The 57,671-nt window shown below is 60.6% G+C and carries 43 protein-coding genes and 1 pseudogene (1 of these 44 running past the window's edge); 11 read left to right on the plus strand and 33 right to left on the minus strand.

Features of this window, described 5'->3' with window-relative positions; genetic code table 11:
• Positions 1 to 271: 271 nt before the first annotated feature.
• The 9 genes from IRZ31_RS01030 to IRZ31_RS01070 form a co-directional block, all read right to left on the minus strand.
• Positions 272 to 1,912 carry an APC family permease gene (locus IRZ31_RS01030; protein ID WP_297148590.1) on the minus strand — a complete coding sequence of 547 codons (1,641 nt, stop codon included), beginning with the start codon at positions 1,910 to 1,912 and terminating at the stop codon, positions 272 to 274.
• A 348-nt stretch (positions 1,913 to 2,260) separates the two neighbouring features.
• Complete coding sequence (locus IRZ31_RS01035; RefSeq protein ID WP_297148592.1) at positions 2,261 to 3,769, minus strand: amino acid permease; 1,509 nt, start codon at positions 3,767 to 3,769, stop codon at positions 2,261 to 2,263.
• Positions 3,770 to 3,931: 162 nt separating this feature from the next.
• Entirely contained in the window at positions 3,932 to 4,909 is a 978-nt protein-coding gene (locus IRZ31_RS01040) for a TIGR03621 family F420-dependent LLM class oxidoreductase (protein ID WP_297148593.1), read from the minus strand.
• 234 nt (positions 4,910 to 5,143) lie between these two features.
• The gene (locus IRZ31_RS01045; RefSeq protein ID WP_297148595.1) at positions 5,144 to 5,659 is read right to left on the minus strand and encodes a biotin/lipoyl-containing protein; all 516 of its coding nucleotides are present in this window, start codon (positions 5,657 to 5,659) and stop codon (positions 5,144 to 5,146) included.
• Positions 5,660 to 5,806: 147 nt separating this feature from the next.
• Positions 5,807 to 7,051 carry a beta-ketoacyl-ACP synthase II gene (fabF, locus tag IRZ31_RS01050; RefSeq protein WP_297148597.1) on the minus strand — a complete coding sequence of 415 codons (1,245 nt, stop codon included), beginning with the start codon at positions 7,049 to 7,051 and terminating at the stop codon, positions 5,807 to 5,809.
• Between the two features lie 264 nt (positions 7,052 to 7,315).
• Positions 7,316 to 8,665, minus strand: coding sequence for an acetyl-CoA carboxylase biotin carboxylase subunit (gene accC, locus IRZ31_RS01055; protein ID WP_297148598.1), 1,350 nt, complete (start codon positions 8,663 to 8,665; stop codon positions 7,316 to 7,318).
• A 359-nt stretch (positions 8,666 to 9,024) separates the two neighbouring features.
• Complete coding sequence (locus IRZ31_RS01060; protein ID WP_297148600.1) at positions 9,025 to 11,337, minus strand: serine/threonine-protein kinase; 2,313 nt, start codon at positions 11,335 to 11,337, stop codon at positions 9,025 to 9,027.
• Positions 11,338 to 11,586: 249 nt separating this feature from the next.
• Positions 11,587 to 12,507, minus strand: coding sequence for a 16S rRNA (adenine(1518)-N(6)/adenine(1519)-N(6))-dimethyltransferase RsmA (gene rsmA, locus IRZ31_RS01065; protein WP_297148602.1), 921 nt, complete (start codon positions 12,505 to 12,507; stop codon positions 11,587 to 11,589).
• Between the two features lie 38 nt (positions 12,508 to 12,545).
• Positions 12,546 to 13,331, minus strand: coding sequence for a hypothetical protein (locus tag IRZ31_RS01070; protein ID WP_297148604.1), 786 nt, complete (start codon positions 13,329 to 13,331; stop codon positions 12,546 to 12,548).
• A gap of 258 nt (positions 13,332 to 13,589) precedes the next feature.
• Here IRZ31_RS01070 and IRZ31_RS01075 point away from each other — a divergent pair, with 258 nt between their 5' ends.
• Together IRZ31_RS01075 and IRZ31_RS01080 are read left to right on the plus strand one after the other, a co-directional pair.
• Positions 13,590 to 15,971, plus strand: a complete 2,382-nt coding sequence (locus IRZ31_RS01075; RefSeq protein WP_297148606.1) for a transglycosylase domain-containing protein — start codon at positions 13,590 to 13,592, stop codon at positions 15,969 to 15,971.
• A gap of 210 nt (positions 15,972 to 16,181) precedes the next feature.
• Complete coding sequence (locus IRZ31_RS01080; RefSeq protein WP_297148608.1) at positions 16,182 to 16,781, plus strand: hypothetical protein; 600 nt, start codon at positions 16,182 to 16,184, stop codon at positions 16,779 to 16,781.
• 127 nt (positions 16,782 to 16,908) lie between these two features.
• Here the strand turns inward: IRZ31_RS01080 and IRZ31_RS01085 are convergent, their stop codons facing one another.
• Positions 16,909 to 18,951, minus strand: coding sequence for a serine/threonine-protein kinase (locus IRZ31_RS01085; protein ID WP_297148610.1), 2,043 nt, complete (start codon positions 18,949 to 18,951; stop codon positions 16,909 to 16,911).
• A 68-nt stretch (positions 18,952 to 19,019) separates the two neighbouring features.
• On the opposite strand from IRZ31_RS01085, the gene IRZ31_RS01090 reads away from it, so the two are divergent.
• A complete protein-coding gene (locus IRZ31_RS01090) occupies positions 19,020 to 19,760 on the plus strand; it encodes a ribonuclease Z (protein ID WP_297148612.1) in 741 nt (246 codons plus the stop codon).
• 30 nt (positions 19,761 to 19,790) lie between these two features.
• Here the strand turns inward: IRZ31_RS01090 and IRZ31_RS01095 are convergent, their stop codons facing one another.
• A complete protein-coding gene (locus IRZ31_RS01095) occupies positions 19,791 to 23,183 on the minus strand; it encodes a glycosyltransferase (protein ID WP_297148615.1) in 3,393 nt (1,130 codons plus the stop codon).
• A 36-nt stretch (positions 23,184 to 23,219) separates the two neighbouring features.
• Positions 23,220 to 24,017 (minus strand): glycosyltransferase family 2 protein, encoded by a 798-nt coding sequence (locus IRZ31_RS01100; protein WP_297148617.1) that lies wholly within the window; start codon positions 24,015 to 24,017, stop codon positions 23,220 to 23,222.
• A 359-nt stretch (positions 24,018 to 24,376) separates the two neighbouring features.
• On the opposite strand from IRZ31_RS01100, the gene IRZ31_RS01105 reads away from it, so the two are divergent.
• Complete coding sequence (locus IRZ31_RS01105; RefSeq protein ID WP_297148686.1) at positions 24,377 to 25,285, plus strand: DUF488 domain-containing protein; 909 nt, start codon at positions 24,377 to 24,379, stop codon at positions 25,283 to 25,285.
• Between the two features lie 103 nt (positions 25,286 to 25,388).
• Positions 25,389 to 26,258: a hypothetical protein gene (locus IRZ31_RS01110; protein WP_297148619.1), complete on the plus strand. Its 870-nt coding sequence runs from the start codon at positions 25,389 to 25,391 to the stop codon at positions 26,256 to 26,258.
• Between the two features lie 23 nt (positions 26,259 to 26,281).
• Here the strand turns inward: IRZ31_RS01110 and IRZ31_RS01115 are convergent, their stop codons facing one another.
• Both IRZ31_RS01115 and tgt read right to left on the minus strand, forming a co-directional pair.
• On the minus strand, positions 26,282 to 27,100 hold the full coding sequence (locus tag IRZ31_RS01115; protein ID WP_297148622.1) for a biotin/lipoate A/B protein ligase family protein: 819 nt from the start codon (positions 27,098 to 27,100) through the stop codon (positions 26,282 to 26,284).
• Positions 27,101 to 27,132: 32 nt separating this feature from the next.
• Positions 27,133 to 28,371: a tRNA guanosine(34) transglycosylase Tgt gene (gene tgt / locus IRZ31_RS01120; RefSeq protein WP_297148624.1), complete on the minus strand. Its 1,239-nt coding sequence runs from the start codon at positions 28,369 to 28,371 to the stop codon at positions 27,133 to 27,135.
• A 559-nt stretch (positions 28,372 to 28,930) separates the two neighbouring features.
• Here tgt and IRZ31_RS21310 point away from each other — a divergent pair.
• The 5 genes and pseudogenes from IRZ31_RS21310 to IRZ31_RS01135 all read left to right on the plus strand — a co-directional run.
• Positions 28,931 to 29,065 (plus strand): annotated as a pseudogene (locus IRZ31_RS21310) (zinc-ribbon domain-containing protein); the annotation flags it as partial.
• Entirely contained in the window at positions 29,044 to 29,103 is a 60-nt protein-coding gene (locus tag IRZ31_RS21315) for a PTPA-CTERM sorting domain-containing protein (protein WP_363325620.1), read from the plus strand. The pseudogene IRZ31_RS21310 and the gene IRZ31_RS21315, both read left to right, overlap by 22 nt.
• 16 nt (positions 29,104 to 29,119) lie before the next feature.
• Positions 29,120 to 29,239 carry a CxxC-x17-CxxC domain-containing protein gene (locus tag IRZ31_RS21320; protein ID WP_363325621.1) on the plus strand — a complete coding sequence of 40 codons (120 nt, stop codon included), beginning with the start codon at positions 29,120 to 29,122 and terminating at the stop codon, positions 29,237 to 29,239.
• A gap of 442 nt (positions 29,240 to 29,681) precedes the next feature.
• Positions 29,682 to 32,312 (plus strand): bifunctional (p)ppGpp synthetase/guanosine-3',5'-bis(diphosphate) 3'-pyrophosphohydrolase, encoded by a 2,631-nt coding sequence (locus IRZ31_RS01130; RefSeq protein WP_297148629.1) that lies wholly within the window; start codon positions 29,682 to 29,684, stop codon positions 32,310 to 32,312.
• Between the two features lie 521 nt (positions 32,313 to 32,833).
• Positions 32,834 to 35,425, plus strand: a complete 2,592-nt coding sequence (locus IRZ31_RS01135; RefSeq protein ID WP_297148632.1) for a bifunctional (p)ppGpp synthetase/guanosine-3',5'-bis(diphosphate) 3'-pyrophosphohydrolase — start codon at positions 32,834 to 32,836, stop codon at positions 35,423 to 35,425.
• Positions 35,426 to 35,578: 153 nt separating this feature from the next.
• Here IRZ31_RS01135 and IRZ31_RS01140 read toward each other — a convergent pair whose 3' ends face one another.
• The 18 genes from IRZ31_RS01140 to der form a co-directional block, all read right to left on the minus strand.
• Positions 35,579 to 37,048 carry an ATP-binding protein gene (locus tag IRZ31_RS01140; RefSeq protein WP_297148635.1) on the minus strand — a complete coding sequence of 490 codons (1,470 nt, stop codon included), beginning with the start codon at positions 37,046 to 37,048 and terminating at the stop codon, positions 35,579 to 35,581.
• 243 nt (positions 37,049 to 37,291) lie between these two features.
• Entirely contained in the window at positions 37,292 to 38,104 is an 813-nt protein-coding gene (locus tag IRZ31_RS01145) for a pseudouridine synthase (RefSeq protein ID WP_297148638.1), read from the minus strand.
• Complete coding sequence (locus tag IRZ31_RS01150; protein ID WP_297148641.1) at positions 38,101 to 39,288, minus strand: DUF2851 family protein; 1,188 nt, start codon at positions 39,286 to 39,288, stop codon at positions 38,101 to 38,103. Before IRZ31_RS01150 ends, IRZ31_RS01145 begins: the two co-directional genes overlap by 4 nt.
• A 118-nt stretch (positions 39,289 to 39,406) precedes the next feature.
• Positions 39,407 to 41,410, minus strand: coding sequence for a hypothetical protein (locus IRZ31_RS01155; RefSeq protein WP_297148644.1), 2,004 nt, complete (start codon positions 41,408 to 41,410; stop codon positions 39,407 to 39,409).
• A gap of 595 nt (positions 41,411 to 42,005) precedes the next feature.
• Positions 42,006 to 42,500, minus strand: a complete 495-nt coding sequence (locus tag IRZ31_RS01160; protein WP_297148647.1) for a DUF3054 domain-containing protein — start codon at positions 42,498 to 42,500, stop codon at positions 42,006 to 42,008.
• Between the two features lie 117 nt (positions 42,501 to 42,617).
• Entirely contained in the window at positions 42,618 to 42,764 is a 147-nt protein-coding gene (locus IRZ31_RS01165; RefSeq protein ID WP_297148649.1) for a hypothetical protein, read from the minus strand.
• A gap of 96 nt (positions 42,765 to 42,860) precedes the next feature.
• Entirely contained in the window at positions 42,861 to 43,604 is a 744-nt protein-coding gene (gene ccsA / locus IRZ31_RS01170; protein WP_297148652.1) for a cytochrome c biogenesis protein CcsA, read from the minus strand.
• A gap of 77 nt (positions 43,605 to 43,681) precedes the next feature.
• Positions 43,682 to 44,368 (minus strand): heme exporter protein CcmB, encoded by a 687-nt coding sequence (locus IRZ31_RS01175; RefSeq protein ID WP_297148654.1) that lies wholly within the window; start codon positions 44,366 to 44,368, stop codon positions 43,682 to 43,684.
• Positions 44,368 to 45,192 carry a heme ABC exporter ATP-binding protein CcmA gene (gene ccmA / locus IRZ31_RS01180; RefSeq protein ID WP_297148656.1) on the minus strand — a complete coding sequence of 275 codons (825 nt, stop codon included), beginning with the start codon at positions 45,190 to 45,192 and terminating at the stop codon, positions 44,368 to 44,370. The genes IRZ31_RS01175 and ccmA overlap by 1 nt, the downstream gene beginning before the upstream one ends.
• Positions 45,193 to 45,300: 108 nt before the next feature.
• The gene (locus tag IRZ31_RS01185; protein ID WP_297148660.1) at positions 45,301 to 46,722 is read right to left on the minus strand and encodes a carboxypeptidase-like regulatory domain-containing protein; all 1,422 of its coding nucleotides are present in this window, start codon (positions 46,720 to 46,722) and stop codon (positions 45,301 to 45,303) included.
• On the minus strand, positions 46,697 to 47,092 hold the full coding sequence (locus IRZ31_RS01190) for a hypothetical protein (RefSeq protein WP_297148662.1): 396 nt from the start codon (positions 47,090 to 47,092) through the stop codon (positions 46,697 to 46,699). Before IRZ31_RS01190 ends, IRZ31_RS01185 begins: the two co-directional genes overlap by 26 nt.
• Complete coding sequence (locus IRZ31_RS01195) at positions 47,092 to 47,661, minus strand: cytochrome c-type biogenesis protein (RefSeq protein ID WP_297148664.1); 570 nt, start codon at positions 47,659 to 47,661, stop codon at positions 47,092 to 47,094. The genes IRZ31_RS01190 and IRZ31_RS01195 overlap by 1 nt, the downstream gene beginning before the upstream one ends.
• The gene (locus tag IRZ31_RS01200; protein WP_297148666.1) at positions 47,658 to 49,835 is read right to left on the minus strand and encodes a heme lyase CcmF/NrfE family subunit; all 2,178 of its coding nucleotides are present in this window, start codon (positions 49,833 to 49,835) and stop codon (positions 47,658 to 47,660) included. Before IRZ31_RS01200 ends, IRZ31_RS01195 begins: the two co-directional genes overlap by 4 nt.
• Before the next feature lie 129 nt (positions 49,836 to 49,964).
• On the minus strand, positions 49,965 to 50,429 hold the full coding sequence (locus IRZ31_RS01205; RefSeq protein WP_297148668.1) for a cytochrome c maturation protein CcmE: 465 nt from the start codon (positions 50,427 to 50,429) through the stop codon (positions 49,965 to 49,967).
• Positions 50,430 to 50,623: 194 nt separating this feature from the next.
• Complete coding sequence (locus IRZ31_RS01210) at positions 50,624 to 51,103, minus strand: CopD family protein (RefSeq protein WP_297148670.1); 480 nt, start codon at positions 51,101 to 51,103, stop codon at positions 50,624 to 50,626.
• 121 nt (positions 51,104 to 51,224) lie between these two features.
• The gene (locus tag IRZ31_RS01215) at positions 51,225 to 51,869 is read right to left on the minus strand and encodes a TlpA disulfide reductase family protein (RefSeq protein WP_297148672.1); all 645 of its coding nucleotides are present in this window, start codon (positions 51,867 to 51,869) and stop codon (positions 51,225 to 51,227) included.
• 301 nt (positions 51,870 to 52,170) lie between these two features.
• Complete coding sequence (locus IRZ31_RS01220; protein ID WP_297148674.1) at positions 52,171 to 52,734, minus strand: type 1 glutamine amidotransferase domain-containing protein; 564 nt, start codon at positions 52,732 to 52,734, stop codon at positions 52,171 to 52,173.
• Between the two features lie 268 nt (positions 52,735 to 53,002).
• The gene (der, locus tag IRZ31_RS01225) at positions 53,003 to 54,430 is read right to left on the minus strand and encodes a ribosome biogenesis GTPase Der (protein WP_297148676.1); all 1,428 of its coding nucleotides are present in this window, start codon (positions 54,428 to 54,430) and stop codon (positions 53,003 to 53,005) included.
• A gap of 347 nt (positions 54,431 to 54,777) precedes the next feature.
• Here der and IRZ31_RS01230 point away from each other — a divergent pair, with 347 nt between their 5' ends.
• Entirely contained in the window at positions 54,778 to 55,254 is a 477-nt protein-coding gene (locus IRZ31_RS01230) for a Clp protease N-terminal domain-containing protein (RefSeq protein ID WP_297148678.1), read from the plus strand.
• 86 nt (positions 55,255 to 55,340) lie between these two features.
• On the opposite strand, the gene IRZ31_RS01235 is transcribed toward IRZ31_RS01230, so the two are convergent.
• On the minus strand, positions 55,341 to 57,671 hold the 3' portion of the coding sequence (locus tag IRZ31_RS01235; RefSeq protein ID WP_297148680.1) for a hypothetical protein. The gene runs 1,116 nt beyond the window's last position; the window shows 2,331 of its 3,447 coding nt (coding positions 1,117–3,447); the start codon falls outside the window, past its right edge; it ends in the stop codon at positions 55,341 to 55,343.

Raw genomic sequence — 57,671 nt, forward strand, 5'->3', positions numbered from 1 at the left:
CTACGCTGGCCGCAAGCGCAACAATAAGAGAGGGATCGAGGTCGGCGCTTCAGCCTGGTCTACTTGATCAGCGGATACCGACTTCGATCCCTCTTCCTGTTTGCGGTACGGTCTACGCTGGCCGCAAGCGCAACAATAAGAGAGGGATCGAGGTCGGCGCTTCAGCCTGGTCTACTTGATCAGCGGATACCGACTTCGATCCCTCTTCCTGCTTACCGGCAGAGGTGACGCGCTTTGAGCGCCACCCGTGAGAGGAAGGCCACTCTCTGGGCTATGACTCAGCGCGCAGAATGCGGCCCAGGAATTCGTAGCGCTCGGGATGGCGCCGTGCCAGATAGAAGGAATAGAGCAGCCCGATGATCACCCAGCCGATGACGAAGAGCGGCAAGATGTTCAAGGGGAAGGGCGTTGGGAAGAAGCCCAGGCCGGTGAAGAAGTCGCCGATCACCGGCAGCGGTGGCATGATGAACGAAATCAGAGGAATCAGCAAGAAGAGGCAGCTAACGATCGGCGCGATCAGATGGAGCAGTGGGTTAAAGTTCTGGCGATCGAAGCGCAGCGCGAAAGCCGGTGTCGAGAGGTTCACCAGGATATAGACCACCAGGAAGCTGATTGTGCCGATCGTCGCCAGCCAGGCGTAGCTGGTGATGCCGCTGGTCTGCGTGTAAACTTTGCCATCGGCGATGCCCAGGGCGTAGCTCACGCTGCCATCGGGATTGTTCTTCTGGATGATGAAAGCCAGGAAGATGATGACCAGGATCGTGAACAGGCTCTGGGCCATGATAGCGTAGTGGGGACTCTTCCAGCGCGGGTGCGTGCGCCCGAAGACGCGCGGCAGGATGCCCTCACGACCCATCGCGTAGAAGTAGCGCACCATCCCGTTATGGAAGGCCAGACAGGCTGCGAAGCTGCTGGTGGTCACGGCGATGATCATCAGGACTTTCAGCCACCCACCAACGAAGTGGTCGGCCAGGTTATAGTAGGGGGTTGGGGCGATGGCAATATTGCCCAGGGTATCGCCGGCGTGCTGCCAGCCGAGGCCGATGACAGCGCTATAGGTGGTCCAGATGTAGAGCACAGCCATGATCAGGATCACCGAGAAGATGGCCGTAGGCACAGCCCAGCGCGGGTTACGCGACTCCTCGCCGTAGACGGCGCCGGCCTCGAAGCCGATCCAGGACCAGATGCCGAGCGCCATAGCCACACCGATGCCCAGCACTCCACCCGGGGCAACCCCTTTGAGATCGGAGCCTGCGGGCGTAAAGGTATGGAGCAGGTCATGGCCGGCGGCTCCTCCATGAATGGTGATCATCAGGTCGAGCAGCACCAGACTCCCGATCTCTAGTACAAGAAAAGGAGCGAGCCACCAGGTAGACCACTTGATGTCGAAGAAGGAGAGCAAAAAGACGAGGACGCAGCCGATGAGGGCGTAGGTAACCCAGCCCAGTGGCATCTGGAAGCCAAGATAGGTGGAAATATTAATGTCGGCCAGGCCGCCGAAGGCCGCTTGAGAGGAGGCTTCGAAAATAGCGTAGCCGAAGAGCATCAGCCAGCCCGCCTGGAAGGCCGTGCCCGCTCCCAGGCCATGCCGTACCCAGGTATAGAAGCCGCCCGCCGAAGTCAGGCGGCGCGAGAAATAGACGATCGAGATGCCGAAGAGCAGCAGCCCGATCGCCGAGAGCAGGAAGACCAGCGGCACGCTGGCGCCAGCCTGCGCTGCCATGTTGGGCACGTTAAAAAACATGGCCGCAATCGGCGCCGCCCCAGCGAAGCAGTAGTACATGACGCTGGGCATGCCGATGGCATTGATGTGCAGCTTGTCGAGGTCCTGGCGCTCTTCCAGGGCGATGTCGCCCTCGGGAAGGGCTGCGCCGGGCGTCGTCTGCCCCACCAATTCTTCCTGAGATGCCATAAATCACCTCCAGTTCAGGTCTTGCTATGAAGACCAGATCATCTGCAGAGCGCTTGCTTGATGAATAGCGGTAAGTCTGGTGCTATCCTGGGTTAAGGCAACGCTGCTGGTGTGGCGCACGGCTCCTTTGCTCACCCGCTCACTCACTTGCTACCCCCTCGCTGCTGGCCAGCAAGCCCGGTCACTGTCCCTCAACTGGCGAGGGTAGCGTGCCTGCCTGCCGGCTCGCTGACGGACTGACCGCCAGCCAGCAGCCAGACGGCCAGCAGCGCTGACAGAATATACTGGCTGGCTGGCTCTGCTACCAACAATAACAGCAGAGCCAGACCCTGTCAACGCGCTTGCCGGCTAAGCTCCACGCTCGATCTCTTGCCAGGCCGCCTCACCGGTTGCGAACATACTGATGATGGCACCTATCATCAGCGTCGCCGCCGTCAGACCTGCGACAATCAGGCTCCACTGCTGGTTGGTCAGCAGGGGTACCCACGAGTTGAGGGCTGTATCAACGATGGCGATGATGCCGGTGATCAGACCGACAACCGAGCTTAGCAGTAGCACGGGCATCGGCACGAGGCGGTTCAACAGCAGCGCCCGGCGATCGCGTATATACAGCCCCAAGATCAGAATAAACAGGAAAATGGTTGAGAAGGCCCATAGGATCGTTCCGGCTCCAATACCGACGAAATAGACTTCGAGGGAGAGGTCTGCCGGATTACTGCCGAACAAGTAAGGAATAACCATAAAGAAGAGGATCGTGATAAAGATGGCCGCGGCAGTCTGGATGGCGATGGCGCGGGCTGGTTGGCGATTGCTGTTGAGCAGACCGAGGCCCACCGGAATGCGGCGGTCGAAGCCAGCCACCATCAGGAAGCGGGCATAGATGTGGTTATAGACCATCGTCACCAGACAGAAGACGCCCAGCATGCAGACGGCAACTACGTTGCCGGCTAGCTTCCCCAGAGCTGTGTCGACAGTGGTCACGAGGGCAAAGAGCACGTAGGCAGACTTTGGCCCTTCGACGACCAGGACGGCGAAGGTCACGAGGACATAGCCAACCACCACAATAAGCGTCCCCCACAACAGATGACGCAGGATCAGCTGGCGGCGTGCCCCTGCGCTGGGAGCAATCGTCTCCGCCTGCATTGTGATCGGCAAATAGACCCCCAGATAGCCCAGGGTGATCACCCCAAAGAGGCCGAAGTTACCTCCGGTCTTTGGGTCCCAGCTGATCAGCCAGTCTGAGAGCCGCGAGAAGCTCGTCGCCGGCGCATGTCCAGTCGCAAGCCAGACGATGCCCGCTAAAATGACGAGACCACTGGCAATCAGTAAGAGGACGAAAGCGGCGTTGGTAATGTTCTGTACCGTGCGGTGCGGCTGCACAGCCATGAAGCCTGAGATCAGGATGACCACGCTCAGGGCCAGACCTTGCTGCCAGGGAGCGGTCAACCAGCCACTGTTGAGACCCGGGATATAGCTGATCGCCAGGTCGCTGGTGGCCATCAAGAGCAGTGGAGCAGGCAGCCAAACACAGAAGCCCACAAAGAAGCTCATGTAGCTGCCAAAGATGCGATAGGCCCAGTTGTACAGAGAGCCTTCGTGTGGAAAGATGACACTTAGTTGGGCAGTGGCAATGGCGCAGGGCACAAAGAAAAGAATCGCTCCTGCTAGCCAGAAGGTAATGCCCGCCGCGCCACCCGCAATGGCATTAGAGACGTTGGTCGGAAAGAAGATTAGCAAGACATAGAGAGTCATCAGGTCCCAGCTGGTCAATATCGCTGGCATGACCTTGCCTGGATACTCTTCGGAGGTCAGTACATGCGGCGGTCTATCCCCCTGTGACCGGCTACTGGTAATCATGGAACCTCCTTCGATGATTGCAGTTCCCACATGCCCTCACCATAGCAGATACTTTCATACATGTCAATGCATTTGTCTCACAAATGTAATAAATGTAAGTTATTATAACGTCTAACTGAAGGGACTAGAAGGAAAGCAGGCGGTCTGTCATGAGAGGAATGGCTATGAAGGGGATGAACTGTTCAGTAGGGCGATCGCTGGAGCGAGGGCCTCCATATATTCCTCCCAGACTACCCAATAGGAGATGTGATACTGTTGACGATAGCGTAGCAATTGAGAATAAATCTCCTCTGAGCTGCCAATGAGGAAGTAAGGTGTTGTAGCAATCTCTTGCTCACTGAGACCGTAGCGGGCGGCGACCTCGGCCAGGGCCTGCTGGCGCTTGTCGGTCAAGATGACTTCGAGAACGATCAGGTTCAATTCGAGCGAGGCGAAGCGCGGGCCGGCAGCCTGACGTACCCAGGTTAGCTTCTCGGCCAGAGCGGGGGCCAGGGCGTCCTGTATATCCAGACTCTGATTCATATGGCCGGCCACGCTGATGGTCTGTGTCCGGGGGGAGAAGCCGACAATAGTCGCCTCGCGTGCCGCCAGCGAGAGCAAGCGTTTGCCGCTACCGCCCACCAGAATTGGCGGATAGGGACGCTGTTGCGGCTGCAGTGCAAGGGTCAGCCCCTCGATCGTGTAGTGCCGGCCACTGAAGCTGAGTCGCTCACCGGCCAGCAGGGCCTTGATGATCTGCAAGGATTCGGCGAGTCGCTCTATGCGCACACCGGGCGACGCAAAGGGAATACCGCATTGCTGGTACTCACTCGCCATCCAACCGGCTCCCAGGCCCAGCTCGAAGCGTCCGCCGCTGAAAACATCGAGGGTGGCCACCTCGCGCGCCAACATGACGGGGTGGCGGAAATCGTTGGCGAAGACGTAGCTTCCCACGCGCAAGTGCGCGGTGGCCGTGGCAATACGTGCCAGAGCCAGCGTTGTGGCAAACTGATCGCCGATGTGGTCGGGCAGCAGAAAAGTCGAGTAGCCCAGCTGCTCGGCGCGTTGAGCCTGTGCTAGCAGGGTTGCAAAATCAGGTGTGGTGTTATGCGACAGGACACCAAAGCGCAGAGGACGACGATTGTCTGCTATCTCGCTCATATGGTACGACGCTCCTTGTTTCGGGCTGCCTGCCTCCAGGCAACAGAGCACTCGTGGCAGGGAAGGATGAAAAGAGGGACCCGGTGGTCTGCTTACCATGCTGCGAGCCTCTGCGCCCGACCAGGTCCCTGGAAAAGCAAAGATGCATTCTCAACTGCGCTCTGCGCGATTGTCTACCCGTGGAGAGTAGGAGGAGGGTTGACAGCCTTCCACGGACTGGTCAAGCGATTCTGGCTAGACCGGCTCAACGCGCAGAAGCACCTCGTCCTTCTGAACGACTGCCCCATTCTCCACCAGGATCTTAGTCACGCGCCCGGCGACCGGGGAAGGTACCTCGTTAAAGGATTTCATGGCCTCGATCAGGGCCACTGTTTGGCCGACCTGGATGACATCGCCGATCGAGACGAAAGGTGGCTCATCCGGCGAAGGGGCTGCGTAGTAGACTCCGGAGAGCGGTGCTACGACCGGAATCGTGCGCTCCTCCTCGCGGCTCTTAGCCGAGGCGGCTTTGCTGGCTCCTGTAGGCCGTTTCGCCGCGCCCCGGCTGCGCACCATTGTCACAGGATTTGTCACCACCTCGCTAACGGTTGGTGCAGTCACCAGCACCATCCCTGGCTGGCGGCGAATGATAATCTCCAGATCGTGCTCATTTAGCTCCAACTCGGCCACTGAGCTGCCTTCGAGCACGTGCACCAATTCCTCCAGGCGCTCGATCCAGGCCGTCTTTCGATCTTCTTCCTTATTGCTCATCATCACACTCGCTCGCAGATTAGAGGCATACAGCAAACCGGAGCAGGCCGTACCTGGGCACCCTACCAGTGCGCCGGCTAGGCTTGTCCACCCCGGTTCACTCAGATCCAGAGAGGCGAGCAGGCAACAGCGTAGTACAGCTATTGACTACTCGCTCTCCTCGTAGCGCTTGAAGATCAGGCAGGCGTTATGTCCGCCGAAGCCCATTGAATTGGACATGGCCACCCGGACCTGGGCCTGGCGTGCCTGGTTGGGCACGTAATCCAGATCGCAGTCGGGGTCGGGATGGTGCAGGTTGATGGTCGGTGGAATGATCCCGGTGAGCAGCGTCATGATGCTGATGGCAGCCTCGACAGCTCCCGCGGCCCCGAGGGTGTGGCCGGTCATCGACTTCGTGGAGCTGATCGCCAGGCGATAGGCGTGCTCGCCGAAGCAGGTCTTGATGGCCTGGGTTTCGGTGCGGTCATTGTAGGGCGTCGAGGTGCCGTGCGCATTGATATAATCAACATCTTCAGGACGCAGGCCAGACTTGCGCAGAGCCATCTGCATCGCACGCACCAAACCAGCGCCGCCGGGAGCCGGCTCAGTCACGTGGTAGGCATCGCCCGTTGCGCCATAGCCGACCATCTCGGCCAGGATCGTCGCCCCGCGCGCCTTCGCAAACTCCAGCTCCTCCAGAATAAGGACCGCGGCCCCTTCGCCCATCACAAAACCGTCGCGGGTGGCGTCGAAAGGACGACTGGCCCCCTGTGGATCATCGTTGCGCCGCGAGAGGGCATGCATATTATCGAAAGCGGCAATGGCGATCGGCGTAATGCCGCGCTCGGAGCCGCCGGCGATCATCGCCTTCGCGTCGCCGCGCCGAATGGTTTCCCAGGCCTCGCCGATCGTATGGGCGCTGGTCGCGCAGGCCGAAACAGCGGCCCAGTTGGGTCCGCGCGCACCCGTCATGATCGAGACAATGCCCGGGGCGCCATCAACAATCATCATATTGATAAAGAAGGGACTGATGCGGTCTGGACCCCGCTCGAAGAGGATGCGAAATTGCTCGTGGAGCGTCATCAGACCGCCGATACCGCTGCCGATATAGACCCCCACATCGTCAGCAATTTCCTCGCTGATCTCCAGGCGAGACTGGGCCAGCGCTTGCTTGGTGGCAGCAATAGCGATATGTTGGTAGGGGTCAGTGCGGCGAATCTCCTTGCGGTCCATATAGGCCGAAGGATCGAAGTCTTTGATCTGGCCCCCGAATTTCACGCGGAAGGGGCTGGTATCGAAGCCGACGATTTCGGCGATGCCGGATTTCCCTTGGCAGAGGGCTTCCCAGGAAGACGCCACATCGTTCCCCAGGGGAGTAATCAGCCCTAAACCGGTTACAACGACACGTCTCATTACGTCACCTCCTCTATAGTCGGGTTCCCTCAACCGCTCTCGGGCCAGCAGGCAAGGCGCTGTGATAGCGTGTGATCCACTGTCAAGCCCTGGCTCTGATTGAGCACTGACCTGCTAACCGGGCCAGCCTCCGCGGCTCACATGGCTGGCCGACCGGCCAGACCGACCAGCCCAGACCGGCTGGCCAGAGAACGAGAACAGAGCGGCAAGGAGAGGCCCGCTGAGAACCCAGCGAGACCCGGCACGAACCCAGTGCAAACCCGGTCAGATGCCAAGTGAGGCAGCCTCCTCCTGGAGGAACCGGGTATAGGCTTCTCCACGGATAAAGACCTGGTGTCTGAGCAGACGCTGGTGGAAAGGAATCGTCGTGGGCAGGCCCTCGATAACGAACTCATCGAGCGCGCGCTGCATACGCGCAATGGCGGCCTCGCGATCCTCGGCCCACACGATCAGCTTGGCCAGCAGCGAGTCGTAGTGTGGAGGAACCGAATAGCCGGCATAGAGATGGCTATCGACGCGCACACCAGGGCCGCCGGGCGGCAGATATTTCTCCACCACACCGGTCTGTGGACGGAAATCGGCCTCGGCATCCTCTGCCGTGATCCGGCACTCGATGGCGTGACCGCGGAACTGAATGTCCTCCTGCTTCAGGTGTAGCGGCTCGCCGGCGGCAATGCGGATCTGCTCCTTGACGAGGTCGACGCTGGTCACCATTTCTGTGACCGGGTGCTCCACCTGTAGGCGCGTGTTCATCTCCATGAAATAGTAGCGGTTCTCATCGTCGAGAAGAAACTCCAGCGTCCCGGCGTTGGTATAGCCGATCTGCTGCACGGCGCGGATGGCCTTCATGCCGATCTCTTGTCGTAGCTCGGGAGGCAGCAGCGGGCTGGGCGACTCCTCAAGAACTTTCTGATTGCGGCGCTGGCAGGAGCAATTACGCTCGCCCAGGTGAACGCCGTTGCCGTGGTGATCGACAAGAACCTGGATCTCGATATGGCGCGCGCGCGGCAGGTAGCGCTCCAGATAGAGGCCATCATCGCGGAAGGCTTCGCGAACCTCGTTCTGGGCCAGGGTGAAGACGCGTTCAAACTCGTCAGGGCTGTTGACCAGGCGGATGCCGCGCCCTCCTCCGCCGGCAGCAGCCTTCAACATCAAGGGAAAGCCGATCTCGCGCGCGGCCTCTCGCGCCTCCGCCAGCGTGCGTAACACGCGTGTACCCGGTAGCATCGGCAGCCCGGCGGCGGCCATCGCCTCGCGGGCCGAGACCTTATCGCCCATGATCGCCATCGCCGTGGCGGAAGGGCCAATAAAGGTCAGGTTCACATCTGCACAGATCTGGGCAAAGCTGGGATTCTCTGAGAGGAAACCATAGCCGGGATGAATAGCTTCGGCCCCGGAGATAAGAGCGGCGCTGATAATATTAGGAATATTAAGATAACTTTTGCCGCTTGGCCCAGGTCCTATACAGATGTGCTCGTCCGCCATGCGTACCGGCAGAGAATCGCGATCAGCCTCGGAATGCGCGATGATCGTACGGATACCCATCTCGCGACAGGCGCGGATGACCCGTACAGCGATTTCGCCACGGTTAGCAATGAGGATCTTTCGAAACATGACTTTTGGATCGGACAGGACGGACGCAGGAGATCTGCGCAGTCCATGCTTGCTCTCATCGTGATTTTCCCCGGCCTGATATGGCAGGGGCAATTTACGGGTTATTATACCATGCCCGCTCGAAAGCGACCAGTGGGGCAATGGCGTGTTTCCTGCTGGTCAAGCTGGCTTGCTCTCTCGGCTGGTTAGAAGTGAGGATGATGGAGAATGTCCTGTCTCGGGTGCGACCTGGGCCACGGGTTAAGATGGGAGTAAAGCAAAGCAGAAAGAGGGGAGAAGAGGCAAGCTGACCGGGAAAATGAGGCCCGCGGTCCGGTGGCATTGCAGCTGCAGCGCGCCAGGGGCGCCAGCACTCTGACTTAGAAGTGCCAGGAGGACGTTCGCGGGCCTGGGGCGGCCTGGTCACGCAAGCGCGCGGCTTCGGCCTCGGCCTGGCGTGCCTCGCGCTTCCGTCGCAGTTTTTTGAGGACCTCGGCTTTCCGTTCCCAGTGATCAGGATCATGGGGGGCGATTTGGATGGCGCGCTCGGCGGCTTCCAGTGCCTCATCATAGCGTCCCAGCTCCTGGCAGAGGAGCGCTTTATTATGCCAGGCTGAGGCAAGCTGAGGATCACGTCGCAGGGCCTCATCATAGGCTTCGAGCGCCTGGCGATAGTATCCCAAACGATAGAGCGTATTCCCTTTCCCGTTCCAGCAGAGGGTCAGGTCCCGGTTCAGCATCAGAGCCTGATCATAGGCGCGCAGCGCTTCGGGAAAACGTTCCAGCGCATATAAGGCGGCGGCTTTGCCTTGCCAGGCCAGAGCATGATTCGGATCGAGAGCCAGCGCGCGGTTATAGCTTTCCAGGGCAGCGGCATGGCGGCCTTGCTCGCTCAGAATCGCGCCACGTCGAACCCAGGCTTTGACATAGCCTGGATCGTACTTGAGGGCCTCGTCCAGCATATCCAGCGCCTGGCGCAGACGATGCTGACTGTAGTAGATCTGAGCGATGCCATACCAGGCAGGGGCATAGTGAGGATCGAGGGTGCGCGCTCGCTCAAAGGCGCTCAGAGCCTCTGGCCAGCGCTGGAGGTCATAGAGGACTGCCCCCTTACCGGCCCAGGCGGGAACAAGGTCGGTCTGCAGTCGGGTGGCCTCCTCAAAGGAGTCGAGCGCCTGGCGCACCTGACCCAGCTCGTGGAGCACCTGCCCCCTGCCGCACCAGGCCAGAGCCTGCTGATTATCGTAGCGCAAAGCCCGCTCGAAGGCGTCGAGAGCCTCGCGCTGGCGCCCCCGGCGGCTGAGCAGTAGTCCCTTGTTGTACCAGGCGCGAGCCATGCCGGGGTCGTAGCGCAGGGCGGTCTCAAAGGCGGCCAGAGCCTCTGTCTCGCGATGCAGACCGGAGAGCGCCGCCCCTTTCCCATTCCAGGCGGTGGCGTTACGTGCCTCAAGCTGGAGTGCTCGCTCAAACGCCTGAAGCGCTTCCTGATAGCGATGGAGGGCGTTGAGTGCCGTGCCTTTGCCAATCCAGGAAGTGACCAGCGTGGGGTCCAGATTGAGTGCCTTGTTAAAGGATTCCAGGGCCTCGCGGTGCTGGGAGCGTGCGCCGTGGGTGAGACCGCGCCCCTGCCAGGCCAGGGCCTGCGAGGGGTCGCGAGCAAGGACGCGCTCATAGAGTTCGAGCGCCTCTGTCAGGCGGCCCTGCGATCGTAGCTGGCGAGCCTGTTCGATCAGGCGACTCGTGTCGCTATGCGTCTGTGGAGAGCTGCCTGGCTCACGACACTCGCGCAGAACCTCCAGCACCTCCTGAGCACTGGCCGGGCGCTTCTCCGGGTCCATTTCCAGCATGCGCTGAAGAAGGGCTTCCAGAGCAGGGGGAACAGCCGGATTCAGCTCGGAAGCGGGCCGGAAAAAGAAAGGCTGGTCTGAGGGATCAACGCCGGTGAGCAGATGGTGCAACAGGGCTCCCAGGCTGTAGATATCGGAGCGGGGGGTCGATTGGGCCTTGCCGTACTGCTCTGGGGCCGCATAGCCTGGGGAGCCGAGAGCCGTGGTGTCGCGCGATTGGCCCGGCTTGAAGAGGCGCGCGATGCCGAAATCGATCAGATAGAGGCGCCCGCTGTTATCGATCATCACGTTAGAAGGCTTCAGATCGCGGAAGACAATCGGCGGCTGATGGCTATGCAGGTAGCCGAGCACATCGCAGAGCTGCTCGGCCCAGGTCAGCACCTGGTCAACTGGCAAAGGACCACCACCCTGGCGCGCCAGATATTCCTCCAACGACTCGCCCTCGATGAAATCCATGACCAGATATGAGCGATCGTTTTCGGTAAAGTGATCGTAGATGCGCGGCAGATTGGGGTGGCGCAGCTCGGCCAGCAAGTTGGCCTCACGCTCAAAAGCCTGTTCGGCCTCCTGGACGCGCGCCGGGGTCAGGCCGACCTTGCTCATCTCTTTCACTGCCACCGGACGATTATTCAAGCGCGTATCAGCGGCTTTGTAGACGGCTCCCATTCCTCCCTGACCGATCAGGCTCAGCAGCTGATAGCGTCCGGCTAGCAGCATCTCCTCTGTCAGGGGTCCTGTCGTATGCTGGAACGGCAGGGCGGCGGCGCAGTGCTGACAGAAACGCGCCGTTGGTGGATTGGCCATGCCGCAGCGATCACAAAAGACTTCCTGCTCCTGCGTTGTCATAAAAAAACCCGTCACTCAGGCTCGAACTGCAGCGGTTCCCACTGGCGGGCAGGGGCGTCGCATCGCACTCTTCACCCATCCTATATCATAGCACAGCCAGCCAGGTCGCGGTCGGCCTGCGTGCGCCCGCTCCGCTCCGCCGTTCCCCACGATCGCCGCTGATCTCTCTGCCTCTCGGCGCTGCTCCCGTAGCAGAGAGCTAATCTATGCGCATGCATCGCTATAAGCGGTGCCATCCATAGCTACTCTTTAGGTCTCATCCGGCCCCCTCTGCCCGCGACCTGGAAGCGCGGGGGCCGACCTCTCCTCCTGGCTGCCAAGCACGGTGGGGGGCCGGGTACGCCATAGCTGCAGCCATTCATCGAGGCTCAAAGTTTCGGCGCGGCGCTCCGGCGCGATCCCGGCCTGACGTAGCCAGCTCTGCACTGTCTCGGCTGGCAAGTCCAGTCCACGCGCGAGGGCATTGTGCAGCTGCTTGCGTCGCTCCCCAAAGCCAGCCTGAACCAGGCGGAAGAAGAGGGTGCGCTCCGTGGGGGTCAGCGCTGCCCGCGGCTGAACCTCGACACGCACAATGGCGGAGTCGACGCGCGGCGGTGGATAGAAAGCCCGCGCCGGTACACGGGCGATGAGCTGCGGTCGTCCGAAGAACTGGACGCTCACGCCCAGCAGACTCAGGTCGCCGGGCGCGGCCACGATGCGTTGCGCAACCTCGTACTGAATCATTACAACGATCAGCTGGGGAGGATGCTCGCTCTCCAGAAAATGGCGGAAGGTGGGTGCTGTGATATAGTAGGGCAAATTGGCCACTAGCTTGTAAGGCTGCTTCTCAAAGAGGGCGCGTGGATCAACAGTCAACAGGTTCTGAGCCACCACCTCGACATTGCCAAAGGGAGCGGTGGTTTCGGCGAGCAGGCGCAGCATAGAGCGCTCCAGCTCTACAGCAACCACCCGCCCTGCACGGTGGGCCAGCTCGCGCGTTAAAACGCCGGTGCCTGCCCCTACCTCAAGCACCGTATCAGTTGGGGCCAGCTCTGCCGCGTCCACAATGCGCGCCAGCACGCCACGGTCGACCAGGAAATGTTGCCCGAACGACTTCAAAGGTCGCATGCCGTGCTGCTGGAGTAAGGAGCGCAAGGTGCGCGGGCTGGTCAGATCAAGCTCTTCAGCCATCGTTGGGCGCACTCACCTCATGTTTGTCATGGCTAGTGTTAGAGTTTCCCCGGGCCGGGACGACGCAGCGAGCCTTGCTGATGAGTGTGGACCAGCAGCCAGACGACCACCCCACCGATGGCAAGGGGGAGCGCACACAGGAGGCAGACCACCAGAACCGCGATGATGAGACCGACGGCGGCCCCAAGCAGACCAACAATCAGGGCAATGATGCCGCCGACCAGTCCCACAATGAGACCCACCCCACCCAGCAACAGGCCGAAGATAAGCGCTCCGACCCAGGGGAGCAGCTTGAGAAGCAGCGCCAGCAGAACCAGGCAAGGCACGATCCAGACGAGGTGATGGCCCCGCTGTGGCTGAGGCCGTGCCCACCAGGGGGGCGGTGACCATGCAGGGCGAACGCTTGCCCTCCAGGGCTGAGGCTGACGGAAAGAGGGTTGCTGGTCCGCCTCGGCTCCCGGGTTTGCCCGCAGCTCAGGCTGAGCTGAGACTGCCGCTGACCAACTCTCGCCAGCTTCGTTCAGAGATGCGGCAGACCTGGCTGGTTCGGAGGCCGCCGGCGCCGGGCCTTCCTCTTCTTGATTCGGATAGTCTTGGGCCGGGTAGCCGCGTCGATAACTGTAGTCATGCAACGGCCCCAAATCATGCCCAGGAGGCTCCTGGTGCGGCTGTGGACTCTGACCTCGCCCGCGCCTGCGGCTCAGAAAGCTCCAGGATGAAGAGCGCTGGCTGCCAGCTTCGCCCTCAGCACCAGTGACATGTTGCCCGCTCGCTCTCCCTGATTCAGGTTGCGGCGCTTGCCAGTCTTGCTCTTGCTGCTGCATAGATCTCGCTCCTTGTGGCCCTCACTTCCTGCTGGTACTGGCCCCTTTTTCCCTGACGCTGACCACGGTGATACAAAGTCCCCCCAGGGAACGATCTATTACCATAGGATACGCAAAGGGGCTACGGGGGTTGCAGAGTGGTCTCGAATTACCTATGATGATACGCGAAAACACATCGATCGTTCTATAAATGGAAGAGGGCGTTGGTGCATTCGCCGCCATCAGATCTGCTTGCAAGCCGAGGAGAGAAAGGGAGCAATGGATTACCACGAGAGTCAAGCCGCGGGGGGACCCGAGCGTGGTGGATCGCTGAGCCCCAGGGTCCCGGGGCTGCATCTGCCGGCTCGTCGCCTTCCTGGAGCCAGCGGACAGCCACCTGTCCTGGCTCCGTTACCCACTACGGGCGGGGGGAATGGAATGCCTCCGCTACGTCGCTGGCGCACCAATCGCATTCTTCTGCGCAAGCGCTGGCGCAGGCGTTTCTATCCGCGCCGCACGCCGCGCTGGGCGGTAATGCTCCTGGTGGCCACGCTGCTCGGTCTCGCCCTCTTTTCGAGTAGCGCTGGTGCCGTCTACGCCTATTATGAGGCACAGCTGCCCTTGCTGCGTAATATTGCCAATAACAATGCGCTCTTCCAGACGACGCGCATTTACGATCGCAATGGCAACCTGCTCTATGAGCTGTTTGATCATAGCGCCGATCATGGTCGCCGCACTTATGTCAGTTATACCGATATCTCGCCGCTCTTGATCAATGCCACGGTGGCCGCAGAGGACCATACCTTCTGGGAGAACTCGGGCGTTGATCTGCAGGGCATTCTGCGCGCCGTCTTCTCGAATCTACAGAGCCAGAGCGTCGTTCAGGGCGGCAGCACGATTACGCAGCAGCTCATTAAGAACGAGCTGTTCAGCAATCAGCCCCGGACGCTGGCGGTGAAAGCCGAAGAGGCCGTGTTGGCCTATGGTCTGACACAGCAGTATCCGAAGTGGAAGATCATGGAGATGTACCTCAACACGGTCTACTACGGCGACCTGAACTATGGCGCCGAGGCCGCGGCTGAGAACTACTTCAATCTGCAGCCAAAGTGCACGGCCACGCGCTGCAAGCCAGCGGTGGCCCAGCTCGATCTGGCTCAGGCCTCGCTGCTGGCCGGTCTGCCGCAAAGCCCTTCCTATTATGATCCGACGGTCAATAAGCCTGCGGCCCTGGCGCGCCAGCAGGTGGTCCTGCAGTCAATGGTCGAGCTGGGAATGATTACCGCTCAGCAGGCCGCTGCCGCCGAGGCCGAGAGCCAGAAGTTTGTCTTTAAGCCCTACAGCGAGACCCATCATATTCAGGCCCCCCACTTTGTCCAGTACGTCATCGATCAGCTGACGTCTCTGCTCGGCAGCCAGAATTTACTCGACGGAGGGTATAATGTCTACACCACCCTCGATCTGACGCTGGAGAAGAAGGTCGAGCAGATCGTTCACAATCGCCTCTACACCGTGCAGTACGACTCCTACCTGGGGCAGTATGAGGGGCCGCTGTATAAAACGAACAACGTGAATAATGCAGCAGTAGTGGTGATGAGTCCAACAACGGGCGAGATTCTGGCAATGGACGGCAGCGCCGATTTCAATAATCAGAGTCCCAAGGTGCAGGGTCAGTATAATTCGGCGCTCGCCCTGCGCCAGCCCGGCTCGGCCTTTAAGCCCATCGTCTATGCTGCAGCCTTCGAGATGGGCTGGTATCCGGCGATGATTGTCCCGGACCATCTCACGATTTATCCGACCAAAGATGCAAATTCGCCTTCTGGCTACTATACCCCAAATAACTACGATCAGAAATTTCACACGACCTTTCCGATGACGATTCGCAACGCCATTGCGAACTCGTTTAACATTCCGGCGGTGACGACGGTCGAGTACGTCGGCTTCAACAATGTGCTGAATATGGCCAAGCGTCTGGGGATTACCTCCATCGATACCGCCGACCTGCAGGCCTGTCGCAAGAACTACAATGCACCGAAGGCGACACCGGAACAGTGTTTCTTTCCTTCGATCGCCCTGGGAACGGCGGAGGTCTCCCTGCTGGAACTGACCGGTGCCTATGCCACCTTTGCCAATCAAGGGGTGAGGGTCCCGCCGGTCTCCATCCTGGAGATTACCGATAGCCTGGGTCACCCGCTCTATCGCTATGATGCTGCCCATCCGCATGGGGTGCGTGCTCTGGGAGCTGATGTCTCGTTCCTGATTAGCAGCATTCTCTCAGATAAGGCTTCGCGCTATCATGAGTTTGGTCCGGGTAACCCGCTGGAGCTGACCGATCGCCCAGCTGCCGCCAAAACTGGTACAACCCAGACTTTCCGTGATAACTGGACCGTTGGCTATACCCCCTATCTGGCGGTTGGGGTTTGGGCCGGCAATAGCGATAATAGTGCTATGGATAATGTGATTGGTATCACGGGAGCCGGCCCCATCTGGCATGATGTGATGGAGTATGCTTCGCAGCGCTATCATTATCCGGCTGAGGACTTTATCCGCCCGGCCAATGTCCATCTGGGCACGGTCTCCGCTCTCACTGGTCTCTTGCCGCGTCCAGGCGAGCCAACGGTGAGTGATTGGTTTATCGATGGCACGCTGCCCACGACCTCCTGAGCGCCAGCGGGCGCGGGCGCGACCTCCATCGCTGATGAAGGTTTCTCCTGTCCTCGTCTCTGAAACACCCACCCAGGCGGCGCCGCTCTCCTCAATGGGGGGAGCGGCGCTATTCTCTGTCTTCTTTCCCCTCGTATCGTGATATCATAAAAAGAGCAGAGTAAGGTACTGGATGTTGCAACATGGCTTATTGTGGAGGTTTCTGTTTCTATGAGTAGCGAATCCGGGCAGGAAGCGAGCAAGAAGGGCCCGCAGCAGCCTCAGTCATCAGCCGCTCACACGAACAACGCCAATGCTTCTGCCGCCTCCTCCTCTTCATCATCCTCCGATGCTGAGCAGGAACTCAACGAGGCGCTGGAGAGCGGTTTCCGCCCTCTGACGCGCATGGAGCGTCGTCAGCTCTGGTTGAGGGAGTACGGAGAGCAGGATGTGGCGCTGCAGATGTGGATTCAGCTGGTGGAGCAGCATGATCTAGAGATCGAGATGATGCTGCAGATGCATGGGCTGCTCATTTTCGGGGTGATGGTGAGCACTGCCCACTATGCCCAGTTCTACATTGATCTCAATGAGGAGACGCACCGCGAGCACGATCCCGATACTGCTGATGCCCTGCGCAAGTACTATACGGCGCTGGTGCCGCCGCCCGATCAGCCGGAGTATGGGCCAGAAGGCTTACCGGTTGTCTACCACTATATCCATATGCGCGATGTGACCATCCTGAGCGGCGGACACAAGTTCAAGGTGCCCTACTGGCGGGGCAAAGCCTCGCGCGTCGATGCCTTTGTGGTTGGGGCAACCGTTGGGGATTAGCTCGCCTCGCGCCCACCGTGCCGCAAGCCTGCTGCGAGTCTCCCTTTCCCAAGCCATCCATTAATTGGGCTTCCGCTGGTCCAGTCCTCGCCCTTGCCAGGCTGAAGGGGAGCTGATCCGTCCGTCCTTAGTTGATCTCCCAGACGTAGACGCTTCCATCCTGGCCGCCGCAGGCAAGGTAGCGCCCATCAGGTGACCAGGCGAGGGAGTAAATAAAACCTTGCTGGCTGTCGTGGGCGAAGAGCTGCCGACCATCCATTGCCTGCCAGCAATGGACCTGACCATCGCGTCCGCCGGAGGCCAGCAGGGAACCTCGGGGGCGCCAGCTGAGGGCGTAGACTACCCCCTTGTGCCGGCGATAGATGAGCTGCTGCCTGCCGTGTTGGCTCTCCCAGATCTCGACGCTGCCGCCGGTCTTCCCTGCGGCGACGTAGCGCCCGTCGCGCGACCAGGCGATGGCGTTGATGCGCCGCTGCTGGCCGTAGCAGTGGATCTCTTTCCGTGAGAGGAGCCAGGAGGTCAGAAAGCTGCGTCCTTTGTTAGCAGGGCGTGGCCAGATGTGCAAGAGACCATCGCTGCCCCCCGAGGCGAGGCGCTGACCATCGGGGGACCAGGCTACCGCTTTGACGCTGCGTCGATGGCCGCGATAGCTGCTGCTCTCCCAGGGGCTGGCCGCGGCCCAGACATGGACGGTAGCGTCATCGCTGGCCGAGGCCAGAGACTGGCCATCGGGCGCCCAGGCGACGCTGTAGACGTAGGAGGTATGACCCTGGTAGCTGGTGAGTTCATCGCCTGTGCTCAGGCTCCACAGGCGCACCGTGCCATCGCGTCCCGCTGAGGCAAGGCGCTGGCCGTCGGGGGACCAGGCCAGGCTGTAGACCGGTCCTCGATGCCCATTGCAGCACTGTTGCAGTCGCCCGCTGAGCGCCTCCCAGATCTGGACGCTGCCATCGGCCCCACTGGAGGCCAGAAGGCGCCCATCAGGGGACCAGGCGAGTGTGTAGATGCTGCTGTTCCGACGATGGCCTGTATAGAGGCAGCGTATGATCAGGGGGGCAGTGGGAGGCGCGACGACGGAAACCGCCGTACTCGCAGAGGCCGGCGTGGGCCACGTGGGCCGGTACTGGCTGGCGCTCGGGCGTCCTGAGACAGTCAGGTGCTGGGTGAGCAGGCTTTCGAGTTCGGCTTTGACCTCCTGGATGCTACCCGGGCGGCGGCTGGCCTCTGTCTGGACCATGCGCATCACCAGTGCCTCTAGCCGACGATGTGCGGCGTCCTGCTGTGGAAAAGGGGCGAAGGTGAAAGGAGAGAGCGAGGGGTCCTGACCGGTGATCAGTTGATGGAGCGTAGCCCCAAGGGCGTAAATGTCCGTTTGCGGTGTCGACTGGGCCTTGCCGTACTGCTCGGGGGCGGCATAGCCAGCAGAGCCGAGAGCCGTTGTATCTTTGCTCTGGCCGGGCTTGAAGAGACGCGCGATGCCGAAATCGATCAAATAGAGATGCCCATCGCCCGTCAGCATGATGTTCGCCGGCTTGAGGTCGCGGAAGATAATAGGTGGCTGGCGACTATGCAGGTAGTTGAGCACATCGCAGAGCTGAAGGCCAAGGCGCAGAACCTCGTCAAGGGGCAGTCGCCTGTCAGGTGTCTGACTCAGGCGCTCCTCCAGCGTTTCCCCTTCGATAAAGTCCATCACCAGGTACCAGCGCCCGTTTTCAGAGAAGTGGTCGTAAATACGTGGGAGATTCGGATGAATCAATCCAGCCAGCAACAGGGCCTCGTGCTGAAATGCCGCGGTGGCCTCCTGCAGCTCCTTGGAACTCAAGTACTGCTGACTCATCTCCTTAATGGCCAGCGTACGATTGGCCAGCAGTAGATCGGTTGCGCGGTAGACGGCACCGAAGCCCCCTTTCCCGACCTGAGCGATGATCTTGTAGCGTCCTCGCAGCAAAACGTTGGCTGGCAGGAGACCGGTGGTAGTGCTAGTCGGCGAGGCGGGAGCCGAGGTCGTCTGAGTCGGGATCTGGGCCTGGTCGGCCACTAACGAGGGAGGCGCGCCATTCTGCAGCGGACGGCCACAGGCGAAGCAGAAACGGGCCTGGGGACGATTAGCCGCGCCACAGATGTCACAATAAAGAAGAAAGGAACCCTGCATGGCTTGCTGGTCCTGCATGCTACCGATGATCTGCCTGCATGGTAGCATCTGGAACGTTCGTCTGTCAAGAAGAGGGATGACAAACGATGAGCTATCTCATGCTGCTTGGTACGGGCACCTGTCAAATCGAGCTGGAGCGCCGGGCCTCCAGCGTTCTCCTGCACCTGGCTGGGCTGCCCATCCTCTTCGATTGCGGGCGCGGCATCAGCCAGCGTCTCGCTGAAGTTGGCCTCAATCCCAACGCTCTGGAGCATATCGTCATCTCGCACTTTCACCCCGATCACGTCTCCGATCTCATTCCCCTGCTGCATGCGGGCGCCTGGTCGCGGCGGCAGCCGCGTAAACATGACCTCCACCTCTACGGGCCGCCTGGACTGCAGCGCCTGATCGATGGACTGATGCGCCTCTTCAGTCCACACAGCTTCCGTCAGCCCCATTATCAGATTCTGGTCCACGAAATTACAGAGGAAGCATTTCAGATCGGCCCTTACCGCTTTGATTTCATCGAGCTGCCGCCCGCGGGCAACCACGGCCTGCGTTTCAGCTGGCAGGGGCAGCGCTACGCCATTACCGGCGACTCCTCCTTTCATGAGCAAGAGCGCCTCTTTCTGCAGGGCGTGGACCTGGCCATCATCGACTCTGGCCATCTCAGCGATGACGAGATCGTCCAGCTGGCCGCTGCTACCCAGGTCAGGACGCTCGTCTGCTCGCATCTCTACCGCGAGCTTGACGCCGCCCGCCTGCAGGAGCGGGCGCGCGCCGAGGGCTATCGCGGCCTGATCATCGTTGGGCGCGATCTCATGACCTTTGCCTTGCCCGACGAGTGACACACGAGCGAACAGACGAGCACTGAGACCTTAGTCGTTTGGACAGAGGCGATGAGCGGTTAAGAGTTCCGGTGGAATCGGGCGATCTGGCAGCGGCGGGCGCCCGCGGTGATGGTAGAGGTGCATACCGCTGCGGGAATCGATCAGCACCAGGGTGAACTGGCGCAGCAGGGGACTGCCCGGAGGCAGCGCTCGCGCCACGCGATCACCCGGAAGCCGCGGATTGAGCACGATCCAGTCGACGCTGGCTCCTGGATTGCGCAGAGCTTGCTGCCAGAGCCGGCCCGAGCCATCGTAGATCACATTACGGAAGTTGATGCCGGCCTCCGAAACGTCGAAATTGGTGGGAGAGACGTCCTCTAAGATCAGGCCGCCGTTGTAGTGCCTGGCCAGGTAGATGCTGACCGGGTGGGTGCCGGTGCAGGAGTTCCCGTAGAGGCCGTCCTGCAGGGTCACAATGCCGGTCGCGGCAATGAAGCAAGCCTGACCGCAGATCGCTCCGGCGCAGGCCAGGCGCCCCAGGAGATGAAGCCGCCCCCGCAACAGGCGCAGCCCACTGCTCATCAACGTGGCCAACAGCAGGGCAGCTGGCACCACAACCGCCGCGCCGTGCCGATCGTTGTAGAGGCGCCCGGGATCATGGCCCGGCCCGATCTCCGGTAACAGGATCAGCGCCTGCCCGCTATAGATCGAGAGCACATAGAAGCCGAGGGGGGCCATGAAGGCGATCAGAGCCAGGGTCTCCGGCCTCAGCCGGTGACTGAGCAGAAAGAAGATGAAGGCCAGCAGCGAGAGAAAGAGCAAAAATGGCCCGAAGGTTTTCACAGAGAGCAGCATGTAGGTCAGCAGCGAGAGACTGACATTGTGATAGGTATAGAAGCGGCCAGCTCGGGCGAAGCTGGAGAGCAACATCTCAGAGGAAAAAGGGCCATGCAAGAAAAAGAAGGTGTCGCCAAAGATGATGCGGTTCCAGGCCAGCCAGAGGGCGATGCCGAGGCCCCCCAGGAGGGCGAAAACGAGGGTATTGGCGCAGATCTCGGCGAAGGAGCGCCGCTTGAGCAGGCTGGTCAGGCTGACCAGGAGAAGCAAACAAACAAAGAAAGACCAGCCTTCGTAGCGGGAGAGCGTTGCCAGGAAGGTGCCGGCAGCCGCCAGTACCAGGTAGCGCGGGCGATTCTCCTGGGCCCAGCTCAAGAAGTAGTAGCCGGCCACCGTCATCATGCAAATCAGGATTAATTCGGTGAGCGGTGTCGACTGAAGGTAGAGAATATTGGGATTGAGCATGAAGACCAGGGAACAGAGGAAGGCGGCCCAGCGGTCGCGTGTCAGGCGCAGGCCACCGCGGTAGAGGTAGAGGGCAGCGATGATATAGCAGATCATTGAGACAAAGCTGCCGGCTAGCCCAGAGTGCCAGAGGAAGTCATTCCAGACGAAAGGCAGCATCAGCACATGAGGCAGCGGCAGCCAGACGCCGCCAAGCTGGGCCAGACCGGGCGTGGCGCTATCGAAGACGCTGCGGGCGATGCGCAGGTGGGCGTAGGCATCTCCGTAGAGTAGGATCTCCTGATGGACAAAGAAGTAGACGCAGGCCGAGATGCTGCTCAGGCAAGCGCAGAGGAAGGTCACCAGTGCTCCCAGGTCATGGGGACGCGAGCGCCGAATGCGCGGCAAGGGACGGATGGTCGTCTCGGGTGTCAAAACCAGGCGCAGTGGCTTGAAGGGGGTATGAGCGCCCAAGCGAATAGGGGTCAGGCCGACCTCGATCTCGCTCGGCCCGCGCTGAGGAGTCGAGGGAATCACCGTAGAGCTGAACTGGTTGATAGATTGTGGCTGCTTGAGCAGGTGGAAGCCGTGCAGTGTCTTCTGCCAGTAGTGGGGCCGAACCAGCAGCTCGGCGAGGGCCAGATAAGCGGCCAGGCTGTCCAGCAGCCAGCAGCAGGGCATCAGCAAGGCCCAGGGCACCAGCGCATAATAGCGGCGATGCAGCAGCGCCAGCAGGTTGAGGTAGAGGTGGAAAAAGTTGCCGAAGATCAGACAGAAGGCGCCCGCGTAGAGGATGGGGCCGGGGAAGAGCAGGTGGTAGAAAGCCTGGTAGCGGCCACCGGTGCAGACGTAGAAGATCGAGAGCGCCCAGACGATGGGATTCAGGAGAAGGCTGGCGGCGCTGGCGCCGATCACCAGTTGCACGCTACAGAGTTCGCGCAGGCGCCGCTCGCGCCAATAGGCCAGGGGATGGCGCATATAGACCAGATAGGTCTGCATATAGCCTTTAATCCAGCGCGAGCGCTGGCGTAGCCAGTTGCTGAGGCGAGAATTAGCCTCCTCATAGGTCGTCGAATCGAGAATCACGGTCTTGAAGCCATGTCGGAAGAGGCGCAGGCCGAGATCGCAGTCCTCGGTAACATTGAAGGCGTCCCAGCCGCCGACGGCGCGCAGCACAGAGACGCGAAAGTGGTTCGAGGTGCCACCGAGCGGCAGCGGCAGACCGAGCCGTTGCAAGCCCGGCAGCACCAGATCAAACCAGAGGGAATACTCAGCGGTAAAGAGGCGAGTCAGGAGATTTTGTGAAGGATTATAGCAATTCAGACGCGCCTGCACGCAGGCCAGCGAGTAGTCGTGCTGAGCGAAGGTCAGCACAGCTTTTTTCAGCTGCAAAGGATCGGGGATATCCTCGGCGTCGTAGATGACCAGGTAGTCGCCCCGGGCGTGTAGCAGTCCATAGTTACAGGCGCGGGCCTTGGTGCGGGGATAGCCGCGTGGCACGACGAGCACCCGGAAGTGAGCGGGGAGGGCCAGCTGCTTGAGGGCGGCACGCGTCTCCACATCATCTTCCTCTGTCAGCAGGAGGATCTCCAAACGATCGCGGGGGTAGTCCAGGGCGCGCAGAGCGGTCACCATCTGGCCGACCACGGCGGCCTCACGGTAGAGCGGGCACAGGATGGTGTAGCGGGGCCAGTCAGCATTATTGAGGGCCTTGATCAGATGCTCGTCGATCCCCTCATCGCCGCTGGCCTCGACGGGGGCCAGCAGGTGGGTACCCAGAATAGCGAACTGCAGCAGCAAATGGGCAACATAGAGCAGCGTGATCAGGGTCGAGGCCACAACCAGCAGCACTGGCCCTTTCCAGGCCAAAGCGCTGCCCCAGATCAGCAAGAGGCCACCCAGTATCATAAGCTGCGCCCGACTGAAGGTGTGCAGGGCGGCGCGCTCAGGGTGGAATGGTGCAAAGACGGTCACCTCCTTGCCATGAATCAGGATCGGACGGCAGGCCGCACGCTGGTATTCTGCAAGCTCGCGACTGTTGCTGCGCGCCGCGCTGGGGCTAACGTTGCCCTCTAGCCAGCGCCGATAGCGCGCCACACGGTTGCGAAATTGTAGCTCGCTGAATTTAGGGGACTCTTTTGTCAGAAGACCGGACGCCATTGAATCCTCTCCTCCACACTCCTCCAGTAATACTGCTCAAATACATCCATGCTCTTCTTGATAGCAGCGACCGCTGTAGTTGCTCAGCTCGCAGAGGGCTTCCCAGCAGAGGGCGAGCTTGCGCCGCAGTGACGGCCTGACGGGTTCGCTCGCTTTCTCTGTGCCAATCGCGATCTCGGTGTAGACGTAGCCAGCGCGCACAAATTTATGGATCATTTCGGCATTAATGAGGTGCCCCTGCATCTCCAGGGCTTGTTGACGGAAAAACTCGGCGCGATAGAGCTTAAAGGGACAGGAGAGATCGCGCACACGCAGACCCAGAGTGAAGCGCAACAGCCAGCTCCAGAGCAGCGCGGTCAACTGCTGCCAGCCCTGGCGCTGGCGAAAGCCGAGCACTGCGTCGTAGTCGCTCAGCAGGGCAAAGCTGCGCTTGAGGAGGTCCACATTGAAGCCAGGCTGAGCCTCCGTGAGGAGGACGAACTCTTTGCTGGTTTGGCTCAGGGCACTGACCAGGGCCTGGCCATAACTGCAGCTCGCGGGCTGGTGTAGGACGATCAGCCGCGGCTCCTCCGCGGCAAGGCGTTCGAGCAGTATGCCAGTGCGATCATGGCTCCCGCGATCGACAGCAAGAATCTCCAGGTCATCGGCCCAATCTGCCAGGTTGCTCAGCAGCGAGCGCACAACCAGTTCGATGCTCGCTTCGTCGTTCTGCGTCAAGAGCACGATCGAGAGGCTGCGTGGAACAGCGGCGGCTTCAGTATTGGACAGGACTTGCGCCCTGCCCGGTGCCTCCGTATCCTTGGTGTCGCTTTGTGCCAGGGACGATATGCTCATTGTGCTAGATATCCTTTCTCTAGATATGTGGCTACAGGTGCTTATTACCGTCTTTCTTCACACCGTAGAAGAAAGCTTTCCTTGCCTTTCTTAAGCTATTATGCGGGTGAGGAATTTAATATGTATTTGAATATGACCAAGACGGAGATAAGAGGGGACGAATGTTTGCTTCTGCATAAAAGACTGGCATAGTCTCTTTGATATGAAGTACAATCAATTAATACAAGATCGTCGCTGATGAGAGAGGGGCTGAGAGATAGAGCGTAGGACTCTTGCCCGGAGAGTGTAGCTGGGCGGACAGCTTTTCGTCGTAGTACCTAAAAGGACGATCAGATGAGAGGAAGATTCCGACCGTGGCTATGCTCTATCGTCAGCGGCTCATCTTAGCACTGGCCGAACTGGCTGAGGGAGAGCTAGAGGAGGAGGCGGCGCAGCAGCTGCTGATGCTCTTATGCGACCGTGTGCGGAGCGAGCAAAGAGAGGCTCCTTATGAATTCGTTCCTGGGGGGAGGCGCTGGCGCAGCTTTGTTCTGGAGCACGACCTGCAGACGCTGCGTCTGCGTCGCTATCTGACGCCGCCGCCGCGGGTGGCGCTGCTTGCTCCTGTGGCAGGAGGCTCCTACCTGTCCCAGCTCCGTCAGGAGGATCGCCGCTTGTTGTCGCAAGTGTGGGAGGAAGGCCGGGGCCTGATGGCTGAGCGGAGTGGAGGCTTGCAGCTGCTGAGATGGCACCGGCAGCCCAGTGCTCTCCCCTCGCTGGAGGGGGGGCGTGGCGAAGCAGAGGAGAGCGCCTGTCTCTTCACGCTCGGCTACGAAGGCTTAAGCCTGGACGCCTATCTAACTCTGTTGCTCTCCCATCAGGTGCGTCTTCTAGTCGATGTACGACGTCACCCATTTTCGCGCAAGTTTGGCTTTGCCAGGAAGCGCCTGGCTCAGGCCCTCTACGAGGTGGGGATCGCCTATCTCCATCTCCCGGCTCTGGGGGTGCCCTCCGAGCTGCGGAAAGAGCTGGAGAGCGAAGATGCGTATCGCGCTCTCTTTGCTCGTTATGTCACTGATCTGCTTCCGCAGGCAAAGGAGAGCATTGAGCAGCTAGCAGCTCTCATTGCTGAAAAGAGGCGAGTGGCGCTGACCTGTTTTGAGGCTGATCCCGGCCACTGCCATCGTGCTGTCCTGGCTGCGTACCTGCGTCGGCACGGCCACATCACTGTTCCTATCGTGCACGTAACCAGTACAACTGTCTCTGTCGAAGTGCAAGAGCCTGGCTAGTTGCAGCTGGCAGACACTGGCTGTGCTGGAAGGCTAGACGGCTGTGGCCAGCCAGGGCTTGAAGTGAGGGGACCGACCCCGCTGGCGCAAAGGAGGCTCTAGCGTGTATCTGCCTGAGACCCTGCCCGATGCTCGTGTATTGATCGCCGTCAAAGCCTATCCCCTCCCCTCCAGTAAATACGAAGAGCTGGTCTGTACCGCGGGAGTGCTAGAAAATGGCAGATGGATACGCATTTACCCGATACCCTTCCGTAGCCTTCCCTATGGAGAGCAATATCGTAAATTCGAGTGGATTCGGCTCAATCTCGTCAAGAATGCTAAAGATTTTCGCCCAGAGAGCTATCGGCCTCGCCTTAATCTTGACGAGCCAATCATACTCGATGGCCACATATCTGCTAGCCCCCAAGGCTGGGAAGAGCGCAAGAGCTATGTGCTTCGGGAAGTCTTCGATTCGATGTCGGAGGTTATTCGCTTGGCCAAAGGTCCAGAGCTGCGTTCGCTAGCTGTGCTTAAGCCTCGTGAAATCATCGACTTCACGATAGAGCCGACTAGCCGTCGCTGGAAAAAGAAGTGGGACGATTACTTTCTACAAAGCAATCTATTTGAGCAAGACAACTCTGGGGAGGGGAAGAGGAGAGTTCCTATTAAGAAGCTGCCTTACAAATATTCCTATGTCTTCATGAGCGAAGGTGATAGCAAACCTCATAAGCTCTTAATAGAGGATTGGGAGCTTGGTGCACTGTACTGGAACTGTTTGACGAGTACTGAGGGCGTTGAAGAGGAAGCCAATCGCCTGGTGCGTCGCAAGTATCTGGATGAGTTTTGCTCAACGAGAGATATCTATTTGTTTCTGGGTACAACTTGGCAGTACCATCGGATAAGTCTTAACCCTTTTATTATTATTGGTGTTTTCTATCCGCCAAAGCAGTCCCAAAAGCAAAAAGCCACCCCTATTCAGCTCAACCTTTTCTAAAGAGAAAAAGGAGCAGCAACAGTTCAGACCAGAGTCACGCGCTCCTTGCGCCATTCCAGCTTGCTATATTTTTCGGCCACGAGCTGCTCGGCCAGCTCCAGCTCGGAGCGGCTCAACTCACCGGGCACAAACTCCCGCTCCAGAGCCTGACCGAAGCCCTGACGGAAAGCCTCTGCTACCTGCTCCCAGCTCGCGTCTGGAGCGAAAGCATGCAGCGGCTGCGTCTTCTGGCGATAAAAGGCCAGAGCCTCGGCCCGGGCGGCCTCATCGGGGAAGCGCAGCAGCCCATAGAACTCCTCTGCCCGATCGTCCAGCGGCAGAGAACCCTGCTGCAGCAGGGCATCCTCGCGCCAGACCTGGGCGCTGCCCACCAGCTTATAGCCACCGCTGGTCAAATCAGCCTGGGTTGAAGAAGCGAAGCAGGCCGCCGAGGGATGCTTCTGCACGCGACCATCGCTGATCTCTGCCTGCACGCCCAACAAGGCCAGCGCCTCTAATAAGCCGTGGGCCAGGTAGCTATAAGCTGCCACCACTCCGGAAGGCACCCCATAACGTCGGCTGATCACGATGCTGTAGGTGAACTCATCGCGGTGATAGACTGCGCGGCCCCCGGTTGGACGGCGCACCAGAGCCACACCGCGCTCGCGGCAGAGATCGCTGAGAATCTCGCGTTCTACGTTCTGAAAGCGGCCCAGCGAGATCGATGGCTGTGACCAGCGGAAAACACGCAAGGTTGGCGGCGCCTCGCCGCGCAAATGATGAATGAGAATGGCCTCATCGATAGCCATATTCAGGGCCGCATCGCGCACACCGGTATCGAGAAAACGAAACATCTCGGCCATAAGCTGCTATCCTTCTTGTCTCCAAGCCAGGCTCACGACGACGTCGCGCGGGAAGCCGCCCGGGCCAGCCACTTCGCTCGCTGTTCCTCGCGTGCCGTTTCCGAGGCTGGCACATAGCTGGCCAGGAAGGCATCACGGAAAGCCGGAAAGGTCCCGGCCAGAATCGCCGCACGTGCCTCCGCGGCCAGGCGCAGCATGAAGCGCAGATTGTGAATGCTCCCCAGGCGATAGTAGAGCTGCTCCTCTGCCCGCGCTAGGTGGTGCAGGTAAGCAGCGCTATAGTGGCGACAGGTATAACAATCGCAGCCCTCCTCGACAGGACCATGCTCTGTGCGAAAGCGGGCTCGCTTAATATTAACCCGTCCGTAGCGCGTAAAGAGGCCGCCGTGGCGTGCCACCCGCGTTGGCAACACGCAGTCGAACAGATCCATTCCCAGGTCGATCCCCATAATCAGGTCCTCGGGTGAGCCGACCCCCAGCAAATGGCGTGGCTTCTCGCGGGGCAGCGCGGGCGTTGTCGCGCGCAGCAGCTCCCACATCAGCGCTTTTGGCTCGCCGACCGACAGTCCCCCGATCGAGAGGCCGAAGAATGGCAGCGAGCCAATGAAGCGAGCGCTCTCCTGGCGCAGCTCAGGCTCGAAGGCCCCTTGGACGATACCAAAGAGAGCCTGGGGGCGCTCTGGGCGATGTGGATGCTGAGTGAAGGCCTCCAGGGCGCGCAGGGCCCAGCGATGAGTGCGCTCCATTGCCGCGCGAGCCTCCTGGGGCGTACAGGGATAGCCGCTACAGATATCCAGGGGCAGGACAAAATCGGCTCCTAGCTCGGCCTCGATCTGCAAGCCACGCTCAGGAGTCAACAAGTGCAGCGAACCATCCAGATGCGACTTAAAAGTCACGCCTTCCTCGGTGAGCGTGCGCAGGTGGCCCAGACTAAAGACCTGGAAGCCGCCGCTATCGGTCAACATCGGACCGGGCCAGCGCATAAAAGCGTGCAAGCCGCCGAAGCTATCGATCAGCTGCGAACCGGGGCGCAGCATCAGATGATAAGTATTGGCGAGAATGATCTGCGCGCCTGCGGCCTGCACCTCCTCGGGGGTCAGACACTTGACCGTGGCCTGCGTGCCAACGGGCATAAACATCGGCGTCTGAATCAACCCGTGGGGGGTCTGGAGCGTACAGGCGCGCGCCCAGGTCGGGGCCGACGGCGCTGGAGGATTCTCGACGTCGATCGTAAAAGCAAACGAGCTGGAACGAGCCGCGAGTGCGTCCACTGGCCACTCCCTTTGCAACAACGAGCTTGCCTGATGAGAGGGGGCCGGCCCAGTCAAGTCAGCGCCGCCGGGTGGGTATAGCGGGCCGGGTTGACGAAGCCCTGAATCACCAGGCAGCGGCTCAGATCAGCTCAGTAGAGCGAGAGGACACGAAACCTGAGCCGGGCAATCTCATTACACCTATCTGCCGGGCGCGACTCCTCTGTTGAGAGTATAGCGAATTGGCAGGGTTTACGCAACGTCTCGCCCGACGCAAGCTCTATCTGGCGGCGACGCTGGCTCTTTTTGACAAAGCGAGAAACATCGTGAAACCAATGTAAGGCCGTCCACTTCACATGAAAAGCGCGTAAAAATATCAAAACGCTGACTGATTGGGACTAGAATCACTTGAAAAACAGCAAAAGTTGGTGTATGCTTTCAAGCGGTAATCCGAGACTGGTCTTGCGCACAGTGCCATCAGGCATGGGTCCCACGCTGCTCAGGGCGACAAACAGACTGGTGACAGAGGCCAGAAATGGACCTGAAAGGATACCGACCATACCACTAAGGAGGTCCTTGGTTGAGTTTCGTCGACAAAACTCTCAAGTGCCGTGATTGCGGAAACGAATTCGTCTTCACAGCAGGGGAACAGGAGTTTTTCCAGCAAAAGGGCCTGCTGAACCAGCCTGCGCGTTGCCCGGCCTGTCGGGCCTTGCGGCGTCAGGCAGCAGGAGGAGGAAGCAGCCGGAGTGAGCGCGCGCCACGTGAGATGCACACGGTGATCTGCGCCGAGTGCGGGCAGGAGGCCAAAGTGCCCTTCCTCCCTCGCAACGACCGGCCTGTCTACTGCAGCAGCTGCTATGACAAAGCGCGCGTGGCGCGACGCTAGCCGGCGACGTTCGCTGCGGATCAGTCCCTGATCGGACGAGCTGGACAGGTCAGGTCAGGTCAGGTTCATTGCCTGCATCCAGGCTGTGAGGTGGCCAGGAGCGCAGGAGAGACGGGGGACAGATAGCGCACCCCTTGTTCACCTCCCTCCACTGCGCAGCTCTGCTTGTGGCTCGCGCTCTTGTGAGGGAAGGTGATCCTGGAACGTAGGAATCATTGTAGCAATTGATCTGCTTCACGGACAAGACCAAGGTCTGCTCTTGGCCTTGTCTCTTTCTTTTCTTCGTTCATCGGCGCTCGGGTGCTCGCCGTCGACTGCTTGACAGTAATGCCTCGCACCTTATAATTACAAGGTAATACACAGGCAGGTGTCTAACATTTCTCAACGGCCAGCTAAATTTGTTGAACAGTATACGCACAGGCAGAGGATCGGGTACCCAGATATGGATTCACGTGAACAAAATGGAAGCCGGCATGAGGCGGGTACCCTGATGGGGCCAGAGGGAACTGATGGCCGACTCGTGGCCTCGATGGTTTCCCCAGATATGAGCGTGGACACCGATGCACTCATCACTGCAGCCCCGGATGCCGCCAGTCAGGATCAGGATCGGCAAGGGCGGCGACAGCGAACCTGGACGGTGATCTATCCATATCAGCCCTCTGATGGGCATCTGGAGGGCGATGCCCTTGAGCAATTGCTGGCGGAGACACGGGCTTATCTCTCGCCACAGGATCTGGCGAAGATCGAGCGGGCTTACGAGCTGGCGAATCGGGCCCATATGGGGGTACGGCGTCGCTCGGGCGAGCCGTATATTCAGCATCCGCTGGCGGTGGCGCTCATTCTGACTCAGATGCGCATTGATGCCGATGGCATTGTGGCCGCCTTACTCCATGATGTGGTTGAGGACAGTGACTATACCTTGGAGGAGGTACGGGCCCAGTTCGGTCCGGCGGTGGCGACCATTGTGGACGGGGTGACAAAGTTTGATGCTCTGGCCGGCAAGCCCGGGTCCGGCTCCCCATCCGGGAGCGGCTCGCGTACGCCTGCCCCCGAGTCCGAACGCGCAGAGGAGGCTGTGCGCGATCTCAAGAGCCGCCTGCGCTCCGAGACGGTGCGCAAGATGCTCCTGGCAATGGCGGAAGATCCGCGCGTGGTGGTCATCAAGCTGGCCGACCGCCTGCATAATATGCGTACGCTCAGCGCCATGCCGCCGACCAAGCAGCAGATTATTGCCCGCGAGACAAGCGAGATCTATGCGCCACTGGCGCGACGGCTGGGCATGGGCCTGGTGCAGGCCGAGCTGGAAGATCTGGCCTTTTATTATCTGGAGCCGGAACGCTACGAGCGCCTGGCGCGTGAGGTCGAGGAGGAGCGGCGCAAACGTCAGCCGTATGTCGATGCCGTCTGCAGTGCCATTGAGGAGGAGATGCGCCGCGCCGAGATCCATGCCGAGGTGCTGGCCTGGCAGAAGCATCTGGCCAGTATCAACCGTAAGTTGCTGCAGAGCGGCGGCGAGGTTAGTCAGCTGCATGACCTGGTCTCGTTCCGTATCCTCGTTGATAGTGACCACGACTGTTATCTGGCCCTGGGCCATATCCATGCTCTCTGGCGGCCAAAAGATGGGCGCATCAAGGACTATATCGCTACCCCCAAGGTCAATGGCTACCAGTCCCTCCATACGACGGTCTTCTGCCTCGATGATCGCCTCGCTGAGATCCAGATCCGCACCCACGAGATGCAGCGCACGGCGGACTATGGGATCGCCAGCTATTGGTACCTGCGTGAGCGCGGTGGCTCTCGCCTCTCCTATCGCGAGATGATCGCCTGGATCGAGCAACTGCGCGAGTGGCAGCGTGAGCTGCCGCAGAGCGCCGATGATTTCATAGAGGCCGTCAAGGGCGATATCTTCCAGGAGCAGATTTTTGTTTTTACCCCCAAAGGGGAAATTAAGGATCTTCCCCGCGGATCGACCCCGGTCGATATGGCCTATCGTATCCACACGGATATCGGCGATCACTGCGCGGGGGCCCGGATCATCACAAGCCTGGGTGACAGCGAGCGCCTGGTGACGCGCCTGGTCCCGCTGGATTATGAGCTGAAGAGTGGCGAGATCGTCGATATTGTGACCAACCAGGCGATTCATCCGACGCGCGACTGGCTGACCTTTGTGCGTACGGCCAACGCGCGCACCAAGATTAAGCGCTACCTGAAGAATCACGAGCGCGAAATCAATCTGCAGCTTGGACGCGAGCGGCTGGATCTGGCGCTGAAGGCGGCGGGAGCAGTGGGCCTTGAGGCTCTGCGCGATGAGGAGCTGCTGCCCTTAGCGAGCGCGCGCAAGTATCAGTCGGTGGAGGCCCTCTATGTGGCGCTGGGACGGGGAGATCTGCCAATAGAGGACCTGGTCGAGCAGCTGCTACCGGTCTTGCGCGAGCGTGGGGCGCTGCGGCAGGCCGAAGCTACCGCTGGATCATCTGACTCCGAGGGGCTGCCTGTGGTCGCCGGTCCAGCGCTCAATGGGCACCGTTTGCCGGCACCGGGTGCGGCGGCCCAGACCAACGAGAGGCCTCCGGCCCCTGGCGTGGCTACCCGCCTCGCTCATTGCTGTTGTCCCCTTCCGGGGGACACCATTGCTGGCTTTCTCAGCCCGAATAAGGGGTTGATCGTTCACCGCCAGGATTGCCGTACGCTCCAGCGCTTCCGCGAGCGTGTCAAAGGTCGGATCTTTGCTCTGGACTGGTCGCAGGTCAAAACGCAGTCCTATCTAGCCCCTATCACTATTGTGGCCCGTGATCGGGCTGGCCTCCTGCGCGATGTTGCGGCGGTGGTCAGTGATGCCGGCATCAACATGACGGCGGTCTCCTCAACGACGAATCCGGCCTTACAGAAGGCCGTGATTACGGCAACGATGGAGATCCAATCGGTGGACCAGATCGAGCGCGTTTTCAAACGCTTGCTCCAGGTCAAAAGTGTGGTTAGCGTGCGGCGCAACCTGGGGCATCGGGCTGGCCAAAGTGGTAGAGTCAATAGCCGCGCAGGCGCAGAGAGTACCCTTTCCGAGCCGCTCAGCTGACCCGGCAAGGCAAAGAGCGTCTTTGATCAGCAAGCGAAGCGGAACGCCTCTCTGTGGCCGCTCTCTTGCTGGTGCTCTCCCTCGTTGCCAGGCGATGTACTTCCTGCTTTTGACTGAGCGGGCAGACGTGGGCGGCTGAGCTTGCCGCTGTTGCCTCTGTGACAGGCTGGCTGCGGGCCATTTCTCTCCTCTCTGATGTGATGGTACTCTTTACCCTGGGGTTGTCCAGCAGATGTCATCTTCGTTCGCCAAACCGATCGCGCTTTGGTTCCGCGCTGACAGGGGTTTCCCGGGGGTCTGTGCCTGTGGGGGCAGCTAGACAACGCTATCTGCAAGGTCTATAATCTGAAAGGATGTACTGCTAGAACCTGTGGAACTCTAGGCCCGGGATGCTGCCAGGGACAAGTGAAGGAGCACATTGGTGAAAAAGAACGGTGGCAGGGCCTCTGACGATTCTTGTAAAGCTACCCTGGAAGAACGATAAGTGAATCTACACGGGACCATATCCTGCAGTTTTCTGCATGAAATATAGAAATGTGCACATGGTCGAGATGACGATCAAGCCTGAGTCAGGCCGGCAGTTGGGAGGGCGCTTATCCGTGTCTGCGGCGGGAGCGCCGGGGGAAGTGGAAACTGGCGGAGGTCTGACCACTGCCGTTGGAGAGAAGCCCCCCGACGAGCGCGCGGCAGAAGCCTTGCTGGCTCGTGTCCGCGAATATATGTCTCCCGCTGAGATTGAGCAGGTACAGCATGCTTTGCGTCTGGCGCAGGAGCGCTGTCGCGGTGTCAGGGGAAAGCGTGCCCTGCCCCCCCTGGAACATGCGCTGGGGGTGGCCTTAATCCTGGCCGAGATGCGCATCGATGCCATCGGCGTCGCCGCGGGCCTGATTTTCGAGGCGGTTGATGCCGAGCTGCTCTCGTTGGAGCGCGTGACTGAGGAGCTGGGGCAGCCGGTGGCGCGCGTGGTGAGCAGTATGCTGCGCCTCAACATTCTGGAGCGCAAGAAGCATGTTGGCGCTCAGCTTTTGCCTGCGGGCCGTACCGAGGTGGAGAGCAGCCGCGAGAGCCGTAAGCGGCGCAACCGCGATGCGCTACAGCATCAGCAGGCGGAGACGGTGCGCAAGATGTTTCTGGCCATGTCCGATGATCCGCGGGTAGTTCTGCTGAAACTGGCCTATCGCCTGCACGCGATGCGTATGTTGCGCGATCCGGTTTTCCAGTATGACCCGCAGGAGCGGCTGACGATGGCGCGCGAGACGCGCGAGATCTATGCACCGCTGGCGGGCCGCCTCGGGATGTCACGCGTGGAGTGCGAGCTGGAGGACCTGGCTTTCGAGATCTTGCAGCCTGTGCAATATGCCTGGGTCCGTGATCAGATGGAGGCCGAGAAAAAGCAGTGGGGGGCCTATGTGGAGAAGGTCTGTGAGATTCTGCGCCGCGAGATGGCGGCCATCGGCCTGAAACATGTGGAGGTCTCTGGGCGCATTAAGCACCTCTACAGCTTCTACAAGAAGATTCTGCGCGCCGCTGGCCTGCCGACCCAGCCGAGCCTGCTTGGCACAGAGAGCCTGGAGGATTTGAAGCGCGGCCTGGATCTGAATCAGATCCATGATGTGATCGCCTTCCGCATCCTGGTGGAGACCACCCAGGATTGTTATCTGGCCTTGGGCCATGTCCATAGTCTCTGGAAGCCTAAAGAGGGCCGTATTAAGGACTATATTGCAAATCCCAAGCCGAACGGCTATCAGGCCCTCCATACGACGGTCTTCTGCGTCGACGAGCAGTTGGTGGAGATTCAGATTCGCACCTTTGAGATGCATCAGATCGCCGAGTATGGGGTGGCCATGCACTGGCACTATAAGGATGTGGGGGATCACGCTTCTCCTTCAGCCAAGGAGCTGTTGACCTGGCTACGCCAGCTGGCTGAGTGGCAGCGCGAGCTGCGGGCTTCGCAGAGCGGCGAGCCTGAGCCACCAGAGAGGTCGCGCAGCGATCCGTTCTCTGAGCAGATCTTTGTCTTTACTCCCAAGGGCGAGGTTAAGGATCTGCCAGTTGGCTCGACGCCGATCGATTTCGCTTATCGCATCCATAGCGAGATTGGTAACCACTGCGCCGGTGCACGCATCATTACGGAGATCGGCGATGGCGAGAGCGAGCGGCTGGTAGCGCGCATGGTTCCCCTTGACTACGAGCTGAAGAATGGGGAGATCGTCGATATTACAACAAGCCGCACGGCTCATCCGAGCCGCGACTGGCTCAATTTTGCGCGCACAGCCACGGCTCGCAGCCATATTCGCCGTTATCTGAAGGCCCACGAGCGCGATATCAATATCCAGATTGGACGGGAACGCCTGGATCGCGAGCTGAAGGCCCTCGGCGTCCGCGGACTGGAGGTGCTGACGGAGGATCTGCAGGATCGTTTGCTGGAGGAGTACAACGCTCAGCGCGAGCAGCGGGAGCCGCGCCTGGCTTCCTTTGAGGATCTGCTGGCGGCTATTGGCAGCGATAAGATCCGCCAGCACTGGGTGGCGGTACGCCTGGGCGAGTATCTGCAGATCCGCGACCGCGATGGACGTGAGCGTGAGAATGGCGCTCACCAGGAGGAGGAGCCGCTGCTGTCAACGAGCAGTACGAAGGAGGCTCCAGCGGTCAATCTCTATGTCGATGGGGTCACTGGCCTGCTGACACGCCTGGCAAACTGCTGCTGCCCTCTGCCTGGCGATGCTATCGTGGGCTTTATTAGCCGTGGCCGCGGTGTGATTGTACATCGGGCCGATTGCCCCAATATCGCCCGCTACCGCGAGCATAGCAGCGAGCGCTTGATTACGGTGAGCTGGGCCGGCGTGGAGCAGTCGCACTATCTGGCCCCGATCGTGGTGACGGCCCGCGATCGCCCGGGCCTGATGCGCGATATTGCCGGAGCCATCGCCGAGCTGGGCATCAATATGGCTGCTTTGTCTACTCATACCAACGGCTCGCGTGAGCTGGCGGTGGTCAATGCGACGCTGGAGATCGAGAACCTGGAGCAGCTCCAGCGTATCATTGCTCGCCTTGAACGAGTAAAGGATGTATTGCAGGTAGGGCGCGATTTGAAGCGTAGCCGCAGGCACTAGGGTTGAGGCCGCGCCGCCCCCGCTGACGCTCGCGACGTTGAGCTTCGGCTGGCTGAGCTGCCATCGCTGGTGAATGCGAGGCAACTGCTCGCTGTGGTTGCTCTTCTTCAGCCATCTCCCTGGTAACTCTTCCCCGGGGCGAGGATACGTCGTCTACTCCAACCAATGGAGACGCAGGGCGCTGACTATCGCCTGAGTCCGATTGCGAGCTTTGAGCTTGCGCTTGATGGCCTGAATGTCTGCTTTGACAGTCTCAACGCTGAGGGCAAGCTGCCGAGCGATGGCCTGGTTGCTGGCTCCGGTGCTGAGCAGCTGCAGTATCTGGCGCTCGCGCGGCGTGAGTGGCGAGTCGGCGCTCCCCTGGGGAAAGCGCGCTTCGAGGCGTGTGCCTTGCCGGGGGGCGCTCTGGATCGTTAGACTGCCGCCGGCCCGCTGGACGCGCTCGCGCATCAAGTAGAGTCCCAGCTGGTGCTGTAGGCCACGCTCGCGTTGCTCTGGCGTAAAGCCCTTCCCGTTATCTTCGATCCTCACAACGAGTGTTCCATCCTGATGCTGTATCCTGATAATGACACGGCTGGCCTGCGCATGTTTGCGTACATTATTGAGTGCCTCTTGCACGAGGTGGAAGACCGTTGGTTCGAGATGGTGAGGGATGGCAAGCGGCTGCTCTATCCTTTCTTCCAGGACGATGGACGGCTCGGCTCGCTGGAAGTCTTCCAGTAGCGAGTGCAGGGCCAGCTCAAAGCTGACCTCGCCGAGCGGTGCGGGGGCCAGGGTGGCAATGGTTTCGCGTAGGCCCTCCAGGCTCTGGCGCAGTTGCTGTTGGGCTTCGGTCAGGGCGTGCCTGGCTTCCTCTGGCTGGCTCTCCAGCCAGCGGCTTGCGGCCTCTAGCTGGTGAAGGATGTGCGCTAGCTCCTGAGCCAGGCTGTCGTGGAGAGTGTGGGCCAGGCGCGCTCGTTCTTCTTCGATGGCCGTTTCTGAGGGCGGTAAGGGTCTGGGCGCAGCAGCGGCTACCGCTGCGCCGCTTCGTCGTCTATGGGGACGGCTCTCGGTCGCCTGCTCATAAGCGACTGCCACTGTTGGGGACGAAACGGCGGGGAGGTAGCGTACAAGCAGCGACAGGCAAAGCTGAAAGAGGTTACTCTTGAGCAGGGTCACAGGATCACTTTGAGTGGCTAATTGGCTGCCCTGGCGGCGGGTGAAGCAGAGGACCAGGAGACCGCTGGCAGGCTGGCCAGCTTGCCCAAGAGGGCAGAGGAGCAGGCTCCCAGCGGCGCCGCTCCAGTAGCGCTCGCTGGGCAGAGCCTGCGGCTCTTGCTGGATAGAGGAGATGAAGCGCGGGGCTTGTGCGCGCATGACGCTGCCGAAGATGCCACTCAGTGGAATAAGATCGGTGGTACCAGCCTGACGCTGGCTGTGGCTGTGAGCAGGAGAACGCGAAGGCGGGCGGCCACTGCTTGCCAGCAGGCGCAGATGCTGGGTGTCTTCTTCGCAGAGGAAGAGCAGGCTGCGCTGGGCAGCGCTACCCTGGCGCAGAAAGTCGAGAAGCAAACGTCGTCCTTCTCCCTCGGGCTGGCGTTGGAGGCGCTCGATGATCTCTAGAAGCCGCTCCGCTCTGAGCATGGGAGGTCTCTCTCGATCAGGGCTGTGGTGAAGAGCAGGCACGCTCGCTGGTGAGGTTGGTACGACGGCATGGCCGTTGTTGTAGTTTGCTGTGCTCTTGCTCTTACCATACCCAGGGGATACAAGCTATGTCTTCCTATGTAAGAGGAAGCTTCTATGACGAGCAGTGGGTAGCCATCGGCGGAGAAGATTCGCTGTTGTCCTCCGCTCTCCCCGGGAGCAATCAGACGCCAGGGTGGCTGACTAGGAGCGGCCTTTTTTGGGCTTGGCCGGAGATGGTGCTGCACTGGAAGAAGCGGTCTGGCTCTTCGGAGAGCGGAGGGCAGCGATTTCGGCCTCAGTCAGCGGGCGCCAGGCGCCGGGCGGTAAGTCACCCAGAGTCAGGGGGCCAATCGCGACCCGTTGCAGCTCCAGAACGGGATGGCCGACGCTGGCCAGCATGCGCCGTATCTGCCGTTTTCGCCCCTCATGCAGACGTAGCTCTAGCCACGTGCCGGCGGCGGTTCGGTGTAGCTGCTGTATGCCAACGGGGGCGGTGCGGTAGAGGCGGCCATCGTCTTCCTTGATCATCACTCCCTGGCGGAGCTGTTCCAGGGTGTTGGGGGAGGGATGGCCCCGCACGAGTGCGCGATAGCGTTTCTCCGGTGCGAAGCGTGGATGGGTCATCTGCAGCGCAAACTCGCCGTCGTTGGTCAGCAGCAGCAAGCCGGTGGTCTCCAGGTCGAGCCGCCCCACGGGATAAAGGCGCAGGTGGCGCAGCTCCTTGGGCAGCAGATCAAGCACTGTGGGCCGTCCCTGGGGGTCACTCACGGTGCTGACGTAGCCCGCTGGCTTGTGGAGCATGAGATAGAGATGGCGCTCCGGCGCCTGGATGGGCCGACCATCAACGGTAATCCTGTCTCGCTCGGGATCGATGCGTGTCGCCGGCGTGGTCACGGTCTCTCCATTGACCTGCACTCGCCCGCTGAAGATGAGAGCTTCAGCGTGGCGACGCGAGGCAACGCCGGCGTGGGCCAGAAAGCGAGCGAGGCGCTCTGTGCCTGTCGATGCGCTCATAGCGACTTCTTTCCTGCCATGCAGATGCCGCAGCGTTTAGCGCGGCAGGTTTCTTGATAGATATGGTGTAGGCCCTGTTGTTGACAGGCGAGCCGCGGCTCGGCGGGTAGCAGGAGCTGTCGAGACATAGCCCGTGTGACCTGGTTGGACGGCAGGGCTGGATACGAGTGATAGAGCTGCCGGGCCTGGTGAGCAAGAGCCTCGTTCCCCTCGATCAGGGCGACAGCGTAGGCAAAGGGCAAGACAACGTTGCAGATGAGAATATCGCTGCGCGCACTGCTGAGAGGGGCCAGGGCGGCCCGCAGCTCGGCGATTGCCTGTTTGGGCTTCTCGATGCTCAGGGCAGCCTGCAGCCTCGCCCAGGCACCCGTCGTAGACCAGCGGGCTACCAGCAGGCCCAGGGTCTGGAGGCGCGCCGCATCCAGCGGAGGCGGTTTCGACGCTCGTCCTTCTGGCTCGGGCAGCGCCGCTGTGAAACCAAGCAGACGCTGACCACAGGCGCGGAAAAAGCGACGATCGCGCCCGTAGCCCAGGCCCTCAGCCAGCGCTGTGATCAGGCAAACGTCGTAGGCAGAGAAGGGATCTCGGGCTTCGGCCTGACGCAGGGCTGCCACAAAGCGGGCGGCTTTCTCTTCAAAGCGCAGAATACCGGCCAGGGTCAGGAGGCGTACGCGCTCCTCCGCTGTCATCTCAGGCCAGAGACGCTGACAGGGCCAGCGCGCTGGAGAGCCATCGGCGGCCAGAGGGAACAGTTGCAGATCGGCAGGGGTGATCACTGCATCGTAGAGAGAGCAGACGAGAACGAGGCTGCCGTCCTGACGCCGTGGGGGCATGGCTTGATCGTAGATCAGCACGACGTGGAGAATCACGTCGTTGTAGCGCGTGTCGCGATGGTGACCATGCGTCTGCCAATCGCTGGCACGCACGTGCAGCTCGACATCGCCGACCAGCTCCTGCTCTCCATCGTGCAGGACGGCGTCGCGAACATCCGGTCCGCAGCGGCCACCGGGTCGCCCGGGAAAGAGCAAGAGCAGCGAACCGCCCTGACTCAACGGGAGCAAGGCCCCGGGCTGGAGTGCCCACCAGCGACGCGCCACCTCATCCTCGCTCAAGTCGCTGCCTGGATCTGGGGCCTGGCCCTTGGCGGCAGCCTGCGAACCGCTTGTTCCTCTCTTCGATCCCATGAATTCCTTTTTTCGCCGCCTCTCATCCTCGTGCATAACAACCCTGCCTCTCCTCCACTTGTTCTCTTCTCCTCTGGGGGTAGCTTGCGCGGGCAGCGTCGTCACCCTGCCAGTGGCCTCAGCTGCGCTCACTCTCTTCCGCCTCGCTGGCGGTCTGCGTCGCCTCAGCGCTCAGCGTTTCGATCTGAGCCGCCTCCTGTCCAGCGGGCTGCAGCGGGGCCTCGGGGTTGAAGCTCTCCTCTTGCTCTCCCTTTTCCTGGTGGGCCGTGGTCGCCGTCTCCACTACCTCCTCATGGTCTTCGCGGGCCTCGCTCTCTGGTGGAGCGTTTGTCTGGGCGGCCCCTCCCGCTGTGCTCTCTTCCGCCTCGACGGGACCCGACGAAGGCTCTGGGATGACAGTTGCTATCTCGCTAGGAGCAGTTACCTCCGGGGAGGTTGCTGTCTCGGCCTCGGGAGAGGCTTCCTCTTCATCGCTCATCGGCTCTGCACCTTCCTGAGCGGCCAGCACCGCTTTCCCAGCTGCCATAGCTTCTGCTGCCTGCTCCAGGAGCAGGGCCGCAGGCGGGGCTGCTTGCGCTGCCGAGACTGCCTCTCCTGGCTCTCGCCGCTCTTCCTCTTGAGGCGGTGCGGTCTCAAGGCCAGCCTGCTCTTCCTCGGGAAGCGAGATAGCCTCTGCGGGCTCCGCTTCCGGGCTGAGAGCGGGCATCTCCGAACCAGGCTGTACCGCCGTTGACGCTCCTGACAGTGCCGCTTCCTCAGTACGAGCGGGCGTGTCTGACTCGCTGGAAGGGGTCTGCTCGTTCTGCTCCTGTTGTCTCTCTGTCTCGACTGATGGGCTGACTGCCGCGTTCTGAGCAGGGGCTGATCTGTCAAGGTCATCCGCTGCCGGGGCAATAGCCTGGGCCCAATGCTCGACCTCGCGCGCCGTCATCTGGGCCACCTCGGCGGCGTGGCTTGCCTGGGCCACCGCTTGCTCAACCTCTGCCAGCTCCTGCGTGAGATGGCGGCCTGACGGTAACAGTTCAAGGCGAGCCGCCGCCAGGGCTGCGCGTTCGATTGCCAGTCTGGCAGCCTCCTCTGCGGCCTCTGCAGCGGCCCGGGCCTCGCGCACCAATTCGGCGGGCGAGGCCGGCAGCAATGACGAGGCAAGCACTGCTGGCGTCACGGGTGAGAAATCAGCCTCTTCATCGTCGCTCTCGGCCTCGGGTAGCTCAGGGGGTTCGTCGAAGCCATACAGGGCTGCCTGGCGTGGACGCTCAACCGAGGGCGGTGCTGGCGAAGCCTGCCGAGCCTCTGTTGCTGAAGATGCCTGCTGGCTGGTCTGCTCCGGCGCGGCAGGCGCCGAAGAGGCCCCTTCCTCAGCGACATGCGCAAGAGGCGCGCTCAGCGACTCCTTCTGCAGCGAGACAGCGCCGTTCTCGCCTGCCGCCAGCTGACTCACCCAATCTGGTTCAGGCGGTCGCTGCCCTCCAGGAGCTGCCTCCAGATCCTGGTCAAACGCGTGCCAGGCGGTGCCTGCCGGTTCAAACGCAGCTGAAGGCTGGTCGGTGCTGCTCTCGGTGACCCCTTCCGCCGTATCTGCTGGCGAGGGAGAAGCCAGGCCAGACCGTCCCCAGCTGGCCCGCAGCTGCTCCTCGCGCCGCCCTTCCTCCAGAAGCAGATGTGTCAGAGCCTGCAGCTCCTTAAGCGCTGGATTGCCACTAGCGGTCTCGCCGATCTCAGTTGAGATTCCGGGGGCAGCCGCCTCCCTCTCTGCCGAAGGAGGCATTGCTTGCTCTCGATCCTCCTCAGCCTCTCCTACGGAAGAAGCTGTCCCTGGCAGACTGCTGGTGGTCTCGACCTGGGGCTGAGGGGCTGAAGCTGGCGCGCCCTCAGTCAGCGACTCCAGGGTCTGTAGTTGCTGACGAACCAGCGAGAGCCGTTCTTCGAGACGTTGCAGACGGGCTGTCCGCTTCTCCAGGCGAGCCTGCGCCCGATTCAGGCGCTCGACCGCTTTCGCCCGGGCGGTCTGCGCTTTCTGCAGGCGTTGAAGCAGGCGGCGCTCGCGCTTGCGCAGCTTCTTTGTCAGGTCGACCAGAGCCTCTTGTGGCTCTGCCTCATGGTCAGATGGCACCTGCGTCATGGCGCTCTTCTCTCCTCTTGTCTTCTCTTCTCTGAGACTGGTTGGTGACTGCCGCTGGATAAAAACAGGCGAATGAGCGAACGCCCCTGCACCCTCAGCCTTGCCTGGCTGCACTGAGGTCGATCGGACAATCCGCCGCTCTTTCCGGGGTCAACTCATCCATCTATCCAGCTCTTTATCCACCAGACCACATGATCAATCAAGCTACCTGCCTCGCTGCCATCTGCCTACCTCAGTTTTGCTGCGCTCACGGCGCGACTGCGGCGGCTGGTGAAGGGAAGGGGGTCGCTTCACTGGCCGGACACAGGTCCGGCCACAGCCTGAGTCGGGCCAGGGTCTACTTGCGGTGATGAGCTAACGAGAGTAGTCAATGAGTGCGAGTGAGTGCCCCACCCTCCTTTCGGAAGAGGATAGCGCATCGTCTCCAAGATTGCAATAGACGCCTGCTGGAAGCCACCGGGCTGGTAAATCTGGGGGAGAGCCAGAGACAGATGCCCTTGCCAGGCAGGGCAGAGAGGAGCAAGCGAGTGTGTGGGAGCTATTGACGAGCACAAGCTTCCTTCCACAGTCCAGTCAGCTCTGCCCCTGCTGGCAGCTAGTGAAGACCGCGGGTCCGCCCGCTCCGGTACCAGGCGAATGGCCAGCGCCAGACCATCAGGAGCACCAGGACAGTGAAAAAGACTACCAGCGAGAACGTCAGGAAAGCATCGAGGGGGACAGGATGCTGGCGCTCGACGAAGAGCCAGCGCATTCCCATTGCCACCGGCCAGGAGATGATCCAGGCACGCAGCGTATAGAACGTCATGAGGCGCGTGCTCGTCTCCAACTTGCGACGGTAGACTCCCAGCCAGGGGGCGATCAGGAACCAGCCCAGCATGAAAGGCAGCGCCACCGTCACGATTTGGGAAAGGAGGGCCCCGCCGTTCAACTCATGATGGCTCGTCAAGCCGAAGAAAGCAAACAGCAGAAAAACGAGTACATCCCCAACTACCAGATTGGCCACGTAACCAGGCGTCGTCTTCAGGGGGGCAGGGGACGACGCCGGCGGCTGCTGACCAGGCTCTTCGAGGTTTCTCTCCATTGCTGCCATTATTCTGTTACTCCTGAACAATCTATGCCAAAGATCATATCACAAAGGGAAGGCAAGAGAGACCAGGCTCCTTCAATCAGATAGCCATGCCTCTCTCCACGTCTGATAGCGTGGCGGCTACTCCTGTCGCGCTTCGTGCTCGCGCACCAGCTCCTCAACCGCCGCCAACTCGGTGCGCACCGCGCGAATGCGCAGCGCGACGAAGGCCAGATAAGCGAACAGCCCGGCCCACACCAGGGCGTAGGCGATGACCATATACACCATGTTGTCAGTACCTCCTCTTCCTCGACGCTGGCTCCGTGTCAGGCAGGCAGCGGACCGCAGCGTAGGCCAACATCACCGGCGCTCTGCACCTTCCGCTTAATCGACCGCCTGCAGACGGGCGCGCAGTCGCCACGTCAGGTGTTGGAGACGCACCAGCTGATAGAGTTGGATCAGCAGCACGCAGTAAAAGAGCGTGAAGCTGACCAGAGCGAGCATCAGGACCAGCACGACCGAGGGGGGTAGGGCGCCAGGGGTGCCGATCTCCGCTGCCGGGTGGAGGGTACGCCACCAGTTTACCGATTCATAGATAATAGGGACATCGATCACGCCCAGGATCGCCAACACCGCGCCGGCGCGCGCACTCGTGGACGTTTTGCCAAGATAGCTGCGCAGCATCAGATAAGCGATATAGAGGAACCAGAGAATCAGGCTCGTCGTCAAGCGAGCGTCCCAGGTCCACCAGGTGCCCCAGGTCGCACGACCCCAGAGCGAGCCAGTCACCAGCGTCAGCGTCGTAAAGATTGCGCCGGCCTCTGCTGCAGCCAGTGCCAGCCAGTCCCAGCGCTCGTCTTCGCGCCACAGGTAGACAGCGCCTCCCAGGGCCACGATCACGAATGAGAGCATGGCCAGCCAGGCCACCGGCACATGAAAGTAGAAAATGCGCTGTGAGAGGCCCTCGATAGCATCAGTGGGGGCATAGAGAAAGATCGCCCAGATAGAGATCATCATGCCCACAAATGCCAGGGCGCCTAGCAGCAGCGACGCAATGGGCAGGGAGGGCCTTCTCATCGGCGCTGCGGCCTCCTGAAGGGCCGCGCCTGTCTTATTGATCACAGCCATACGTGCCGTTTTCCTCCTGGCGGGTTGCCGGCCCGCCGTCCCTCGTCAACAACAACAACAGCTCACTCACGCTTTGTTTACTCCTCAATCACATAGGAGAAGGTCAGGAGTGCCAGGCTTAAAAAGATCACGTCAAAGGCGGCCAGCAGTCCCAGCCAGGGAGGCTCGTCAGGAGCCGCGATCATCAGCGCCCCTGTGGCCCGCACTGCAGCGATCACGACCGGCACAATCAGCGGAAAGACTAACAGCGGCAGCAGCAACTCGCGCGCGCGCGTGGCGGCGGTCATCGCTGAAAAGAGGGTGCCGATGATGGCCACGCCGAGGGTGCCGAGCAGGACGATCGGGAGCAGCTCGCCGCTGAAGAGAGGGACCGAGAAGAGAGCGGCGAAGATCGGCAGGGCAACCAGTTCGACGATGCCGATGAAGAGCAGGTTGCCGAGTAACTTCGCCAGGTAGATAGCGCGGCGGTCTACCGGACAGAGCAGCAAGCGATCCAGAGAGCCACCCTCGCGCTCGGCGGCGATAGTGCGCCCCAGGCCGAGCAGGCTTGCGAAGACAAAGGCCACCCAGAGGGCACCGGGGGCCACAGCTGCCCGATTCTCAACGCGCAGATCAAAAGCGAAATTAAAGATCACAAAGACCAACAGGGCGAAGAGGCCCATTCCCAGCCAGGTTTGCTTACTGCGCAACTCGTAACGGATATCTTTGCCGAGAATTGCCAGCACCTGGCTGCAAAAAAGACGCAGAGTGCTCAACGTACTCATCAGCCAACCACCTCCTGATAGGCCCGGCGCACCTGTGCCAGCTCCAGGCCCGCCACGGCCTCCTGATAGACGATCCGTCCACCTTTGAGCATCACCAGGCGATCTGCCTGCTGCAGAGCAAACTCCGGTCGATGGGTCGTCAGGATCAGCGTTCCACCTTCAGCCATATGCTCGGCCAGCAACGTAGACAGGAGGGCCGTGCCAGCTTCATCCAGCCCTGTTTCGGCCTCATCCAGCAGGAGCAGGCGCGGCCCATGTAGCAAAGCGCGAGCCAGGGCCAGGCGTTGCAGCTGGCCGCGCGAGAGTGAGCCGACGCGGTCACGGGCACGTCGAGCCAGACCGACCCGCTCCAGCAGCGAGAGTGCGCGCTCGCGTCCTCTCGCTACCCCATACATGCGCGCGAAGAAGAGCAAGTTTTCCAGAGCGGTCAGCTCCTCATAAAGATAGGGTTGATGCGCCACGAAGCCCACCAGCCGCCGTACCTCCTGGGCATCGTGCACACAGTCCAGGCCCGCCACCAGGGCTTGACCTGCCGTGGGGCGCGTCAGACAGGCCAGGATACGCAGGAGCGTCGTTTTGCCGGCTCCGTTGGCGCCTAGCAAAGCAAGCCGCTCGCCGGCCCGCAGGCTCAGATCGATCCCGCGTAGCACTGGGCGAAAGGCGAAACTCTTCCTCAGCCCCTGGATCTCCACTAAAGGCCGCTCCGCCTCTGGCCGGGGAGACGTCTCCTGCCTTCCAGCTTCTTGAGCCAGTGAAGACCCCTCTGTACAGGTCTGATCAGGCCGTTGCCTGCTTACTCGCTCATCGCTACCTGTGTATGTCATTCCGCTCCGCTTCTCTTCTTATCGTCAGCCTCTAGTGCCTGCCTGCTCTCTGCGGCGGCCTGGCTGGCTGGTCAGCTCCAGATGTCCCGCCTCGCGTGGTGCCGCGCCTCAGCTTTTCCCTGAGCGACGTTTGGCGTTGGAAGATGAGCGCGAACTCTCCACGGTCTGGCGCTCCTTCGCCCCGCGGCGGTGCTCTTTTTCCTGCTCAAGGCTCATCAGAACGCGCAGACGCTCCTTGATCCTGGCCCGCTCCTCGGTGTACTCCGCCTTCTTGAGCCGTCCCTCCTCGAAAGCCTTATCCAGCTCCAGCAACTGGCGCAGGAGGCGATCCTGCTCACTGCTCCCGGCGTCGGCCTTGCCGCGGGTGGGCGTTGCCTCGGGCTGCGCATGCTCCGCATGTGCGCTAGCCGAACGCTTCTGGGCATGCTGGCGCCCCCGAGGCTTGCTCTCACGCCAGCGCTGGAAGAGATGATAGAGCAGCGAGGATAGCACAATGATCGCCAGCATCACCAGTACGCCACCGACCAGCCAGACCCAGGTTGGAACCACGAGCAACCCCTGGCTTTGGCTCTGACCGCTGCCCAGCGGCAGACCCTGCAGCTTGACATGAACCTGGTCGCCGCTGCGGAAATTCTGGTTCTGCAGCAGCAGATAGGGATGGCTGTTCGCCGTCATCAGCCCCTTGGAGGGCAACGCGCCCGAGCTGGCCTGCAGGGCAGGAGGCGTCAAGACCGAGAGCTGAACCGTTGGATAGAAGAACGTATAGGCAAAATCATAGCTAGTGCTCTGATAAGGCACCTCGAATGAGAAAGAAAATTGTGTCTCGCCCGGAGGCACCGCCGCATCGCTGGCGAAGCCACCTGCGACCTGAATGGCCTCGACGCTGTTAAAACCCTGGTCCAGGGCCACATTGCGCGCGCCCTGGGGCAGCGAGAAGAGCAGGGCGTTAGGGCGTCCCTGGCTGGCGTTCAGCGACCCCACATAGGTTGTCTTCCCCACATTCTGGAAAAAGTAGATCTCCGAAACCGTGAACGTTCCCTTGCTGGCATCCGGCTCATGAATAAGAATCGTGGCCTGGACCACGGCCAGATCCGCGCTACTGCTGGTAGCATCGTAGACTGTTAGCTCGATCTGCTGTACGGCCTGTTTACTGAAATCAACCAGGTCAGAGACATATTGAGCCCCCTGGTAGCGCGTATAGACCGCATACTTGAGCGTGCTGGCTGTGGCCAGGCCAGTGAAGAGAAAGGCCCCCTGGCTATCGGTCTTAAGCGTAGTCAGATCGCGAGCCGAGCCGTCCTGAGCCATCTGCAGCGTCACGCTTTGTCCCGCTACCGGCGCATTGTTATGGGTTCCGTTGACCAGATGACCGCGGATCGTGCCCGTGCCGGCGCCGCTCGCTGCCTGCGCTGGAGCTACTGGCATCAGGAGCCAGAGCAGCGAAAGGAGCGATAACAGAGATATCGTCAAAGTTAAGATAAGGCGACCAACGGCAGGCCCAGCACTAGACACCGTTGCTTCTTCCGACATCTTCCTCCCTCAACAGGCGCAATCGCTCTTCAATCAGGGCATCGAGTTCCTTTTCGCGTGTATGGCGCTCCTTGATAGCGAGCAGCGCGCGCCGCAGATAGCGCTCCCGCAAGGAGCGGTAATCAGTTTCCGTCAAATTGCCAAGTTGATATTCCAGCTCCACCTCGTGGAGGGCAGCGCGCGCTGCTGTCTCCTCTTCAGATGGAGCCAGCGGCGGTGAGGCAGCCCCGGTCAAGTCTCCCCCTGCTTCAGCGGAGACACCTGCTTGGTGACCTGCCGGGCGTACCAGCGGGTAGAGCACCAGGGCCAGGGCTAGCAGCCCGAGGGGGACAGCTAGCAGCAGAGCCAGTGGCGAGCCAGGGAAGATCATCAGTACCCCCTCTGTGCATGCGATGGCTGGAAGAGCGGATCATCGGCGGCCAGCTCGGCCTCTAACTCTGCGCGATAGCGCTCCAACTCCTCGTCAGGCTCGGCCCCCGAGGGCACGATCTCCACGGCAGCCGAAGCGGAAGGAGAATCAGCCGCCCGGCGTTGACGCCACTCACGCACGACGAAGAAGATGAGCACAGCGCCACCCAGAAGCATGGCCGGTGGGATCAGCCAGACAAGCAGACTGAAGCCCTGGCGAGGCGGATTCCAGAGGATCGTCTCCCCGTAGCGATCCACAAAGTACTGGATCACTTCCTGCTCCGAGCGGCCCTCTTGAAGCTGTTGGCGAATGACCGCACGCATCTGCTGAGCCAGCTCTGAAGGCGAATCCTGAACCGACTCGCCCTGGCAGATGGGGCAGCGCAACTGAGAAGCCACCTCGGCGACCCGCTGATCCAGGGTCGTTGGCTTTGGATGGGAGAGGTAAACAAACCACCAAACGAGCGCGATGCTCACAACGAGCAGCAGCCCCACCGCCGGGACCAGCGCTCGCATCGGCAATCGTCTCATTGGCTCACCTCCTCTCCAGGTTCCCTCAAACTAGAGTCAGAAGGGCCTGGCGCGGACGGTGTTGCTGCGCGCTCAATGGCCTGAGCCGAGGCAACGACCGCTTTCTCCTGGGCGCTGGCCTTTCCAGTGCTGGAGCCTGTAAGGGCCTTCGAAGCCTGAACGGGCGGCCTGCCAGGTACCGTGGTCCCCTCGGCGATAGTGAGCGGGCTTGTCAGGCGGCCTGAGCGCAAGCGCGTAGGCGGCTCCGGCCACCAGCAGACCACGCCGCCCAGAATCAAGACCAGTCCACCGAGCCAGACCAGGACCGTCAGCGGATTCACATAAATATGGATCGTTGCCTGGGCAGCCCCCTGCCAGTCTTCAAGGAAGACATAAAGGTCCGTCAGCCCGTAGGTTGTAATCGAGATCATACTGGCCGGCTGGTCGCTGAAATTATGATAGATCTGGCGCCCAGGGTAGATATAGCGCAGGAGCTGGCCATGCTGCCAGATCTGGAACTGAGCTACCACCACATCTTTCTCGGGATAGAAATCCTCGATGTTGCCCAGATAGACGAGCTGGTAGCCGGCGATACTCACCTGCTGGCCAGGCTTCAAGGTCGCGTCGCTCTGTTGCTGGAAGAAGTGGGAGCCAACGACCCCGACGGCCAAAATCAGCAGGCCGAGATGAACCAGGTAGCCTCCATAGCGGCGGCGATAGCGTGCAAAGAGCATCAGCAGCGCGCGCACGTACGACTCGCCGTGGCGGTGGCGTACCCGTACCCCACGCCATAACTCATACAGGATTGCGCAGCCGGTGAAGCTACAGACCGCAAAGGCCACATTTGCCCACAACGACGGAACCCCAAGCAGAGGCAGAATGGCGGCGCAGAGAGCCGCCAGCAGGGCGGGGGGAGCCAAATTGCGGCGCAATGCCTGGAATGACGTACGACGCCAGGCCAGGAGCGGGCCAATTCCCATAGCCAGCAGGAGCAACAAGAAGAGAGGGCCAGTCACCTGATTATAGAAAGGCGCCCCGACGCTCATCTCCTGATGGCGCACAGCCGCTGAAATCAGCGGGAAGAGCGTCCCCCAGAGCGTGGCAAAGGCGATCCCGACCAGCAGTAAATTGTTCACCAGAAAGATCCCCTCGCGCGAGACCACCGAATCAAACTCCTGCTCAGCGCGCAGGCGGGGCAAGCGGAACAGGAAAAGGCCCAGGCTGAAGACGATCACCAGCGCCAGGAAAGCCAGGAAATAGGAACCGATGGTCGAGTAAGCGAAAGAGTGGACCGAGCTAATGATGCCACTGCGCACCTCGAAGGTGCCGAAGATTGACAGAGCGAAAGAGGCGATGACCAGCGCCAGATTCCAGACCTTCAGCATACCGCGGCGCTCCTGCACCATTGTCGAGTGCAGGAAAGCCGTCGCCGTCAGCCAGGGCAAGAGTGCAGCATTCTCCACCGGGTCCCAGCCCCAATAGCCGCCCCAGCCGAGGACATGGTAGGCCCACCAGGCTCCCATGAGCAACCCGGCGCTCTGGATCGTCCAGGCTGCCAGCATCCAACGTCGGAGCGCGCGCAGCCATTCACTATCGAGCCGGCCCGTAATCATCGCTGCCACCGCAAAGGCGAAAGGCAGCGAAAAACTCATATAACCCATCAGCAGCAGCGGCGGATGCAGCAGCATGCCCGGGTCCATCAACAGCGGATTCAGCCCCACACCGTCGGCGGGAGGATGGGCAAGGCGTACAAAAGGACTGGAGACTGTCGCCAGTACCACCAGAAAAAAGGCTTCGATGGCCATCAGCGTCGCCAGGACATAGGGGACCAGGGCCGCAGGCGCGCGGTGCGAGGTCACCACGAAGATGGCTGAGAACAACGCCAGCGTCAATGCCCAGTAGAGCAGCGAACCCTCCTGACCGCCGTAGAAAGCCGCTGTCACATAGTACCAGGGCATGCTCAGGCTAGAGTGCTGCGCCACATAGCTGACGCCAAAATCGTGCAGCAAGAATGAGGCTACCAAAGCCCCCGAGGCCAGCAGCAGGAAAGCCGCCACCGCCAGTGTCGCCCGTCGGGCGCTCGCCACCAGCGCCTCACTCTGCCGCAAAGCTCCAGCCACCGCCGCCACCGGCGTATAGATCGCGAAAAGCAGCGCCAACAGAATAGCGCTCGCGCCCAGATCAGAAACGTACACAGCTCTCTTCTCCCTCGAAAACACTTCCACAGTGGGCCAGTCTCTCAAGCAGGCGGCCACTGTGGCAGGCAGAGAAGGCAGAGATCAGCCGAAGACCGAAACATAGCAGGGCCATTACCAGATCCAGCCTCAACTGCTGCTGGGTGTTGGCGTCGCGGCCTGGAACTTCGAAGGGCACTTGGCCAGCAGCGTCTGAGCCTCGAAGGTGCCCTGGCCGTGATAGTAGCCCTCAACCACCACCTGGATGCCCGCCCGGAAAATATCAGGAACGACGCCGCTGTACACCACTGGCAACGACTGCCGGTTATCTGTAATCACAAAGCTCAGCGTCTGATCGTGGCGCTCGATCGAGCCGGGCTGTACCACACCCATCACCCGTACCGCCTGACTACTGCAGGTCGTACAGTGCTTCAACTCGGCGATCGTCATATAGTAGACAGCGCTGGAGCGCGTATTCGCCACAATCAAATAGACGACAGCAGCGGCGATTGCCAGACCAGCGACCAGCAGACCAGCCGGCCAGCGCCGGCGCCGGCGCACTGGAGCCTGGACGGTATCCTTCTCAGTCTGAGTAGAAACCACAGCCGACTGCACGAAGGGAACCTCCATATAACTAGAAGGCGAGCCTGAGCCACAGGCGAACAAGCCCGCGCTTCCCACTCATGCTTACTTCCATGCGCTTGCTCTTGCTCACATCGCCCGCTCCTCTGGCTGTCGGAGCGCGACATCCTGACCACCGCAAGCGGGGCAGAGCGGACAGTCAGCCAAGAGCACGCCACTTGAATCGGCTAACGACTTGTGAGGCTAGCCTCGAACAGGATATTGAGCAAGGCGCCGAGGGCGAAGACCACAACACCCAGGGCCAGCATCAAGCGAGGGGCAACCTGAGCAAAGCGCGATGAGCGACGAGCCAGCCGGCGGATCGAACTTTGTCCCAGATAAAAAGCCAAGGCGAACAAAGCCAACGCCAGCGCGATTTTCAAGCTCAACGTCAGCAGATAAGGCCAGCCGAGGCTCGTCTCCGTCAGGCGGTCCACCGTTAAGAAGGCTCCGCTCACCAGGAGCAGGCCGACGCAGCCATTGACCAGGCGTCTAAAGCGCGCTGCGATTTTTGCGGCCAGCTCAGGCGCGGGAGCCAGGCGCAAGGCCGGCTGAACCACCAGCAAATACATGGCACTGCCACCGACCCAGGTAGCAGCGGCCAGCGTATGGATCACCCGCATAATCAGCAGCAGCCCCTGCGGCAGCAGCGCCGGCAGCCAGTCCATAGCCAGCCCCTTTTATCCTCATAGCTCAACTTCTCGTTTTCTTCCTTGCCCGCCTGGGTAAGGTATCTTCCTCTCCCAGCTTCCGAACTTCTCACCAGCAGAGGCCTGTTGTCCCCTTATCTCAGTGGTTCAGCAGTCCCAGGCCCTGCTCCAGTAGCTGCACCGTCAGCTCGCCCTCGTGCCAGCCCACGATCTTACCTGTGCGATCGATGAAGATCGTCGTTGGCAGATTGGCCACGCCATAGCTGATGGCCGTCGCGCCACTGCTATCGCTGACATTCGTATACGTAATTCCATGCGCCTGCAAGAAGCTCAGCGCATCGTTACGATTATCCTGGAAATCGAGGCCCAGAAAGACGACACCCTGCCCCTGTACACGCTGCCAGGTCGCCTGGAGGACTGGGGCCTCGCGCTGGCACGGCTCACAGGAGGACTGCCAGACGTTGAGTACAATCGCCTGTCCCTTAAAATCGGAGAGAGCGACCGAGCTATTAGACCCGGCGCCCGAGGCCAGCAGAGGCAGGCGGAAATCCGGAGCCATCTTTCCTACCAGGGGGCCGCTGAAGCCCGCTGGTGCCGAGCCACTGCTCGCATTCTGCCCCGGGGCGGGAGTCAGCAACTGTGACCAGAGCACGGCCAGGAGCGCCACATTCAACAGACTGACAATCACAAAAATTGCAATGCTGCGCTTCCGTCTGCGCCGTGCCAGGACCAGCTCGCTGGCCGTCGCGGGGCTGTCGTTAACCGGTAGCGTTTCACTGCTCATCGGTGCCCTGTTCGTTTTGCGTGCAAGATGATGCCAGGCTAGATTATGAGGGTGCTGCCTGATAGCGGGCTTGCAATCGTTGACCCATACCTTACAATAGCCTGAATATCAATAGCTGTCAAATGACAGTGGCCAGGGGCGCGAGTGACCAGCTCCCGTAGCGCTGGCGTGTAACCATAGGCAAACGCACAACCAAACAAAAAAAGGCGCCCGCAAGAGCGTGCTGTTGCTCTCCGGGCGCCTCCCTTCTACCTTGCCGCAGAACCAGATTCCCGATCGTCGTTCAGTGGGCCAGATGAGGTTAGCCGCGGGCGCTCACGCGGCTCTGGGCAAACAGCTCGATCATTGCCCGATTGAAGGCGGGCAGATCGCGAGGGCTACGGCTGCTCACCCAATTGCGATCGCGCACGACCTCCTGATCAACCCAGTTGCCGCCGGCGTTGCGGATGTCATCCTGGATCGTATGGTAGCTCGTTAAGGTGCGCCCGCGTACCAGTCCTGCGGAGACCAGCAGCCAGGGACCATGACAAATGACCGCGATAGGCTTGCCGGCGGCGTCAATGCGCCGTACAAATTCCTGGGCCTCGCGCTGCACACGCAGGGCATCAGCGTTCAAGGCCCCACCTGGAAGAAGGACGGCATCAAACTCGTCGGGGTTGGCCTGCTGCAGTGTCAAATCGACTGGAAAACTGTCACCCTTCTCGACATGGTTGACGCCCTGGATCTGACCCGCCTTTGGGGCCACAATGGCCGTGCGCGCTCCCGCTGCCTCCAGGGCCTTCTTTGGCTCGCTCAGCTCAACCTGCTCAAAGTAATCCGTTGCCAGAATAGCCACACGCATGCCTTGCAGATTCGTCCCTTGCATCGATCGCAACCTCCTTTGCAAAGGTCAACAGGCAAAGACAACCATTGTCAGAGGAGCGTGTGCTATGCGCACGCTGCTTCCTCCACCCACAGGTACACGCGTGGCCCCCCGTGTAAGGAGACTCTGCCGTTGATGCTGGACGCCGGCATGCTCGTACTATCTATAAAGTGAGGACTATCCAGGTCCGGGTGGTTCAAGCAGACAAGAGGACAGGCGAAAACGAAAACGATCCCTACCCTTTGATAGCAGGCTGGACAGGCCCGGTGGCCTAGCCCAGGCGCGGCAGCTCCACCTTCGACCGCGCGCGGAAGATTAAGCGAATCCCTGTTCCAGCGAAGCCGAAAGCCTCGCGTAGACGATTTTCCAGATAGCGCTCGTAGCTGAAATGAAGGTAATCCGGGTTGTTCACAAAGAAGACGAAGGTTGGCGGATTGACCTGGGCCTGAGTGGCGTAGAAGATCTTAAGCTGGTGCCCGTGAACCGTGGCCGGGTGATGGCGGCGGATGGCTTCCTGCACAACCTCGTTCAGACGCGCTGTGGGAATGCGCACGAAGCGCGTGTCGGCAATTTCGATGGCCTTACGTAGCAGCGACTGAACGTGGTAGCCGGTTTTGGCCGAAGCAAAGACCACCGGGGCATAGGGAATGAACTTGAGGCCCGCGCTCAGAATCTTGCGATACTCTTCGGCCTCGGCGATTTCCCTCGCCAGGCTAATAGGCTCTCCCCGACGAGCAGCACGGCGCTGCTCCTGGACGATATCCCACTTATTGACCACGACAATGATGCCTTTGGCCTGCTCGTGCACATAACCCGCGATATGTGTATCTTGAGCCGCCAATCCCTCAACAGCGTCGATCAGTAGGAGGGCCACATCGCAGCGGTCGATAGCGCGCATCGAGCGTATCACGCTGTATTTCTCAATACCTGGCACTATGCGTCCGCGTCGCCGGATGCCGGCGGTATCGATGAGCACGAGCTTGCGCTCCTCAAAGAGCAGCTCGGTATCGATCATATCGCGCGTCGTGCCGGGCACATCGCTCACAATAGCGCGCTCGTAGCCCAGGATACGGTTGAGTAGCGACGACTTGCCGACATTCGGACGTCCGACGATGGCAATGCGCACTTGCTCCGTCTCGTCCTCTTCGGTGTGCTCCTCGGGCGTCTCCGGCGGCAGGGACTCGACGATCTTGTCCAGCAAGTCGCCGGTTCCCAGGCCGTGCAGAGCCGAGATATCGATCGGTTCGCCCAGGCCGAGAGCATAAAACTCGGGGGCATACTGGCGCTGGCTATCGTTATCGGCCTTATTTGCGGCCAGGATCACTGGCTTATTGGTGCGGCGCAGCAGGGCCGCCACTTCCTCGTCAGCGGTGGTGATGCCTGTGCGCACATCCACCATAAAGACAATAACATCGGCCTCCTCGATAGCCAGGCGCACCTGGGAGCGCACGTGCTCCATCAGGTCTCCGCTCAGGCCGCTCAAACCAACCTGGCCGGGCGGGGCCGCCTCGCCGAGGGCCAGACCACCGGTGTCGATTAGCGTAAACGTTCGTCCATTCCAGTCTGTATCTCCATAAAGGCGGTCGCGCGTTGTCCCGGGCAGATCCTCGACAATAGCGCGCCGCTCACCGATCATGCGATTGAAAAACGTGGATTTGCCGACATTCGGTCGGCCTACAATGGCGACAAGTGGCTTCATAGCCCCTACCACCCCTTTCTTGCGATCCCGCAGAGTAGTAAGTGAGAGAAAAAACAGCCTGGACTTGATTATAACACAAACTCAGACTTGCTTTGAGTCCCTATTTTTCGCCTCCCGGCAACAGGACAATCTTTATTGCGATATGCTATAATGCTAGAGTTGGTACCCTACCTGGCGCAGCCAGCTGAGAAGAAGAGGGAAGGCTGGAGAGAGGGACGCGGCTCTTAGTGCCAGGGCAGGCTAGGCCAGCGAGGCGAAAGCAGTGAGCAGTTTATTCAGGCCGAGAGCAGGAGCGGGGTCATCTGTGGCCCGAGCTTCTGCTGCTTGGCAGCAAAGGCAGGAGAAGCATGGTCCAGAGTCGTTTTCACTACTTTACAGACAGCGCTAAGCTTGCCCTCAAAGAAGCGCAGCAGTCCGCGGAAAGGTATCAGCAATCGTATATTGCTCCAGAGCATTTGCTTCTGGGAATAACCACAGCTAGAGCAACAACCGTTGCAAAGCTACTAGAGAGACTGGAGGTTGAGCAGTCCCTGCTTCAGGCGATGACGGAGCGGGCCATTGCAGACTGGCTGGCGGCTCATCCTGGCGGTGAGACGAGCTGGCAGGGTCTCACCCCAGAAACCAAGCAGGCTATTGAGTTAGCAGTCGGTGAGGCCAGCCGGGAGCAGCAGGGCTTTATTGGCAGCGAGCATCTACTCCTGGCTCTCCTGAGCCAGGATGGAACCCTGGCCAGTGAGGTTCTTGCGCGGGCCGGTCTCGACCTGGAAAGGGCACGGGCAAAGCTTCACCGTCTGCGGCAGGAGGAAGACACCTCTGAGCCTTGAGCGACGCATCCGGCGCGATCCATGATCCAAGGGGGAGCAGTCTGCGGGCCTACAAGCCCCGACTGCTCCCCCTGCTGTGTTCAGGGCTACTTGAGAGCGATGGCAAAGACGTGTAAATGGCCGCCCAGGACCGTGGTAGGCAGCGTAATGCTCTTGACTGTCTTCTCCGGGTCGAGTGGCAGCTCGGCGTAGAAGACGTAGGCTCGTTGGAGCTGCGGACCGTTGGGGCGATTGTAATAAGCGGTCGCGATGGCGATGCTATTGCCGCAACTGGGGGTAAAGGAGCCACCTCCCAGGGTCCAGTCGCTCAGGCAGAGCGGCAGCGGCTGAGCAGAGCCATCGCTGTAGCGAACCAGCACCTGGCCGTGGGCGCCCGAGGCATCGCTGTGGTCTGCGGCGCCCAGCAGGGCCAGCGCGGTCTTATGGGTGCTTCCACTCAGAAGAAGCGTCTGGCCGCTCGCCAGGTAATTATTGTTGGCCCCTGAAGCGACATTTGGCCAGCTAAAGGTCACACCATTGTAAGTAAACGGCTGCCAGGGAAAGATCCCGACCGCGGCCAGGGCCTGAGCGGAATAGCTGGCCCCTGTGCCGTCGAAGTTAGCGGTCTGAGGATTGCTATCATCGCTTGTGCCAGCATTATTGTAGGGAGTATCCTCCGCCGTCTTGGTGGCCACGGCAAAGACGTGCAACAGGCCCTGGTTGACCGTGGCTGGTAGCGTCACACTTTTGACCGTCTTGCCGCTCTGCAGGGCCACCTCGGCATAGAAAATGTAGGTCTTGACAAACTCCTGTCCCGTTGGCTGGTTGCGGTAGGACAGGGTGACAAAGATGCCATTCCCGAAAGATGGCTCGCGCGTCTTGCCCTCATTGAGGGTCCAGTCGCTGAAGCCAAGGGTAAACGGTTGACGGCTGCCATCGCTGTAGTTGACGTAGGCGGTGCCATACGAGGGACCGCCCGAGGCCGCACCCAGGAAGGCCAGCAGACTGGCATTCTTCTGAGGGGCCACTGGCAGCGTCTGCCCGGCGGCGATATAGTTGTTGAGCTGACCGGCGGCGGCGTTGGGCCACTGAAAGACCACGCCGGTCACGCCACGGTAGAAAGCATTGTCGCCGGGATTGATCCCCGCCTGCTGCAAGGCTTGCAGCGAATAGCTGTGGCCAGCGTTATCGAAATTGGCCTGAGTGGGCAGGTGGTCGTCGCTCACCCCAATGTTGTTGTAACTACCGTAGAGTCCTTTGGTGGCAATAGCGAAAATGTGCAGGCGGCTGGTGCCGGCAGGTTCTGGAGGCAAAGTCACGCTCTTAATCGCTTTAGTCGCATCGACTGTTACATCAGCATAAAACAGGTAGACTGTCACCGGTTGTTGACCACCAGGTCCATTGCGGTAGCTCATTGTCGCCACCAGCTTATTGTTAAAAGCGGGTGTGCTGGTAGTCCAGTCGGTCAGGCCAAGTGTGAAAGACTGCGTCGAGCCATCGCTATAGTTAATACGTGCGGTGCCACTGGTCGATCCCTGAGTAGCCGAGCCGAGGAAGGCCACCAGCGTCACGCCTGGTCCACTGTTCAGAGGGATCGTCTGGCCATTGGCCTGGTAATTATCCTTGACCCCGGCGGGCAGGTCCGGCCAGATGAAAGCCAGGCCATTACAGAGCACACTTGCCCCTGGGGTAATGCCGGCCTGGGCCAGAGCTGTCGCAGAGTAGCTATAGCCCAGGCCATCGTAGTTAGCTGCCTGCACATTCTGTGTAAAGTCATCGCTGATGCCGACGTTGTTGTAGGTCGCTGGGGGTGGGGGGGCGCTGCTCTTATTGAGCAACCCGTAGATTGTCAGCGTTGTCTTGGTTGGCACGAAGACCCGGCCATCGGCGATTGTTGGCGTACTGAACTTCACGTAGCTATCAAGCGTATCGTAGTCTGGGTCCTGGGCGCTGCTATATAGCTCATGGCTCAGGTTAGTCGCATCGTAGGCGCGCAAAGCGCCGCCTGGATCGATCAGCCAGAGAATCCCGTTGCTCGTTCCGTTGCTAGAGAGCGAGGGGTTGCCGCCGGAGAAGAGGAAGCTTCTCTCTGGGGTCTGGGAGCTAGGTGTTGGTGGAAGCAAGACCTGTCCTTTGCTATTACGCTGCAGACGGTAAGCCAGGGTAGGGTGTCCGACGCTGGAGACATAGACATACTCCGCGCTCGCACTGCGCCAATAAGCGGGGGTGCCATAGATGCCGCCGACGGTGCTGGGAGGTGTCTCCTCAAGCACCTGGTCTACATCGGTACGGCTCCGATTGGTGTCTGTGCAAGGTTGAGTGATCGTTGTGAACTGGCCCAGCTTATTGATATCGAGCACGTAAAGGCGGCCTTCCTTGCCGCCGCCGATCAACTCCGGGTAAGAGGGAAGCAGCAGCGGCCCACCCGAGCCAAGGTC

Source organism: Thermogemmatispora sp., from assembly GCF_019683635.1.
Classification (GTDB): Bacteria; Chloroflexota; Ktedonobacteria; order Ktedonobacterales; family Ktedonobacteraceae; genus Thermogemmatispora.

Coding starts and splice junctions, on each gene's coding strand:
- IRZ31_RS01030 (WP_297148590.1), bottom strand. CDS start 1,912: ATGGCATCTCAGGAAGAATTGGTGGGGCAGACGACGCCCGGCGCAGCC.
- IRZ31_RS01085 (WP_297148610.1), bottom strand. CDS start 18,951: ATGCAGGACCAGCAAGCCATGCAGGGTTCCTTTCTTCTTTATTGTGAC.
- IRZ31_RS01190 (WP_297148662.1), bottom strand. CDS start 47,092: ATGATCTTCCCTGGCTCGCCACTGGCTCTGCTGCTAGCTGTCCCCCTC.
- IRZ31_RS01175 (WP_297148654.1), bottom strand. CDS start 44,368: ATGAGTACGTTGAGCACTCTGCGTCTTTTTTGCAGCCAGGTGCTGGCA.
- accC (WP_297148598.1), bottom strand. CDS start 8,665: ATGTTTCGAAAGATCCTCATTGCTAACCGTGGCGAAATCGCTGTACGG.
- IRZ31_RS01060 (WP_297148600.1), bottom strand. CDS start 11,337: ATGACAACGCAGGAGCAGGAAGTCTTTTGTGATCGCTGCGGCATGGCC.
- IRZ31_RS01230 (WP_297148678.1), top strand. CDS start 54,778: ATGGTCCAGAGTCGTTTTCACTACTTTACAGACAGCGCTAAGCTTGCC.
- IRZ31_RS01145 (WP_297148638.1), bottom strand. CDS start 38,104: ATGAGCGCATCGACAGGCACAGAGCGCCTCGCTCGCTTTCTGGCCCAC.
- fabF (WP_297148597.1), bottom strand. CDS start 7,051: ATGAGACGTGTCGTTGTAACCGGTTTAGGGCTGATTACTCCCCTGGGG.
- IRZ31_RS01090 (WP_297148612.1), top strand. CDS start 19,020: ATGAGCTATCTCATGCTGCTTGGTACGGGCACCTGTCAAATCGAGCTG.
- rsmA (WP_297148602.1), bottom strand. CDS start 12,507: ATGGCTGAAGAGCTTGATCTGACCAGCCCGCGCACCTTGCGCTCCTTA.
- IRZ31_RS01100 (WP_297148617.1), bottom strand. CDS start 24,017: ATGAGCATATCGTCCCTGGCACAAAGCGACACCAAGGATACGGAGGCA.
- IRZ31_RS01195 (WP_297148664.1), bottom strand. CDS start 47,661: ATGAGACGATTGCCGATGCGAGCGCTGGTCCCGGCGGTGGGGCTGCTG.
- IRZ31_RS01140 (WP_297148635.1), bottom strand. CDS start 37,048: ATGCTCAGAGCGGAGCGGCTTCTAGAGATCATCGAGCGCCTCCAACGC.
- IRZ31_RS01080 (WP_297148608.1), top strand. CDS start 16,182: ATGAGTAGCGAATCCGGGCAGGAAGCGAGCAAGAAGGGCCCGCAGCAG.
- IRZ31_RS01115 (WP_297148622.1), bottom strand. CDS start 27,100: ATGGCCGAGATGTTTCGTTTTCTCGATACCGGTGTGCGCGATGCGGCC.
- der (WP_297148676.1), bottom strand. CDS start 54,430: ATGAAGCCACTTGTCGCCATTGTAGGCCGACCGAATGTCGGCAAATCC.
- IRZ31_RS01075 (WP_297148606.1), top strand. CDS start 13,590: ATGGATTACCACGAGAGTCAAGCCGCGGGGGGACCCGAGCGTGGTGGA.
- IRZ31_RS01155 (WP_297148644.1), bottom strand. CDS start 41,410: ATGACGCAGGTGCCATCTGACCATGAGGCAGAGCCACAAGAGGCTCTG.
- IRZ31_RS01130 (WP_297148629.1), top strand. CDS start 29,682: ATGGATTCACGTGAACAAAATGGAAGCCGGCATGAGGCGGGTACCCTG.
- IRZ31_RS01220 (WP_297148674.1), bottom strand. CDS start 52,734: ATGCAAGGGACGAATCTGCAAGGCATGCGTGTGGCTATTCTGGCAACG.
- IRZ31_RS01070 (WP_297148604.1), bottom strand. CDS start 13,331: ATGCAGCAGCAAGAGCAAGACTGGCAAGCGCCGCAACCTGAATCAGGG.
- IRZ31_RS01135 (WP_297148632.1), top strand. CDS start 32,834: ATGAAATATAGAAATGTGCACATGGTCGAGATGACGATCAAGCCTGAG.
- IRZ31_RS01150 (WP_297148641.1), bottom strand. CDS start 39,288: ATGGGATCGAAGAGAGGAACAAGCGGTTCGCAGGCTGCCGCCAAGGGC.
- IRZ31_RS01165 (WP_297148649.1), bottom strand. CDS start 42,764: ATGGTGTATATGGTCATCGCCTACGCCCTGGTGTGGGCCGGGCTGTTC.
- IRZ31_RS01035 (WP_297148592.1), bottom strand. CDS start 3,769: ATGATTACCAGTAGCCGGTCACAGGGGGATAGACCGCCGCATGTACTG.
- ccmA (WP_297148656.1), bottom strand. CDS start 45,192: ATGACATACACAGGTAGCGATGAGCGAGTAAGCAGGCAACGGCCTGAT.
- IRZ31_RS01215 (WP_297148672.1), bottom strand. CDS start 51,869: ATGAGCAGTGAAACGCTACCGGTTAACGACAGCCCCGCGACGGCCAGC.
- IRZ31_RS01160 (WP_297148647.1), bottom strand. CDS start 42,500: ATGGCAGCAATGGAGAGAAACCTCGAAGAGCCTGGTCAGCAGCCGCCG.
- IRZ31_RS01210 (WP_297148670.1), bottom strand. CDS start 51,103: ATGGACTGGCTGCCGGCGCTGCTGCCGCAGGGGCTGCTGCTGATTATG.
- ccsA (WP_297148652.1), bottom strand. CDS start 43,604: ATGGCTGTGATCAATAAGACAGGCGCGGCCCTTCAGGAGGCCGCAGCG.
- IRZ31_RS01045 (WP_297148595.1), bottom strand. CDS start 5,659: ATGAGCAATAAGGAAGAAGATCGAAAGACGGCCTGGATCGAGCGCCTG.
- IRZ31_RS21320 (WP_363325621.1), top strand. CDS start 29,120: ATGCACACGGTGATCTGCGCCGAGTGCGGGCAGGAGGCCAAAGTGCCC.
- IRZ31_RS01040 (WP_297148593.1), bottom strand. CDS start 4,909: ATGAGCGAGATAGCAGACAATCGTCGTCCTCTGCGCTTTGGTGTCCTG.
- IRZ31_RS01105 (WP_297148686.1), top strand. CDS start 24,377: ATGCTCTATCGTCAGCGGCTCATCTTAGCACTGGCCGAACTGGCTGAG.
- IRZ31_RS01095 (WP_297148615.1), bottom strand. CDS start 23,183: ATGGCGTCCGGTCTTCTGACAAAAGAGTCCCCTAAATTCAGCGAGCTA.
- IRZ31_RS01185 (WP_297148660.1), bottom strand. CDS start 46,722: ATGTCGGAAGAAGCAACGGTGTCTAGTGCTGGGCCTGCCGTTGGTCGC.